General features: G+C 55.1%; 50 protein-coding genes, 5 pseudogenes, 1 riboswitch and 1 other annotated feature (1 of these 57 running past the window's edge). Of the genes and pseudogenes, 3 read left to right on the forward strand and 52 right to left on the reverse strand.

The window, feature by feature from the left end:
• From NM10_RS04685 to smc, 7 genes and pseudogenes are all read right to left on the reverse strand, one after another.
• Window positions 1-896, reverse strand: an 896-nt coding sequence (locus NM10_RS04685) for an efflux RND transporter periplasmic adaptor subunit (RefSeq protein WP_020310451.1), incomplete at its 3' end; no start/stop codon positions are given.
• Window positions 897-898: 2 nt separating this feature from the next.
• Window positions 899-1,489, reverse strand: a complete 591-nt coding sequence (locus NM10_RS04690; protein ID WP_020310452.1) for a TetR/AcrR family transcriptional regulator — start codon at window positions 1,487-1,489, stop codon at window positions 899-901.
• Between the two features lie 121 nt (window positions 1,490-1,610).
• On the reverse strand, window positions 1,611-2,114 hold the full coding sequence (gene thiW, locus NM10_RS04695; RefSeq protein WP_020310453.1) for an energy coupling factor transporter S component ThiW: 504 nt from the start codon (window positions 2,112-2,114) through the stop codon (window positions 1,611-1,613).
• Window positions 2,107-2,919 carry a hydroxyethylthiazole kinase gene (thiM, locus tag NM10_RS04700; RefSeq protein ID WP_020310454.1) on the reverse strand — a complete coding sequence of 271 codons (813 nt, stop codon included), beginning with the start codon at window positions 2,917-2,919 and terminating at the stop codon, window positions 2,107-2,109. Before thiM ends, thiW begins: the two co-directional genes overlap by 8 nt.
• Before the next feature lie 14 nt (window positions 2,920-2,933).
• Window positions 2,934-3,397: pseudogene (locus NM10_RS15135) on the reverse strand (YhcH/YjgK/YiaL family protein).
• A gap of 11 nt (window positions 3,398-3,408) precedes the next feature.
• Window positions 3,409-4,353, reverse strand: coding sequence for a signal recognition particle-docking protein FtsY (gene ftsY, locus NM10_RS04710; protein ID WP_020310457.1), 945 nt, complete (start codon window positions 4,351-4,353; stop codon window positions 3,409-3,411).
• A gap of 2 nt (window positions 4,354-4,355) precedes the next feature.
• Window positions 4,356-7,909: pseudogene (gene smc, locus NM10_RS04715) on the reverse strand (chromosome segregation protein SMC).
• 246 nt (window positions 7,910-8,155) lie between these two features.
• Here smc and NM10_RS04720 point away from each other — a divergent pair.
• A complete protein-coding gene (locus tag NM10_RS04720; protein ID WP_020310458.1) occupies window positions 8,156-9,109 on the forward strand; it encodes a magnesium transporter CorA family protein in 954 nt (317 codons plus the stop codon).
• Here NM10_RS04720 and NM10_RS04725 read toward each other — a convergent pair.
• The 9 genes and pseudogenes from NM10_RS04725 to NM10_RS04765 form a co-directional block, all read right to left on the reverse strand.
• A pseudogene (locus NM10_RS04725) lies at window positions 9,101-9,888 on the reverse strand (ribonuclease HII). The gene NM10_RS04720 and the pseudogene NM10_RS04725 overlap by 9 nt on opposite strands.
• A 2-nt stretch (window positions 9,889-9,890) precedes the next feature.
• Window positions 9,891-10,754 carry a ribosome biogenesis GTPase YlqF gene (gene ylqF, locus NM10_RS04730; protein ID WP_020310459.1) on the reverse strand — a complete coding sequence of 288 codons (864 nt, stop codon included), beginning with the start codon at window positions 10,752-10,754 and terminating at the stop codon, window positions 9,891-9,893.
• Window positions 10,755-10,893: 139 nt separating this feature from the next.
• Window positions 10,894-12,801: a threonine--tRNA ligase gene (gene thrS / locus NM10_RS04735; protein ID WP_020310460.1), complete on the reverse strand. Its 1,908-nt coding sequence runs from the start codon at window positions 12,799-12,801 to the stop codon at window positions 10,894-10,896.
• A 36-nt stretch (window positions 12,802-12,837) separates the two neighbouring features.
• Window positions 12,838-13,052 (reverse strand) — a binding site (T-box leader).
• A gap of 297 nt (window positions 13,053-13,349) precedes the next feature.
• Window positions 13,350-14,366: an electron transfer flavoprotein subunit alpha/FixB family protein gene (locus NM10_RS04740; RefSeq protein WP_020310461.1), complete on the reverse strand. Its 1,017-nt coding sequence runs from the start codon at window positions 14,364-14,366 to the stop codon at window positions 13,350-13,352.
• Between the two features lie 20 nt (window positions 14,367-14,386).
• Complete coding sequence (locus NM10_RS04745) at window positions 14,387-15,199, reverse strand: electron transfer flavoprotein subunit beta/FixA family protein (protein WP_020310462.1); 813 nt, start codon at window positions 15,197-15,199, stop codon at window positions 14,387-14,389.
• Window positions 15,200-15,272: 73 nt separating this feature from the next.
• A pseudogene (locus NM10_RS04750) lies at window positions 15,273-16,423 on the reverse strand (acyl-CoA dehydrogenase).
• Between the two features lie 348 nt (window positions 16,424-16,771).
• Window positions 16,772-17,386 carry an NUDIX hydrolase gene (locus tag NM10_RS04755; RefSeq protein ID WP_020310463.1) on the reverse strand — a complete coding sequence of 205 codons (615 nt, stop codon included), beginning with the start codon at window positions 17,384-17,386 and terminating at the stop codon, window positions 16,772-16,774.
• A 245-nt stretch (window positions 17,387-17,631) separates the two neighbouring features.
• Complete coding sequence (gene leuS, locus NM10_RS04760; RefSeq protein ID WP_020310464.1) at window positions 17,632-20,112, reverse strand: leucine--tRNA ligase; 2,481 nt, start codon at window positions 20,110-20,112, stop codon at window positions 17,632-17,634.
• Window positions 20,113-20,199: 87 nt separating this feature from the next.
• Window positions 20,200-21,954, reverse strand: a complete 1,755-nt coding sequence (locus NM10_RS04765) for a glycosyl hydrolase family 18 protein (protein WP_020310465.1) — start codon at window positions 21,952-21,954, stop codon at window positions 20,200-20,202.
• Window positions 21,955-22,079: 125 nt separating this feature from the next.
• On the opposite strand from NM10_RS04765, the pseudogene lgt reads away from it, so the two are divergent.
• Window positions 22,080-22,867 (forward strand): annotated as a pseudogene (gene lgt / locus NM10_RS04770) (prolipoprotein diacylglyceryl transferase).
• Window positions 22,868-23,147: 280 nt separating this feature from the next.
• Here lgt and sufU read toward each other — a convergent pair.
• From sufU to scfA, 8 genes are all read right to left on the reverse strand, one after another.
• Window positions 23,148-23,585, reverse strand: coding sequence for a Fe-S cluster assembly sulfur transfer protein SufU (gene sufU, locus NM10_RS04775; protein ID WP_020310466.1), 438 nt, complete (start codon window positions 23,583-23,585; stop codon window positions 23,148-23,150).
• Between the two features lie 14 nt (window positions 23,586-23,599).
• Window positions 23,600-24,820 carry an aminotransferase class V-fold PLP-dependent enzyme gene (locus NM10_RS04780; RefSeq protein ID WP_020310467.1) on the reverse strand — a complete coding sequence of 407 codons (1,221 nt, stop codon included), beginning with the start codon at window positions 24,818-24,820 and terminating at the stop codon, window positions 23,600-23,602.
• A complete protein-coding gene (locus NM10_RS04785) occupies window positions 24,783-25,919 on the reverse strand; it encodes a SufB/SufD family protein (protein WP_020310468.1) in 1,137 nt (378 codons plus the stop codon). Before NM10_RS04785 ends, NM10_RS04780 begins: the two co-directional genes overlap by 38 nt.
• A gap of 15 nt (window positions 25,920-25,934) precedes the next feature.
• Window positions 25,935-27,299 (reverse strand): Fe-S cluster assembly protein SufB, encoded by a 1,365-nt coding sequence (gene sufB, locus NM10_RS04790; protein WP_204365344.1) that lies wholly within the window; start codon window positions 27,297-27,299, stop codon window positions 25,935-25,937.
• 131 nt (window positions 27,300-27,430) lie between these two features.
• Window positions 27,431-28,168 (reverse strand): Fe-S cluster assembly ATPase SufC, encoded by a 738-nt coding sequence (gene sufC, locus NM10_RS04795; protein ID WP_020310470.1) that lies wholly within the window; start codon window positions 28,166-28,168, stop codon window positions 27,431-27,433.
• A gap of 165 nt (window positions 28,169-28,333) precedes the next feature.
• A complete protein-coding gene (locus tag NM10_RS04800; RefSeq protein WP_020310471.1) occupies window positions 28,334-28,540 on the reverse strand; it encodes a hypothetical protein in 207 nt (68 codons plus the stop codon).
• Complete coding sequence (scfB, locus tag NM10_RS04805; RefSeq protein WP_020310472.1) at window positions 28,533-29,966, reverse strand: thioether cross-link-forming SCIFF peptide maturase; 1,434 nt, start codon at window positions 29,964-29,966, stop codon at window positions 28,533-28,535. The genes NM10_RS04800 and scfB overlap by 8 nt, the downstream gene beginning before the upstream one ends.
• A gap of 69 nt (window positions 29,967-30,035) precedes the next feature.
• Window positions 30,036-30,176 carry a six-cysteine ranthipeptide SCIFF gene (gene scfA / locus NM10_RS13255; RefSeq protein WP_014017076.1) on the reverse strand — a complete coding sequence of 47 codons (141 nt, stop codon included), beginning with the start codon at window positions 30,174-30,176 and terminating at the stop codon, window positions 30,036-30,038.
• 62 nt (window positions 30,177-30,238) lie between these two features.
• Here scfA and NM10_RS14460 point away from each other — a divergent pair, with 62 nt between their 5' ends.
• A complete protein-coding gene (locus tag NM10_RS14460; RefSeq protein ID WP_239639614.1) occupies window positions 30,239-30,388 on the forward strand; it encodes a hypothetical protein in 150 nt (49 codons plus the stop codon).
• On the opposite strand, the gene NM10_RS04810 is transcribed toward NM10_RS14460, so the two are convergent.
• The 28 genes from NM10_RS04810 to panB all read right to left on the reverse strand — a co-directional run.
• Window positions 30,385-30,642 carry a hypothetical protein gene (locus tag NM10_RS04810; RefSeq protein ID WP_020310473.1) on the reverse strand — a complete coding sequence of 86 codons (258 nt, stop codon included), beginning with the start codon at window positions 30,640-30,642 and terminating at the stop codon, window positions 30,385-30,387. The two genes, NM10_RS14460 and NM10_RS04810, sit on opposite strands and share 4 nt — an antisense overlap.
• Window positions 30,643-30,857: 215 nt before the next feature.
• Window positions 30,858-31,019 (reverse strand): rubredoxin, encoded by a 162-nt coding sequence (locus NM10_RS04815; RefSeq protein ID WP_014017078.1) that lies wholly within the window; start codon window positions 31,017-31,019, stop codon window positions 30,858-30,860.
• A 105-nt stretch (window positions 31,020-31,124) separates the two neighbouring features.
• Window positions 31,125-31,775, reverse strand: a complete 651-nt coding sequence (locus NM10_RS04820; RefSeq protein WP_020310474.1) for an RsiV family protein — start codon at window positions 31,773-31,775, stop codon at window positions 31,125-31,127.
• A 40-nt stretch (window positions 31,776-31,815) separates the two neighbouring features.
• Window positions 31,816-33,642 (reverse strand): excinuclease ABC subunit UvrC, encoded by a 1,827-nt coding sequence (gene uvrC, locus NM10_RS04825; RefSeq protein ID WP_020310475.1) that lies wholly within the window; start codon window positions 33,640-33,642, stop codon window positions 31,816-31,818.
• Window positions 33,643-33,645: 3 nt separating this feature from the next.
• Window positions 33,646-36,501, reverse strand: a complete 2,856-nt coding sequence (gene uvrA / locus NM10_RS04830; protein WP_020310476.1) for an excinuclease ABC subunit UvrA — start codon at window positions 36,499-36,501, stop codon at window positions 33,646-33,648.
• Between the two features lie 117 nt (window positions 36,502-36,618).
• Window positions 36,619-38,736, reverse strand: coding sequence for an excinuclease ABC subunit UvrB (gene uvrB, locus NM10_RS04835; protein WP_239639622.1), 2,118 nt, complete (start codon window positions 38,734-38,736; stop codon window positions 36,619-36,621).
• 11 nt (window positions 38,737-38,747) lie between these two features.
• The gene (locus NM10_RS04840) at window positions 38,748-39,029 is read right to left on the reverse strand and encodes a hypothetical protein (RefSeq protein WP_020310478.1); all 282 of its coding nucleotides are present in this window, start codon (window positions 39,027-39,029) and stop codon (window positions 38,748-38,750) included.
• An 11-nt stretch (window positions 39,030-39,040) separates the two neighbouring features.
• Entirely contained in the window at window positions 39,041-40,042 is a 1,002-nt protein-coding gene (locus NM10_RS04845; RefSeq protein WP_020310479.1) for a nucleoid-associated protein, read from the reverse strand.
• A gap of 16 nt (window positions 40,043-40,058) precedes the next feature.
• Window positions 40,059-41,270, reverse strand: a complete 1,212-nt coding sequence (locus NM10_RS04850) for a metallophosphoesterase (protein WP_239639615.1) — start codon at window positions 41,268-41,270, stop codon at window positions 40,059-40,061.
• A gap of 30 nt (window positions 41,271-41,300) precedes the next feature.
• A complete protein-coding gene (locus tag NM10_RS15140) occupies window positions 41,301-41,798 on the reverse strand; it encodes an NUDIX domain-containing protein (protein WP_335340739.1) in 498 nt (165 codons plus the stop codon).
• Complete coding sequence (locus NM10_RS15145; RefSeq protein WP_335340740.1) at window positions 41,789-42,247, reverse strand: hypothetical protein; 459 nt, start codon at window positions 42,245-42,247, stop codon at window positions 41,789-41,791. The genes NM10_RS15140 and NM10_RS15145 overlap by 10 nt, the downstream gene beginning before the upstream one ends.
• 198 nt (window positions 42,248-42,445) lie before the next feature.
• Window positions 42,446-42,598, reverse strand: a complete 153-nt coding sequence (locus tag NM10_RS14010; protein ID WP_020310481.1) for a hypothetical protein — start codon at window positions 42,596-42,598, stop codon at window positions 42,446-42,448.
• A 128-nt stretch (window positions 42,599-42,726) separates the two neighbouring features.
• On the reverse strand, window positions 42,727-43,578 hold the full coding sequence (nadC, locus tag NM10_RS04860; protein ID WP_020310482.1) for a carboxylating nicotinate-nucleotide diphosphorylase: 852 nt from the start codon (window positions 43,576-43,578) through the stop codon (window positions 42,727-42,729).
• Window positions 43,547-44,890: an L-aspartate oxidase gene (locus NM10_RS04865; protein WP_020310483.1), complete on the reverse strand. Its 1,344-nt coding sequence runs from the start codon at window positions 44,888-44,890 to the stop codon at window positions 43,547-43,549. The genes nadC and NM10_RS04865 overlap by 32 nt, the downstream gene beginning before the upstream one ends.
• 15 nt (window positions 44,891-44,905) lie before the next feature.
• Entirely contained in the window at window positions 44,906-45,811 is a 906-nt protein-coding gene (gene nadA / locus NM10_RS04870; protein WP_020310484.1) for a quinolinate synthase NadA, read from the reverse strand.
• A gap of 310 nt (window positions 45,812-46,121) precedes the next feature.
• Window positions 46,122-46,454 (reverse strand): hypothetical protein, encoded by a 333-nt coding sequence (locus NM10_RS04875; protein WP_020310485.1) that lies wholly within the window; start codon window positions 46,452-46,454, stop codon window positions 46,122-46,124.
• 175 nt (window positions 46,455-46,629) lie between these two features.
• Window positions 46,630-47,883, reverse strand: a complete 1,254-nt coding sequence (locus NM10_RS04880) for an NAD(P)-dependent malic enzyme (protein ID WP_020310486.1) — start codon at window positions 47,881-47,883, stop codon at window positions 46,630-46,632.
• Between the two features lie 26 nt (window positions 47,884-47,909).
• Window positions 47,910-48,431, reverse strand: coding sequence for an aldehyde dehydrogenase family protein (locus NM10_RS14965; RefSeq protein ID WP_020310487.1), 522 nt, complete (start codon window positions 48,429-48,431; stop codon window positions 47,910-47,912).
• Window positions 48,425-49,321 (reverse strand): aldehyde dehydrogenase family protein, encoded by an 897-nt coding sequence (locus tag NM10_RS14970; RefSeq protein WP_020310488.1) that lies wholly within the window; start codon window positions 49,319-49,321, stop codon window positions 48,425-48,427. Before NM10_RS14970 ends, NM10_RS14965 begins: the two co-directional genes overlap by 7 nt.
• A gap of 142 nt (window positions 49,322-49,463) precedes the next feature.
• A complete protein-coding gene (locus tag NM10_RS04890) occupies window positions 49,464-50,786 on the reverse strand; it encodes a branched-chain amino acid transport system II carrier protein (protein ID WP_020310489.1) in 1,323 nt (440 codons plus the stop codon).
• Window positions 50,787-50,882: 96 nt separating this feature from the next.
• Window positions 50,883-50,981: riboswitch (SAM riboswitch) on the reverse strand.
• Between the two features lie 78 nt (window positions 50,982-51,059).
• A complete protein-coding gene (gene nth, locus NM10_RS04895) occupies window positions 51,060-51,692 on the reverse strand; it encodes an endonuclease III (RefSeq protein ID WP_020310490.1) in 633 nt (210 codons plus the stop codon).
• Window position 51,693: 1 nt separating this feature from the next.
• On the reverse strand, window positions 51,694-52,527 hold the full coding sequence (gene larE, locus NM10_RS04900) for an ATP-dependent sacrificial sulfur transferase LarE (protein WP_020310491.1): 834 nt from the start codon (window positions 52,525-52,527) through the stop codon (window positions 51,694-51,696).
• Window positions 52,496-53,335 carry an ADP-ribosylglycohydrolase family protein gene (locus NM10_RS04905; RefSeq protein ID WP_020310492.1) on the reverse strand — a complete coding sequence of 280 codons (840 nt, stop codon included), beginning with the start codon at window positions 53,333-53,335 and terminating at the stop codon, window positions 52,496-52,498. The genes larE and NM10_RS04905 overlap by 32 nt, the downstream gene beginning before the upstream one ends.
• A 12-nt stretch (window positions 53,336-53,347) precedes the next feature.
• Window positions 53,348-54,799, reverse strand: a complete 1,452-nt coding sequence (locus NM10_RS04910) for a nicotinate phosphoribosyltransferase (RefSeq protein ID WP_020310493.1) — start codon at window positions 54,797-54,799, stop codon at window positions 53,348-53,350.
• 280 nt (window positions 54,800-55,079) lie between these two features.
• On the reverse strand, window positions 55,080-55,421 hold the full coding sequence (locus NM10_RS14465) for a transketolase C-terminal domain-containing protein (protein ID WP_239639616.1): 342 nt from the start codon (window positions 55,419-55,421) through the stop codon (window positions 55,080-55,082).
• Entirely contained in the window at window positions 55,403-56,014 is a 612-nt protein-coding gene (locus tag NM10_RS04915) for a transketolase family protein (protein ID WP_239639617.1), read from the reverse strand. The genes NM10_RS14465 and NM10_RS04915 overlap by 19 nt, the downstream gene beginning before the upstream one ends.
• Window positions 56,014-56,835 carry a transketolase gene (locus NM10_RS04920; RefSeq protein WP_020310494.1) on the reverse strand — a complete coding sequence of 274 codons (822 nt, stop codon included), beginning with the start codon at window positions 56,833-56,835 and terminating at the stop codon, window positions 56,014-56,016. The genes NM10_RS04915 and NM10_RS04920 overlap by 1 nt, the downstream gene beginning before the upstream one ends.
• A gap of 386 nt (window positions 56,836-57,221) precedes the next feature.
• A protein-coding gene (gene panB / locus NM10_RS04925) for a 3-methyl-2-oxobutanoate hydroxymethyltransferase (RefSeq protein WP_020310495.1) crosses the window boundary here: on the reverse strand, window positions 57,222-57,671 show its 3' portion. It continues 390 nt past the right edge of the window; the window shows 450 of its 840 coding nt (coding positions 391-840); its start codon lies off the right edge, out of view; its stop codon occupies window positions 57,222-57,224.

Raw genomic sequence — 57,671 nt, forward strand, 5'->3', positions numbered from 1 at the left:
CGGACAGCGCATTGCGTGGATCTGGGTATCRGRACGACGTCGCATAGAGGCTGGATGAGGAGATTATCCGGATTGTCGAAGACGGCCTTGACGATGATCGAGCCAGAGTTGCCATCCATGCCGTGGTTGACCTGGGTGACATGGCCTTCATAAGGATACATGCTGCCGTCGCTCAAGCGGAGCAGGAGATGGTCGCCCCAGCTGCCGGCGTTGTCCGCAGCCTGCTTGGTCATCTGCAGGTATTCGGCTTCACTGATGGAGAATTCGACATAGACCGGATTGGTCGAAGAAATGGTGACCAGTGCCGTCGAACCGGCCGTCGCAAAGGTACCGATAGGTACGTCATCGACGTTCAATTTGCCGCTGAACGGAGCATAGACAATGGTATCGTCGACGTTATCCTGAGCAGCGTCGACCTGGGCTGCATTGGCTTCGACGACAGCCTGCTGCTGCTGCGTAGCCGCTTCCTGGTCGGTGACGGTCTGCTGCGGGATGGCGTCCTGGCTGGCCAGGGTCTGGTAACGGCGCAGGTTCAGCTGCTGATTGGCCAGATTGGCTTCGGACTGGGCCTGGGTAGCCTTGGCCTGGGCCAGGGCGGCGTCATAGGTCCGGCTGTCGAGGCGGAACAACGGCTGCCCTTCCGTGACTTCCTGACCGCCTTGGACGTATTTTTCTACGACACGGCCGGAAATCTTGGGACGGACAGGCACCTTGTCTGTTGCCGTCACGGTACCGCTGTACTCGGCCTTGACCGGCGTGTCCGCGGCGACGACTTTGTACGTGTTGACTGCAACGGGAGCCTTAGTCGCACTTTGGTTGGCCCCACAGCCGGCTAAGAGCGCGGCGATGGTGAGTACGGTAACGCTCATCGTCGCAAGTTTGCGTTTTTGTATCATCTTCACTTTCCTCCTATTTCTTTCGATTCCTGATTTTTAATGCCATAAAGCAAGACGTTGATACAGCGCTTCATATAGTCACTAAAGGTGGAATCGTGTTTGACATCATTAAAATAATCGATAATGTCATCGGCTGCGCTATGCAGGATACGCAAGAACAGGAACTTATCAAAGGGCTTGAATTCTCCTGTCTCCTGAGCTTCATCGAGGAGCCGTTCCAAAAGGAGCCAGTCTTTTTTATAGCGGGACTGCAAGCGTTCACAAGTACCGGGCATCTTTGCCAGGAGATCCGATGTTTTCCGCACGGACAGGACCTGCCAGTTGTCACTGGGCACGTCGAAATAAGCGATGAGCTTGGCTTCGCAAGTCATGGCCGGATCGCTGACGATACGCTGATGATAGGCATAGATCTTATCGGTAAAATCGGCGATGGCCTGTTCGATGATTTCCTGTTTCGACGAAAAATTTTCGTATAAAGTCCGCTTGCTGATGCGCAGATTACGGGCTAAGTCGTCCATGTGGAAATTGGAACCATGGCGGTTGATTTCACGAAGGGCTTCGGCCAGAATCTTGGCGCGGATATTTTCTGTCATGTAAACACGTCCTACTCAAAAAAATACAAGGTGATACTTTTGAAACTCAAACTATAAAACTCAGTACCAATTTATAGTTTAATATACAGCACCTTATAAGTCAATAAACAAGTTGATATTATTATTTTCTCAATTCTTCGGCAAATTTCCGAATCGGCAGGACTTTGTATAAAACAGCACCACAGGCCGCACCAATACAGGTATTGGGCAAAAAGGCAACGATGAAGAACCATAAGGCGACGACTTTGGAATCGAGGACGAAAGCGGCGACAGGATAGGCGATGAGGCCGCCCAGAAGGCCGGTCCCGACGATTTCCCCGATGACGGCACCCCAGATGGAATTTGTTTTTTTATACAAAACGCCGGATAAAGCGGCGCCGATCATGCTGCCGGGATAGGCCAGGACGGTACCGACGCCCATGGCAATGCGGATGGATGAAATGCAGAAAGCACCGGCCGTCGAATAGCGCCAGCCCACGAGGACCGACAAGAGGACATTGATGAGGTGTTGCAGCGGGAAGACCCGGGCACCGCCGAAGGGAAAGGATACGAAAGGCGCCAGGAGGACGCCGATGGCGATGAAAATCGCCGTCACTGTCATTTTCTTGAGTTCAGTATTATTCACGATGTACTACAACCTTTCCATATTTTTGTAAGATAGCATCATTTAATTGATAAAAGGCATCGAAGAGACGGGCGTGAAAGGTCCCCGGCCCATTCTTCCCCTCCCCTGCCAGGGCCAGCTCGCCGCCGATGCCCATGGCCAGGATGCCGCCGGCTGCGGCTGTGAACGGGTCGGCCACGGCGGCAAAGGAGGCGATGAGGGACGTCGTCATGCAGCCCGTACCGGTCACATAGGTCAGCAGGGGACAGCCGTTGCGGATTTCGGCCGTCTGGCAGCCATCGGAAAGGACATCGACGGCGCCGGTGATGGCGACGGTCGTCCCGAGATGGCTGGCCAGGGACGAAGCCAGGGCCGGGTCGGCTGGGCCTAGACGGCTGTCGACGCCGAAATCCTGGCCGCTCTTATGGGCTGCCAGGCAGGTGATTTCCGACGCGTTGCCGCGGATGACGGCCATAGGCAGTTCATCCAGCAGGCGCAGGGCCGCCTGGGTGCGGAAGGTCGTACCGCCGGCGCCGACGGGGTCGAAGACGATGGGCACGCCGTGGGCAGCGGCCGATTTACCGGCTGCCAGCATGGCCTCCAGGGTCCACGCCTGGAGCGTCCCCAGGTTGAGGACCAGGGCCCTGGCGGCAGCCGCCATTTCGGCGACTTCCTCGACGGCATTGGTCATAGTCGGCGACGCGCCGATAGCCAGGGTCGCATTGGCGCAGTCAGTCATGGTGACGAAATTGGTGATATGGTGAATGAGGGGCCGCTGACGGCGCAGTTCCTCAAGGGCCCTGGCGACGGCCGGAATAAGTTCCATCTTCATCCCCCCTTCTAGACGTGGAGCTTGAGGATGGCCTTCTTGATGGCCTTCCCCTGCCCGTCAGGCGCGCAGAGGCAGCGATGGCCGTCAGCCGGCGTGAAAATGGCATACGTTCCCGGCGTCATGGCAATGACCGTATCGTCGGCGACATCGGGATTGTAGAACCAGGCATCGCTGTCGGCCCGGCTGTCATCGACGACAGGGCCGGCCTGGCATAAGGCTGCCAGCCGATGTTCTCTTCGCCTTCGAGGACGTACTGGACGTCGATGTAGTCGCGGTGGGCTTCCATCAGACGCTGGCTGGCCGGCGCCGTTTCCGTGACATCGACATTCATGTAATTGACTGTATCGAAGGTATGGCGTCCGGGATTCAAGTCCGACTTGACCAGGGAAGACAATTTCTCGATCCACGGCCGGATATATTCCGGCAGGAAACGGCTTTCCTTTTCATACTGGGAAATATTACCTACGAACATGGGATTCCCTCCTAATCTTCGTCGCTGGCTTCGCGGGCTGCGACGTTTTTATCGAACAGGGCATCGGCGAACTGGGCGGCATCGAAGGGACGCAGGTCGTCGACGCCTTCGCCGACGCCGACCCAGCGGACAGGGACGCCCAATTCCCGCTTGACCGACAAGATGACGCCACCTTTGGCCGTCCCGTCGAGCTTGGTCAGGACGACGCCCGTCAAGGGGACGACGTCGCCGAAGAGTTTGGCCTGGCTGACGGCATTCTGGCCCGTCGTGGCATCGAGGACGAGGAGCGTTTCCTGCGGAGCTCCTTCGATGTTGCGGCTGGCGACACGGGCCATTTTCCGCAATTCTTCCATGAGGTTGGACTTGGTCTGCAAGCGGCCGGCCGTGTCGACGAGGAGGATATCCATGCCCTTGGCTTTGGCCGACGCCGTGGCATCGAAGACGACGGCGGCTGCATCGGCGCCTTCCTGATGCTTGACGATGGGTACGCCGACGCGGTCCGCCCAGATGGTCAGCTGTTCCGACGCTGCCGCACGGAAGGTATCGCCGGCGGCGAGCATGACCGATTTCCCCTGCTGCTTGTAATACTTGGCCAGTTTGCCGATAGTCGTCGTCTTGCCGACGCCGTTGACGCCGACGATGAAGATGACCCGCGGCCCGTCTGTTTCCGGCAGGGGTTCATCGTTTTCATTGAGCAGGGCGACGATGCATTTTTCCAAATACGGGACGACGTCGTTGCCGTCTTTGATTTCCTTCGATTTGACACCGGTCCGGATCTGGTCCAGGAGGTATTCCGTCGTTTCGACGCCAATATCGCCGGTGAGCATGACCGCTTCCAGGTCATCGTACATGTCGTCGTCGATCTTGGCATAGCCGCGGACGACGGTTTCGATATTCTGGATGAGCGAGTGTTTCGTCTTTTCTAAGCCTTTGCGCAGTTTTGAAAAAAATCCCATAGTTATGTTCCTTCCTTTAACAATTCATCTACTTTGACAGTCAGCAGGCGCGATACGCCTTTTTCTTCCATGGTCACGCCCAACAGGGTATTGGCCGCTTCCATGGTCTTGCGGCGGTGTGTGATGACGATGAACTGCGTCGCACCGCTGTAATTCTTGAGGTATCGGGCCATGCGTTCGACATTGGCTTCGTCCAGGGCGGCGTCGACTTCGTCGACCAGGCAGAACGGTGCCGGATGATAGGCCAGAAAAGCCAGGAGCAGGGCAATGACCGTCAGGGCCCGTTCGCCGCCGGAGAGAAGCGTCAGGGACTGCTGCTTCTTTCCTGGCGGGCGGATATAGATTTCCACACCGGCTTCCAGGATATGTTCCTTGTCGGTCAGGGCCAGGTGGGCCGTACCGCCGCCGAAGAGACGGCTGAAGATATCCTGGAAGTGGACACCGATTTCCTTGAAGGCCTTGGCGAATTGTTCGGCCATGGCCGCGTCGATTTCAGCGACGACAGTCCGCAGTTTTTCCCGCGATTCTTTCAGGTCATCGCACTGGCGGTTGTAGAAGTCCCGCTTTTCCAGAGCCGTCTTGTATTCGTCTTCAGCTGCCGGGTTGATGGTCCCCAGGGCTGTGATCTGCCTTTCAGGGAGGCGACCTTGTCGTGGAGCTCTTTCAGCGAGCCTTCGCGGCGGCGCTCCATGGCTTCCTGGCGGCTCAGGCCCTGCATGGCCAGCCGTTCTTCATGATGGCTGATATCGCTCTTGTATTTTTCCCGCTGGATGTCGGCAGCGTTGCAGCGCTGCTGCCAATCCTGATGGCGCCGGCGCAGGTCGTCGACGACACCATCCAGGTCCTGGCTCTGTTTCAAAGACTCATTGCGGGTCTGATAAAAAGCCTCTTTGGCCTGGTCGCAGCGGACCGTATCGGCTTCTTTCAAGGTAATATTTTTCGACAGTTCTGTCAACAGGCGGGCCGCTTCTTCCTGGCGGCGGCGCAAATCCTGGCGGCGCTGGGCCAGGGCCTGTTCCTGTACCGTCAGTTCCTGCTGCCATTTGTCATGCTGGCGCAGCTGGTCGTCGCCATGGCTGGCCTGTTCTGTCAGTTTGGCTACGGCAATCTGCCTTTCCGTCAAGGTCTGGCGGCACTGGGCGGCTTCGGCCTTGGCAGCATCACAGGCGTCCTGCCATTGCTGGACATCGGCGGCCGGCCCCGTTTCCATATCGGCCAGGGCGGCTTCCTTGGCGACCAGCCGGGCCTGCATGTCGGCCCGTTCCTTTTCCAAGGCTTCGACGCGCTGGTCAAAATCAGCCAGGGCCTGGCGGATATCGGCCAGGCCCTTCTCTTCCTGACCGCCCTGCCAGCGGGCCTGTTCCGCAGCCTGGCTGGCTTTGCGCCAATGGTCTTCGGCCTGGGCCAGTTCCCGGGCAGATTCTTCGGCCTGCCGGCGCAGTTCCCGGCCCTCAGCGGCCAGGGTTTCCAGACGCTGCTGGCCACGGCGGCAGGTCTCCTGCAATTCCTGCAGCAGCGCCCGCCGGCTGATGAGGGAACCTTCCTGATTGCGGGCGCTGCCGCCGGTCAGGGAGCCGCCGGCGTTGAACTGCGTCCCGTCGAGGCAGACGATGCGCAGGCGATGGCCGTATTTCCGGGCCACAGCCGAGCCCGTATCCATGGTATCGGCCAGGAGGGTCCGCCCTAAGAGGGATGAAAAGACCTTCTCATATTTAGCATCATAAGAAATAGCATCGGAGGCGAAGCCGAGCATGCCCGGTTCGCCGGCAGCCTGTTCTTCATCGGCTGTCCGCTGCCGGCTGCGCAGGGTATCCAGGGGCAGGAAGGTCGTCCGGCCGGCTTTTCTGTCTTTTAAATACGAAATAGCCTGTTTGGCCGCCCTTTCGTCTTCGGCGACGACGTAACGGACGGCACCGCCCAGGGCGACGTCGATGGCGACGGCAAAGCGCGATGGGATCTGGCAGAGTTCGCCGACGGCGCCGCACAGCCGGCTGCGCCAGGGCTGGCTGGCTGTCAGGACGACTTTGACCGCCCGTCCCAGGCCTTCATGTTCCTGTTCCATGCTCTGGAGGACGCGCATGCGCTGGGAGGCGGCGTCGACATCGCCGCGCAGGCGGCGGTATTCGTCTTCTCCTTTTTTCAGGCGCTGGCCCTTTTCCTGAGCCGTCTGTCGCAGCGAGGCGGCCTGCTTTTCAAAGGCGGCGGCTTTTTTCTGGCACGCTTCCTGTTGGGCCTGGGCTTCCTCATGGCGGGCTTCTGCCGCTGTCAGGGTCTGCTTCTTGTCTTCCCACTGCTTCAGGGCCTGCTGGCAGGCGGCTTCATTTTCTTCCAGGCGGCGGCGCAGGTCTTCACTGTCCCGGCGCAGCATGAAAGCGTCGCGGCTGCGCTTGGAGTTGGCGTCGACCCGCTCCTGCAGGGCCTTTGCTGCCGCTTCGGCCTTGGCTTCGGCCTGGCCGAACAGGGTCTGAGTCAGGGCTAAAGCCTTCTGAGCCGCAGCCAGTTCAGCTGCTTTCTGGTCCTTCTGGGCCTGCAGGGTTTCTTTTTGTTCCTGCCAGGCTGCCTGGCGCTGCTGCAGCTGAGCGGCGTCGTCAGCGGCCTGGGATTCGTTCTCGGCCAGTTCGGCCTGCCGCTGCCGGCAGGCTTCACGGCGGTGGACGAGGCTGTCCAGCTCGTTGTGGACGGCCATGGCTTCTTCATCGAGGCGGCGCAGTTTTTCGTCGTCTGCCGCCATGACCTCCAACAGGGCCTTGCGTTTTCCCTCGGCCGCTGCCAGTTCCTGGGCGGCCTTTTCTTCTTCTGTCGCCGCCGTCATGCGGCTGTTCTCGGCTTTGGCCAGGAGGCGTTCGCTGTTGCGCAGTTCCTGCAAGGTCACGGTCCCTTCATAGGCCAGGCGCTCGCTGTCGAGGCAGCGGAATTTCTGCAGAGTTTCTGCCTGTTCCTGCAATGGTTCCAGCCGCTCTTCGAGGACGCTCATGAGGTCGCGGATGCGCTCCAGGTTGCGCTCGGTCTCGGCGATCTTGCGCAGGCCGTCGGCCTTGCGGCCTTTGAAGCGGCTGATGCCAGCAACTTCTTCAAAGATGACCCGCCGCTCTTCGGGCTTGCTGTTGAGGATGCGGTCGACGCGGTTCTGGCCGATGACGGCCATAGAGTCCTGGCCGATACCCGTATCGGCGAAGAGGATATGGATATCTTTCAGGCGGCACGGCCGGCGGTTGATATAGTATTCACTGTCGCCGGAGCGGAAGAGGCGCCGCGTGACGACGACTTCCGTGAATTCCGTATCCAAGGCGTGGTCGCTGTTATCGAAGTACAGCGAGACTTCCGCTGCCCCCTGGGGCCGGCGGGTCTGGGTCCCGGCAAAGATGATGTCTTCCGACTTCTGCCCCCGCAGCTGGCGGACATTCTGTTCCCCCATGACCCAGCGGACGGCATCGGAAATATTGCTCTTGCCGCTGCCATTGGGACCGACGATGGCCGTAATGCCCTTGTCGAAGGTCAGGGTCGTCTTATCTGCAAAGGACTTGAATCCCCGCAGTTCCATTTTCAATAATTGCATAGTTTCTACTCTCTCTGTGGACTGCCCGGACGGACACGGTATGGCGCCGCATAGCAGTTCTGCTTATTTACTCGTACAGTTAATGATACCATAATTACCAGCCTGCCGCCACCACGGCGTCGCCAGCCAGGGCTGGGCAAAGTTTGTGTAAAATATCAGGGAAAGCCTTGACAAGTCCTGTCTTAATGGATTATATTAGAATTTAGGTTTGAAGGCCCTCATTCTGCAGAAAGGGAGAGTACCGTAATGATTCAAGTTTATAAGCACAGCAACGGCCATCTGGAAGATAACATTTCCCTGGCATCGGCTGAAAAAGGATCCTGGATCCACGTCGTAAATCCCGATTCCGAAGATTTACAGCTCGTATCCATGGTCACGGAAATCCCCACTGATGTTCTGAAAACCGCCTTGGACACGGAAGAACGTTCCCACGTCGAAATCGAAGATAACTACATCTTTGTCGTCATCAACATCCCGATCATCTTGGAAACGGACAGTTATGACACCTTGCCCCTGGGCATTTTCATTACACCGGACTTCATCATCACCCTCTGTATTCAAGAAACAGAAGTCATGCGCGCCTTTACGGAGAATAAGTATCCTCTGTTCTATACATTCAAGAAGACGCGTTTCTTATTCCAGATCCTGTACCGTTCGGCGACGCTGTTCCTGCGCTACTTGATGCAGATCAACCGCCGGACCGATGACATCGAGGAAATCCTGCGCCATTCCATGCGCAACAAGGAATTCTTCCTGCTCCTGGAATTACAGAAATCCTTGACGTACTTCACGTCGGCCCTGCGCAGCAATGGCATCGTCATGGAACGGCTCATGCGCCTGCGCCGCAATACGTCGCTCCACCACCTCATCAAGATGTATGAAGAAGACGAAGACCTCCTGGAAGATGTCATCATCGAAAACAAGCAGGCTATCGAAATGGTCGAGATGTATTCCAACATCCTCATGAATATGTCCGATACCTTTGCATCCATCATTTCCAACAACCTGAACTTGGTCATGAAATTCCTGGCTTCCATTACAATCATGCTGGCCGTCCCGACGATCATCTTCAGCCTGTGGGGCATCAACGTCCCCGTCCCCTTCCAGGACACGACAGCCGGCTTCTATTACGTCGTAGGCATCGCCATGTTCTGCACCGTCGTCGCCGTCATCATGCTCTGGCGGAAGGATTTATTCTGAAAGGCCCTTCACCATGCTCTTTATCGGTTCAAAAGAGCGGCGGTGAATGGGACAGGGCCCGTATTTTTGCAACGCTTCCATATGCATTTTCGTCAAATATCCCTTGTGCACGGCAAAGCCGTACTGGGGATATTTTTTGTCGTATTCGACCATGAGGCGGTCACGCGTGACTTTGGCGATGATCGAAGCGGCGGCGATGGACGCGCTCAGGCGTCGCCGTGGACCAGGAACTTATGGGGCACGGTCAGTTCCCGAAGAGGCATGGCATCGACCAGGACGGCTTCAGCCGGCACGGCCAGGCCGTTCACGGCGTCATACATGCCCTGCATGGTGGCGTGGTAAATATCGAGTTCGTCGATTTCTTTTTCCGACTTGGCCACACAGGATACGGCAACGGCTTCGGCCATAATTTTATCATAGAGGACGTCCCGCTTGGCCGGCGGGACTTTTTTGCTGTCATTGAGGCCGGGACATTCCCAGTAGGGCGGCAGGATGACGGCGGCTACCATGACCGGACCGGCAGCCGGGCCGCGGCCGGCTTCGTCGATGCCGGCTACGTGGTACAGCCCTTGGTTGTAGTAAGCCGTTTCCTGGGCATACATGTGCAGGACCCGTTCCCGTTCGGCTTCTTCCCGGATTTTCTGGCGCATATAGGCGGCAGCCAGCTTGCGGACCGACACGCGGCAGTCTTCTTTCATGGCTGCCAGGAGGTCCTGGACGTCACCGCCAGCGGCCAGGCGGGCCTTGAGGTCGGCGACGCGGAGTTTCTCGATATCCATGGTCAGTCCTCCCCTTCCCATTCGCCCAGCCGGTCCAGGGAGATGGCGCCGATCTTGCCTTCGCGGAATTCCTTGAGGATGAGCTTGTACGTCTTTTCCAGGTCGACGACGCCGCCGGAAACGATACAGCCCCGCTTGCGGCCGATGGCTTCGATCGTATCCAGCGGCTTGTCACAGAGGGTTTCCAGTTTATAACGGGCCTTCAATTCATCAGGGTACTGGGCCGATAACTGTTCGATGAGCTGCATGATGACCGTTTCCATGTCGAAGACCGTATCGGAAATGGCCCCTGTCGCTGCCAGGCGGTAGGCGCTGACCTGGTTTTCCAGTTTCGGCCACAAGACGCCCGGCGTATCCAGGAGGTCGAGCTGGTCGCCGATGTGGACCCACTGCTTGCCCTTCGTTTCGCCAGGCTTGTCGGCCGTCTTGGCCGCACTGCGGCGGGACAGCTTGTTGATGAGCGTCGATTTGCCGACATTAGGAATGCCCAGGATCATGGTGCGGACGGCGCGGTTCTTGAGGCCCCGGGCCTTCCAGCGGGCCAGCTTCGGCGCTGCCAGGGAGCGGACCAGGGAAATGAGCTGTTTCACCCCTTTGCCGCCTTTGCTGTTCAGGGCCAGGACTTTGCGGCCCTGCTGCTTGTAATAGGCCACCCATTCGTCGAGGACGGCCGGGTCGGCCAGGTCGGCCTTGTTGAGGACGACGACAGACGGCTTGTCGCCGATGAGGGACTTAATCATGGGATTGGTGCTGCTCATAGGGATACGGGCATCGACGAGTTCGATGACGACGTCGATGATCTTGAGATTTTCCTGAATAAGGCGCTTGGCCTTGGCCATGTGGCCGGGATACCAGTTGATTATCATAGTGAATCTCCTTTGGTGATGAGAAAAAAGGGCTTGTCGAACGACGACAAGCCCTTTTTAGTTGTTAGTGGCTAGTTGTTAGTTTTTAGTAGATGGCTTTATTTTAAAACTTCTAACTGCAAACTACAAACTCACGCTATTAGCCTTCTCTTGTTTCGGTGAGTTTCTGGATGTGGGCGACGACTTCGTCGATCGGTTTGGCGCCTAAATCGCCTTTGGAGCGGTCGCGCAGGCCGAGGGCGCCGTTTTCCATTTCTTTATCGCCGACGACAGCCATGTAAGGAACTTTTTCCATCTGAGCCTTGCGGATCTTGTAGCCGATCTTTTCGCTGCTTTCATCGACTTCGACGCGGATGCCCAATTTCTTGAACTTCTTAGCCAGGTCTTTGCAGTAAGCCAGGTGTTTGTCGGAGATGGGCAGGAACTTGATCTGGACCGGAGCCAGCCATACCGGGAAAGCACCGGCATAGTTTTCGGTAATGATGCCCAGGAAACGTTCGATACTGCCGAAGCAGGCACGATGTACCATGACCGGGCGATGTTTCTGGCCATCTTCGCCGATGTAGGTCATGTCGAAGCGTTCCGGCATGAGCATGTCGAGCTGGATAGTACCGCACTGCCAGGTACGGCCGATGGAGTCTTTCAGGTGGAAGTCCAGTTTCGGGCCGTAGAATGCGCCGTCGCCTTCGTTGATGACGTACGGGATGTGGCGTTCTTCGATGACATCATGCAAGGTCTTGGTAGCCAGTTCCCAGATTTCGTCGGAGCCCATGGAGTCTTCCGGACGAGTGGACAATTCGACGTGATATTCCAGGCCGAACTGTTTGTAAGCCTTGTCGAAGAGGTCCATGACGCCGGAGATTTCTTCTTTCATCTGGCTCGGCAGCATGAAGATGTGAGCATCGTCCTGAGTGAAGCAGCGGACGCGGAACAGGCCGTGGAGGGCCCCATGGAGTTCATGGCGATGGACCAGGCCGAGTTCAGCCATGCGCATCGGGAAGTCGCGGTAGCTGTGGACGTTACTCTTATAGACCAGGATGCCGCCCGGGCAGTTCATCGGTTTGATGGCGTAAGGCTGTTCATCGATGGTCGTGAAATACATGTTGTCGCGGTAGTGATCCCAGTGGCCGGACTGTTCCCAGAGGTGACGGTTGAGGATCATCGGGGTCATGATTTCGTCGTAATCGGCTTCATCATGGAGTTCATGCCAGAATTTAAGCAAGTTGTTGCGCAGGATCATTCCCTTGGGATGGAAGAACGGGAAGCCCGGGCCTTCTTCGTGGAAGCTGAACAGGTCGAGCTGTTTGCCCAGTTTACGATGGTCGCGCTTTTCAGCTTCTTCCATCATCTTCAGGTATTCATCGAGTTCCGATTTCTTTTCAAAAGCGGTCCCGTAAATACGCTGGAGCATCTTGTTGTGTTCATCGCCGCGCCAGTAAGCACCGGCAACGGTGCGCAGCCTGAAGGCCTTGACGGCACCGGTCGAAGCGCAGTGCGGGCCGGCACAGAGGTCGACGAAGTCGCCCTGGCGGTAGATGGAGATGACGGCATCTTCCGGAAGGTCTTCGATGAGTTCTACTTTATAATCCTGGCCAGCGTCTTTGAAGAGTTTCAAAGCGTCGGCACGGGACAAGACTTCTTTGGTAATGGGAAGGTTTTCTTTGACGATCTTAGCCATTTCAGCTTCAATGGCAGCAAAGTCTTCCTGTGTGAAACGGTGTTCTGTGTCGAGGTCGTAGTAGAAGCCGTTTTCAATGGACGGGCCAATGGCGAACTTGACGCCCGGGAAGAGGTGCTGGATAGCCTGTGCCATGACATGAGATGCTGTATGGCGGAGCGTATTTTTCCCTTCCTGGTCGGCGAAGGTGAGGAATTCAACGGTCGAGCCGTCGACGATGGTTTCGCGGAGGTCCGTGACTTCACCGTTTACCTTTGCGACTAATACTTTCTTTGCAAGACTGTTGCTGAGCTGTTTGACAGCTTCGGCAAGAGAGATGCCATCGGGAAACTGTTTTTTGCTTCCGTCTTTTAATACTAATTCTGCCATTACAAACATCCTCCTTAATAAAAAAAGCTCTCGTCCTCAAGGGACGAGAGCATAACTCACGTGGTTCCACCCTAGTTCACCGGAAAACCCGATGTACTCAAGCGCGATAACGGGGCGGCCGGGACCCCCTACTTACTTCGGGAATCCTGCTCCAAGGCGGTAACTTGCCAGACTTTATAAAGCACTCTCACCATCGTGCCTCTCTCTGTAATAAAGGAGCTATCAAGTGTTGTCCTTTTCAAAGCATCTTACATATCTCTATGTATGCGTAAATTATACGGCAGGAAATGGGGGTTGTCAAGAGAGAAAAGAGGCTGTCTTAAAGCGACAGCCTCTTTTTGAGTTTGTAGGGGTTGCCCGTGGGCGACCCGCCAAGTATTTGTATGATGTTTCTAGCAACTTGAATAGGAAACCACACATATGCTGAAACGGGTTCGCCACGTGCGAACCCCTACGAACTAGTGGTCAGACACTAACGGCCAGCTGCCAGTAGCAAAAAAGGTCTATCGCATAGCGATAGACCTTTTGATTATGCACGGTTAGATAACTTATGCAATGCCTTTCTGTTTCTTGATAGCTTCCGTGAGGAGCGGGAGAACTTTGAAGACATCGCCTACGATACCATAGTCGCAGACTTTGAAAATCGGAGCATCTTCGTCTTTGTTGATGGCGATGATGCAGTCAGAACCAGTCATGCCTGCCAAGTGCTGGATAGCACCGGAAATAGCGCATGCAATGTAGATCTTCGGACCAACTGTTTTACCAGTCTGGCCAACCTGATGGAGAGCATCGATCCAGCCAGCGTCAACAGCTGCACGGGATGCACCAACAGCGCCGCCGAGGACGTCTGCGCATTCTTTGAGGATACCGGTCTTGAACGGTTCTTCACCGTTCATGCCACGGCCGCCAGCAACGATAACGTCAGCGTCTTCGATTTTAACGCCTTCGCCGCCCAATTTGATGAGTTCGACGAATTTGGTCATGAAGTCAGCATCGGAGAGGTTAGCTTTCTTTTCGATAACTTCGCCAGTTGCAGAAGGATCTGCTTCTGGTTTTTTGAAGACGTGCGGGCGGACAGTACCCATCTGCGGACGGTTGTCCGGGCAGATGATTTCAGCCATGATGTTGCCGCCGAGAGCCGGACGGGTCCATACGATGGTCTTCTTGTCGTCGTCAACGCCGAGCTGTGTGCAGTCAGCGGTGAGGCCAGTCTTCAAGGAGTTAGCGACACGCGGGCCGAGGTCACGGCCGATGTTGGTAGCGCCAACGAGGAATACGTTCGGTTTTTCTTCATGGAAGAAATCGCAAATAACTTTTGCATAAGCCGTCGTATTGTAATGTTCGAGCTGAGGATCATCATATACGAATACCTTATGAGCACCGTGAGCGATGAGTTCCTGAGCCAACGGTTTTACGTCTTTACCAATGAGGATTGCACCGACTTCGTCGCCGATGGTGTCAGCCAAGATGCGAGCCTGGCCCAACAATTCGAAAGATACATCACGTAATTTGCCTTCAAACTGTTCAGCAATTACATAAATGCCTTTATATTCTGCTAAATCCATTTTCACTGTTCCTCCTTAGATTAAATGATTTTCTGGGCAACCAGTTTTTCCATAATCTGGTCGACGATTGCCTGTTCGTTGTCATCTTCAACTTTGAGAACGAGACCACCGGATCTCTGAGGCGGTGTGAAAATCTTGCGGACTTTAGTCGGAGAGCCAGACAAACCGATCTGAGCGTCATCAGCTGCAACAGCAGCAGCGTCCAAATTCGGGATTTCGCGGCGTTTTGCTTTCATGGTGCCACGAATGGTCGGGAAACGCGGTTCGTTCAAGTCTTTAACAGCGGTAATCAATACCGGGAAGTTAGCTTCCGTTACGATGTAGCCTTCTTCGTTTTCCTGCTGAACAGTAACTTTGTTGCCTTCGACTTTGATGTCGCGGGCATACGTAATCTGAGGAATACCGAGTTCGCAAGCGATCTGCGGGCCAACCTGAGCGGTATCGCCGTCGATAGCCTGTTTGCCGCAAAGGATGATATCGAACTGTTCGATACCTTTGTCAGCAGCTATTTTTTTGATAGCCTGTGCCAAAGCATAGCCCGTAGCTAACGTGTCGGAACCACCGAGTTTGCGGTCGGACAGAAGATATGCATCGTCAGCGCCCATTGCGAGGCCTTCACGAAGAACGTCTTTTGCCTGATCAGGACCCATCGAGAGTAACGTAATCTTTACGTCTTTGTCAGCATCTTTCATCTGAAGAGCTGCTTCCAGAGCATTCTGGTCGAAGGGGTTAAAAATGTTAGGAACACCAGCACGAATGACGGTATGTTTTACGGGGTCAATCTTAACTTCTGCTGTGTCCGGAACTTGTTTGACACATACCAATATTTCCATTTACGTTTGCCTCCTAAAATCTTTTTTTATGTAACAGGCTTGGCTGATGCCAAGCCTGCATCATAAACTTCACTTATCTTAACAGAGCACCGCCTGTAACCATGAGCTGAACTTCGTTCGTGCCTTCGTAGATCTGAGTGATCTTAGCATCGCGCATGTGACGAGCAACCGGATATTCTTCGCTGTAGCCATAGCCGCCGAAGATCTGGACTGCTTCTGTCGTTACGCGCATAGCAACATCGGAAGCAACGCGTTTTGCGATAGCAGCATCAACGGTGAAGGGTTTACCTTCCTGTTTCTTGCAAGCAGCTTTGTAAACGAGGTTACGGGCAGCTTCGATCTGCATCTTCATGTCAGCCAGTTTGAAGGAAATGGACTGGAATTTGCAGAGCGGTTTGCCGAACTGTACACGCTGTTTGGAGTATTCAACAGCATCTGCCAGTGCAGCTTCTGCAATGCCGAGAGCCTGAGCAGCAACGCCGATACGGCCGCCGTCCAAAGTCATCATAGCGATCTTGAAGCCTTTGCCTTCTTCGCCGAGCATGTTTTCAGCCGGAACTTTGACGTCCTGGAATACGAGTTCCATGGTCTGCGAAGTATGGATGCCCATCTTGTCTTCTTTCTTACCGAAAGTGAAGCCAGGCATGCCGTCTTCGAGGATGAAGCTGTAATGCCGTGGTTGCCTTTGCTCTTGTCGGTCATAGCGAAGATGATGTAGATATCAGCAGCGCCGCCGTTGGTGATGAAAATCTTGGAGCCGTTCAGCGTGTATGTGCCGTCGTCGTTCTTAACAGCAACAGTCTGCTGGCCGGAAGCATCAGTACCAGCGTTCGGTTCGGTCAAGCCGAAAGCACCGAGTTTAGTACCTTCAACCAAAGGAACGAGGAATTTTTCTTTCTGAGCTTCTGTACCGAACTGCCAAATCGGGTTAGCGCAAAGGGAAACCGTTGCCGACAGGGTGATAGCAACACCAGCGTCGTATTTAGCCAATTCTTCAACAGCGAGGATGTAGCTCAAAACGTCGCCGCCGTCATCGCCGGAACCGCCGTATTTTTCTTCGAAGTAAGCGCCGGTAATACCGAGGCTGAGCAGTTCATCAATAAGGTCTTTGTCATAAATACCTTTGTGGTCGCGTTCCGTAATGGTCGGAGCTAATTTCTTTTCGCCGAAATCATGAGCGAGTTTTAAGAAGTCCTGTTGAATATCTGTTAAGTTAAAATCCATGATGTTTCCACTCTCCTTAGTGTATAGTTAGTTTAGTAAAGCCATAAGATAAAAACCTGAACATCGAGGCGATACATTTCCTTACAGTAAATTCTGTCTGGATATATATTCACACCGTCTCAGTGCTTACAAATGCATTGTACAACTTTTCACATGTTAAATCAATAGCAAAAAGCCTATAAAGCACAATATCACTATTCCATTTTCTCATCCTAAAACTTTAACAAGACTTTTTTGTACTAATGGAGGCAAAAAGATTAAAATCTTCTTGACAGAGTACGCCTTGCTTTTCCGTATACGCTTTTGTACGTATACCTAACTATACTGGTTACAAATATTAAGGAAAGCTTACGGTTGTATTATAGCACGGATACCCCGGAAGTTGTCAAGGATGTGTGCCGTAATTCCCCAGATTTTATAATTTTCATACGTATAAATCTTGACGTTATACGTCCGGCGCTGTTTCCAGCCTGTCTGATGGGAAATATCCAGGCCCTTGGGAAAGCCCGGTGCCGGCCGGGTAGCCAGTTCGACGCGGCCGATTTCCGGTTCATGCTCATCGAACCAGGACAGAGGGACCGTAAAGGTATGGTCCACTTCGCCCCGGTTGAGGACGAAGTCATCTGTATCCATATAGGCGGCAAAGGGCCATACGGTGACGCCTACAGGTGATTCCATGTAGTCCAGGGGGCCCCAGACGTGGATATGGGATGGGTCGACGCCGAGTTCCTCCTTCGTCTCCCGCAGGGCCGCTTCCAGAGCGCTGTCGTCGCCGTCGTCGATGCGGCCGCCGGGGAAGCAGACGTCGCCAGGCTGCCAGCCCAGCTTGCTGCTGCGCACTTCAAACACGGCCTGTTCTTCCCCGTCTTTGTAGATAATCGGCACTAAGACGGCACAAGCCCGCGTATTCATACAGGTGTTCTGGCGGACGATACGGTCCGGCCATGGCTTAAATGCTTTCATACAAGGCTCCTTTCTGAGGAAAAGACTAAGTTCAAAGAAGTACAAAGTAAAAGGGCTTGTCGTACTTCGACAAGCCCTTTTACTGTAGGGGCGCCACGCGGGGCGCCCATATCTGTTAGTTGTCAGTGGCTAGCCATCAGCTTATAGCTAACCCCAACCTCTCCGGCCTTTCAGGCCACCTCCCCTATCAGGGGAGGCAAAACTGCGAACTGCGGCCGGCGGGCTCGTCACGTGCGAGCCTCTACTTATTTTATGACGATGTTGATGATTTTCTTCGGTACGACGATGAATTTGACTACTTTCTTATCGCCGATGAATTCCTGGATGTGCGGTAAAGCCAGGACTTTTTCCTGCAAGGCATCTTTGTCGATGTCGACGGCTACGGTCAGGCGGTCGCGTACTTTGCCGTTGATCTGGACAGGCAGTTCGATTTCATCGACGACGAGAGCCGATTTGTCGACTTCCGGCCAATCCTGGGCATGGACGCTGCCTTCAAAGCCGCATTTCTGCCAGAGTTCTTCCGTAATATGCGGTGTGAAGGGAGCCAGGAGCTTGAGCAGGTTCTTGTTGGCTTCCAGGGCAACGGCCTTGTGGATGGTCTTGTTAGCGCCGACATAGCCATGCATGGCGTTAACATATTCCATGATCGAGCTGACAGCCGTATTGAGGCCGTAGTTGCCGTCTGTGCCGCGGACGTCTTCTGTGACCTTGGCAATGGCTTTGAATTCCTGGAAACGCAGTTCTTTTTCGGCTTCCGTATAGTCCGTCCCTTCAAGGCCGTCTTTGACCAAGTCCTGGAACTGATGGACAATGCGCCATACGCGGTTGAGGAAGCGGTAAGAGCCTTCGACGCCCTGGTCAGACCAGGCCAGGTCGCGTTCGGGCGGAGCCGCGAAGAGGATGAACAGGCGGGCCGTATCGGCGCCGTATTTGGCGATGATTTCTTCCGGCGATACGATGTTGCCCTTGGACTTACTCATCTTGCTGCCGTCGAGGAGGACCATGCCCTGTGTCAGCAGGCGTTCGAAAGGTTCGACATTGTTGACCAGGCCGGCGTCATAGAAGACCTTCATGAAGAAACGGGAATACATGAGGTGCAGGATGGCGTGTTCGATGCCGCCGATATACTGGTCGACGTTCATCCAATGGTTGGCTTTCTTCGGATCCCAGGCTTTTTCATCATTGCGGGCATCGGTATAGCGGAGATAGTACCACGACGAGCAGACGAAGGTATCGATGGTATCCGTTTCACGCGTAGCCGGGCCGCCGCATTTCGGGCACGTGCAGTGGACGAAGTGTTCGCTCGTAGCCAGCGGCGATACGGCGCCAGCCGTGAACTTGACGTCTTCCGGCAGCTTGACCGGCAGCTGGTCTTCCGGTACAAGCTGTTCGCCGCATTTCGGGCAGTAGATGATAGGGATAGGAGCGCCCCAATAGCGCTGACGGGAAATGAGCCAGTCGCGCAGGCGATAGTTGACGCGGCGTTTCCCCAGTCCTTTTTCTTCCATGTAGTCGATGATGGCTTTCATGGCTTTATGCATTTCCATGCCCGTGAAAGGACCGGCATTGACCAGGACGCCGTCCTTGTCTTCATAGGCATGGTCCATTTCTTCCAGCTTCAGTTCGTGGTCTTTCGGCTGCAAAGTGATGATCTTCGGGATGTTGTATTTCGTAGCGAACATCCAGTCACGCTGGTCACCCGTCGGTACGCCCATGACGGCGCCGGTACCATAATCGTAGAGGACGTAGTTGGTGATCCAAATCTGGACGCTCTTGCCCGTCAGCGGATGGACGCAGTCGATGCCGGTATACATGCCGACTTTTTCCGATTCCGTGCTCGTCCGTTCGATATCGCTGGTATTGCGTACTTTTTCGCAGAATGCTTCCAGTTCGGCTTTCTTGGGATTGTTTTCCAAAATCTTGTGGACCAGCGGATGTTCCGGCGGCAGGACGACGAAAGTGACACCGTAAATCGTGTCAGGACGCGTCGTGTAGACGGCGACTTTTTCCTTCAGGCTGGGAATGTCGAAGCTGAATTCCAAGCCTTCGCTGCGGCCGATCCAGTTCTTCTGCATGGTCTTGACGCGTTCCGGCCAGCCCGGCAGGAGTTTCAGATCGTCGAGCAGGCGGTCTGCGTAGTCGGTGATTTTGAAGAACCACTGTTTCAAGTCCTTTTTGACGACCGGTGTGTCGCAGCGCCAGCATTTGCCTTCGATGACCTGTTCGTTGGCCAATACGGTGTTGCATTTTTCGCACCAGTTGACTTTAGCTTCTTTGCGGTAAGCCAGGCCGCGTTTGTAGAGCAGTTCAAAGATCCACTGCGTCCATTTATAGTATTTTTCGTGGCACGTAGCGACTTCGCGGTCCCAGTCATACGACAGGCCCAGGGCTTTCTGCTGGCGTGTCATGTTTTCAATATTGCTGTATGTCCATTCTGCAGGCGGGATATTGTGTTTGATAGCTGCGTTTTCTGCAGGCATACCGAAAGCATCATAGCCCATAGGATGCAAGACGTTATAGCCGCTCATGCGGCGATAACGGGCAATGACGTCACCAATCGTGTAATTGCGGACATGACCCATGTGCAGGTTACCCGACGGATACGGGAACATTTCCAATACGTAGTACGGCGGCTTGCCGTTGTCTTCGGTGCAGCAGTCGCATTTACTTTCTTCCCATACGTGCTGCCATTTCTTTTCTATTTCCTGTGGAATATACTTTTCCAATTGTGAGAGCCTCCTATCCTGCCCCAGTCAAAATACAGACAGACTGTACTACAGCGTCTTGAGTATTATTATAGTGGCAGGGCGTCGTCAAGTCAATTCATGTTTTGCAAAACGCTGCCAAAAATGTGCCGGTTCAAAGCCTTTGCGCCAGAAGGCAGCGCCGCCCAAACCATAGGTCTGGACCAGGCCGGCTTTGGCTTTCAGTGACTTTTCATCTTCAAACCAGATCTTGACGGTCCCCGTCGTCAGCGGCAGTTCCAGATAATAGAGCTGCAGATCATCGTTCCAGACGACATAGTCCTTATAGGCCTTGAGGATGTCTTCGCTGTCGGCCATGGTCAACGTGCGGACGAAGAGCTTGCCCTTGCCGCCGCTCTTGCGCGCCGGAGCCGTGGCTGCAGCTTTGGGTGCCGTCCTGATACGACGCGGCAGGACACGGCGCTTATACGTTTCCCCATCGAGTTCGACAGGCATGATGACCGGCTGTTTGGCCCGACGGACATTTTCCTGTTCCGCCGTTACGACCTGGACCAGCATCGGCCCAGCCGCTTCTTCAGCTGCTTCTTCTCTGGCCTCGCTGTATTTCACGCCCTTTGCCGGCGGTGCGCCGACGACAGCCGGCCAGTCGTGGATGTCTTTCGGCAAATCGCGGCCATCGCTGGATTCATACCACAAGCGCATGTACAACGGCATGCCCAGCAGGACTTTCGACGGCGGTACGAGATCGATCGTATTCTGTACAGCCCGTTCGACCCAGGGATAGGAAGCGACAGGGCCGGCTGTCGTGCTGGCCCGGCCGAACTGGTCATAGGCCATGACCATGAGGTAGTCGAGATGCGGAGCCAGGGCCGCCCGGTCATAGACCAGGGACCAGTTGGGGCTGTCCGAGACGGGCGTGACATCCATGGAAAGCTGGATACCATAGGCATGGCAGGCCTGGGACAGTTTGGCCACAAAAACCGTCAGAGCATCTTTATCGCTGTAATTGACGTTTTCAAAGTCGATGTTATAGCCTTTGAAATCATATAATAAGGCATAGCCGACGAGCTGGCGGACCATCGTGTCCTGGAGACGGCTGTTGCTCAGGACCTGATGGGTCAGTTTGGGGTTGAAATTGTTGTCGATCAAAGGCCACATAACGTATCCCTTGCTGGTATACGTCGAAGCCAGCATATCGAAGTCGGGATTGCGCAGTTCGACGCCGCTTTCCGTCAGGCGGAAAGCACAGGGCGACATGACGGGCTGACGGGTCTGCAAAGACGGCAGGCTGGCGTCTTCCTTCATGACAGGGTCCCAAAAGAGGACGGTCCCCATCTTCCCTTCCTTAGCCGCTGCCGGTACTGCGTCCTGTACCTGGCGGAGTTCCGGTACCGTATGGACGGGCTGGGATGGCGGCAGGAGTTCGTTCTTTTCTGTCGTCCCGTTGCCCAGGACGTAGCTGATGCCCAGGGGACGGCGGACATGGCGGATATTGATGGTCCGGCCGCCGCTGACTGCTCGTCCTGGCAGAGTCAGCTGGACGTTTTCGTTCTGCCAGGCCGTCGAGCCGTTCTGGGCCTTCGGCAGGCGGAACCAGTAGGTCCCCTTGGCGTGGTCGGCTTCACGGATGCCGTATTGTTCCAGCGCCTTGTCAGAGACGAGCCAGCGCCCCTGGTCTTCGACGATTTCCAGGTCTTTGATGGCTTCATCAGGGATAGGATTGGCTACGGTAGATACACTGAAGGCCGGGTCCGACGCCTTGGCGCTGTCCGCAGCCGGCCCATTGGCCCAGGAAACAGCACTCAGGGACAGACAGATCAAGGCGGCCAGACAGGACGTCCGCATAACATGGTTGTATTTCATCGTCATTTGCTCCTCACGGGGATTGGAAAAAAGTCCTCAATCCTGTATAATTCTATGGTAACCGTGAACCTTTTCATGTTCCGTTCACATTGTTTCATTATACCACAACAAAGGGGTGTTTTATATTGCATCAATATCTATTTTTTATCGGTTCCTTCCCGATCCGGGCCTATGGGCTGTTATTCATGCTGGGTATCGTTTCTGCCGGCATTACGGCTTACTATATCATGAAACGCGACGGCCGGGGCTGGCACGTCCACATCTTTGACTTCACCATGTACTGCGGCCTGTCGGGCATCGTCGGCGGCCGTCTATGGGACGTCTTCTTCTTCGACTGGGCCTATTATCACAACCATCTGACGGAAATCCCCTACGTCTGGCAGGGCGGCATGGCTATCCAGGGCGGCCTGCTCTTCGGCGCCGTAGCCGGCATCCTGTACACGAAGTACCATCACATCGACACCTGGGCCTTTGCCGACCTCCTGGCACCGTCCATCATCCTGGGCCAATCCATCGGGCGCATGGCCAACCTCATGAACGGCGACGCCTTCGGCCATCCCACAGGCGGTGACTTCGGCATCGTCTATCCCGACACGACCCTGGCCTATCACACGTATGGCAATCAGCCTTGTGGCCGGCCGAAGTCTGGGAAGGTCAGATCGACGTCCTGGTCTTCGTCGCGCTGCTCCTCTACAGCTGCTTCCCCCACAAGAAGGGCCAGGTATTTTGCCTGTACGTCATGCTCTACGCCGTCGAACGCTTCTTCCTGGAATTCCTCCGTGGCGACTACGTCAACCTGACGCTGGGCCTGAAATCGGCCCAGATGACCAGCATCATCGCCTTCGCCATCGCCCTCATCGCCTTCATCCTCATCCAGTGGAAAGGCAGCGTGGATGAAAAAGTCAGTGGCTAGTGGTTCGTGGCTCGCAGCCTGCAGGCCGCAAGCACCGCATGGGCCGTCCTAAAAGCCTTTCCAGCCCGTCAGGGGCCGACCCACGGAAGGCGCAGGACGGTTGCTGGAACGGACAGCAGAGGCTGGCGGCCCGCCTGAATCTCTGTACACGAAAAAGAGGCTGTTGCATTAAGCAAAAACATGTGCTTAATGCAACAGCCTCTTTTGATTTATGGGATTCCCACAAGCGGGACGCCCTCTGGGCGTCCCCTACGAGCCGCTAGCAGCTAACTGCTAGCGGCTACTTTTCTTCCCGTTCCAGGGCATCTTTCAGGGTATGCCATGCCAGGACGGCGCATTTGACGCGGGCCGGCATGTTGGAGATATTCTTCAGGGCGATGGCGTCTTCCAGTTCTTCCAACTGGTCATCGTCGGTGACTTCCCGTTTGATCATATCCAGGAAGAGGTCGACCAGGCGCAGGGCTTCTTTGACGGTCTTGCCTTTGATGAGGTCGATCATGATGTCCGCTGAAGCCTGGCTGATGGCACAGCCGTGGCCCGTATAGGCAGCGTCTTTGATGACGCCGTCCTGGATGTCGGCCTGGAGGGTGATGTCGTCACCGCAGCTCGGGTTGTGGCCGTGTTCGCTGAGGTTGGCATCTTCCAGGGGATGTTTATTTTCCTGACACTGATTGTGTTCCAAGATGATGTCGGAATACAATTCGTTCATATTTTCCATGACTTTCTATCTCCTTAATCTTTAAAGCCCATCTGTTTGCGGACGAGGGGCAGTTTTTCCAGGAAGTAGTCGACTTCTTCCAGGGTATTGTAGATATAGAAGCTGGCGCGGTTCGAGGCTTCTACGCCCAAGTGAGCGCCTAAAGGCTGTGCGCAGTGGTGGCCCGAACGGATGGCGATGCCGAAGCTGTCCAGAATGGTCGCTGCGTCATGGGGATGGACGCCGTCGATGGTGAAGGTAATGACGCCGGTTTTTTCAGCCGGGTCGGTACTGCCGATGATGTGGATATGAGGGATTTTCTTCATCCCTTCCAGGCAGTGGCGGGTCAGTTCTTCTTCATGGGCTTCGATGTTGTCCATGCCCAGGTCTTGCAAATAGTCGATGGCAGCGTGCAGAGCAACGGCACCTTCGACGTTCTGGGAACCGGCTTCGAATTTGAAGGGCAGTTCGTTAAAGGTCGTCGACTGTTCCTTGACATATTCGATCATGTCGCCGCCGAGGAGGAACGGTTCCATGCCTTCCAGGATGGCTTTCTTGCCGTAAAGGACGCCCGTGCTGGCAGAACCGCACATCTTGTGGCCCGAGAAGGCGAAGAAGTCGCAGTCCATATCCTGGACGTCGGTCTTCATGTGCGGTGTCGACTGAGCACCGTCGACGATGGCGATGGCTCCGACGGAATGGGCTTTGGCGACGATTTCCTTGACCGGGCGCTTCATGCCGAAGACGTTGCTGACAGCGGCAAAGGCGACGATTTTCGTCTTGTCGTCGATTTTAGCCAGGTCTTCTTCTGTGAAGTGGCCTTCTTCGTCGAGGTACATATAATCGAGTACGGCGCCGGTCTTCTGGCAGACGCGCTGCCACGTGACCAGGTCGGAATGGTGTTCCGAAATGGGGATGACGATCTTGTCGCCTTTCTTCAGGCGCGGTTCTGCATAGCTGCGAGCTACGAGGTTCAGCGCTTCCGTCGTATTGCGGACGAAGATGACTTCTTCCGTCGAAGCGGCGTTGATGAATTTGCGGACTGCTTCGCGGGCTTCGTCGTACAATTCACCGGCTTCGATGCTGAGGACGTGGGCACCGCGATGGGGATTGCCGTTGTGGTGTTCCAAGAGGTCTACGATGGCGTGGATGACCTGGTACGGTTTCTGCGTCGTCGCAGCGTTATCAAAGTAAACGATCTGATGTCTATTATGGGCTTTAGTCAAGATGGGGAAATCTTTGCGTACATTTAGCATGGCAATCACCTTTCTTGCGGCAGAACTGCATCTTTTCGCGTACAGCCTGGAGCGCTTTATTTTCTAAATCTTTATCACCCAGGGCGTCGATGACCGGGCGGATATTCGATTCGACGATGATTAGCTGGGCGCCGGTTTCATTAAAGCCGCGGCTCATGAGGTAGAAGAGCTTGTCCTTATCGATCTGGCCGGCACTGGAAGCATGGTTCCCGACGACGTCGTCTTCTTTGCAGAGGAGGAGCGGTACGGAAATGGAATGGACCTTCGGGCTGAGCAGGATGCACGTATCCGATTCGGAACCGACGGCTTTCTTGCCGCCGCGGAGGAAGTCGATAGTACCGCGGAAGAACTTCTTCGACGTATCGAGGAGGGCGCCTGTCGTCAAGATGTCCGTATTGGTCTTGACGCCCTGTGTGGGAACCCAGTAAGAGAAGTCGACGACCTGGTCGTCATGGCCGAGGTACATGGCCTGGCTGTTGAAATTGCTTTCATCGTGCATGAGGTCTGTCTTGTAATAGACGATAGCTGCCTTGCCGCCCAGTTCGGCACTGACGTAGTCGATCGTACTTTCTTTGCCGGCATCGCCGTAGCGGTGTTCGACGTGGCGGACGTTTTCGCCGTTGAGCTGGACCTTGCTGACTTTGACGTGAGCCCCTTCGCCGGTCTTGACGTAAGTGAGGAAGTTGACTGAGCCGTCATCGGCACTGCCGTCAAATTCCAGGTAGACCGTCAAATCGCTGTGGGCAGCGGCTTCGATTTTGAGCTGAGCCGTGAGCTGAGGCATCGCTTCGCTGAGGCTGTATTTCAAATGGACCGACCCTTTCTGGTTTTCGCCGACGCTGACGGCGCAGCCAGAATTGGCCTGGTTCAGTGCTTTTTGGAGTTCTTCCGCATTGGAACCCTGGAAATCGCCGAGGCCCGGCATCTGATTGCCTTCATAGAAGATCACCGCTGCGTCGCCGTCGTGGCGTTCTTCCGGCGTATAAGCCGGAGCAGCCTGGGCTTTCAAGGGGTCCAATTCCAGGTGATTGACCTTCATCCAGCGGAAGGTCGGGCGCGGGAGTTGGTTGTACTGGATTTTTTCTGTCTTTACTGCCATGATGTTCCTCCTCCCCTATTTCAACGAACCTTTGAGTTCGAGATTGATCAGGTTATTCATTTCGACGGCATATTCCAAAGGCAGTGCCTTGGATACCGGTTCGACGAAGCCCCGGACGAGCATAGCCCGCGCTTCATCTTCGCTGAGGCCGCGGCTCATGAGGTAGAAGATAGCTTCGTCGGAAATACGGCCGATAGAAGCTTCGTGGCCGAGGTCGATGTTGTCGTTCTTGACGACGATAGCCGGGATCGTATCGGACTGCGACTGTTCGTCGAGCATGAGCGATTCGCAGCTGACGTTGGCCTTGGCGCCGTCAGCCGGCGGGTTGATGACGACACTGCCGCGATAGATGCAGACGCCGCCGCTCTTGCTGATGGATTTAGAATTGATGTTGCTCGTCGTGTTCGGTGCGTTGTGGACGACTTTCGAACCCGTATCGAGGTACTGGCCCTTGCCGGCAAAGGTGACGCCTGTGAATTCGCAGTGTGCGCCTTCGCCCTGGAGAATACTCATGGGGTAGAGGCACGACGTATGGGAACCGAAGGAGCCCGTGACCCAGTTGATGGTGCCGTTCTTGCCGACGATGGCCCGCTTTGTATTGAGGTTGTACATGTTCTTAGACCAGTTTTCGATGGTCGAATAGGTCAGGGATGCATCGTCGCCGATGAACAATTCGACGCAGCCTGCGTGGAGGTTGGCGATATTGTATTTCGGAGCCGAACAGCCTTCGATGAAGTGGACTTTCGCTCCCTTTTCGACGATGATCATCGTGTGTTCAAACTGGCCTGCGCCCGGCGCATTGAGGCGGAAATAACTCTGCAGCGGGATGGAGACGTCGACACCGGCCGGGACGTAGACGAAGGAGCCACCGGACCAGACAGCACCGTGCAGGGCGGCGAACTTGTGGTCCGTCGGCGGGACGAGCTTCATGAAATGAGCCTTGACGATGTCTTCATATTTTTCCAGGGCCGTATCGAAGTCGGTATAGACGACGCCCTGCTGGACCAGTTCGTCCTGGATGCTGTGGTAGACGACTTCCGAGTCGTACTGGGCACCGACGCCGGCGAGGGACGTCTTTTCGGCTTCCGGGATACCCAGGCGGTCGAAGGTGTCTTTGATGTCATCGGGGACGTCGTTCCAGTCAGCTTTCATCTGAGCGTTCGGGCGGACATAAGTGACGATGTTGTCCATGTCGAGTTCGCTGATGTCCGGGCCCCAGTCGGGATATTCCATGTGGTTGAAGATATCCAGCGATTTGAGGCGGAAATCGAGCATCCACTTCGGTTCGTGTTTCTTTTCCGAAATTTCACGGACGATGTCTTCCGTCAGGCCGGCATCGGTCTTATAGGAATAGGTAAAATCTTTCTTAAAGTTATACATGTTGCCGAAGTCGGCGAAGGTATCGATCTTCTGGCGTTCTTCAGCGATTTTTTCTTCTTTCTGTTCGACCAGTTTTTCTTTTTCCTGATCGACCAGCTTTTCTTTATTATCAGCCATAGCTGTACCTCCTACTATCCTTTGTATGCGTCGTAGCCGTTGGCTTCAATAGCCTGGATGAGCGATGCATCGCCGGTCTTGACGATCTTGCCGTCGATGAGGATGTGGACGAAATCCGGTTTCAAGTGCTGCAAGATTTCACTGTGGTGGGTAATGACCAGGATGGAATTGTTTTCATTGTGGTACTTGGATACCGTGTCCGATACGATGCGGACGGCATCGACGTCGAGGCCCGAGTCGATTTCGTCGAGCATGGTCAGTTTCGGTTCGAGCATGCACATCTGGAGGATTTCCGTCTTTTTCCGTTCGCCGCCGGAGAAGCCGTCATTGACATAGCGTTCAGCATAAGACTTATCCATCTTCAGCTGTTCCATCTGGGCGTGGAGCTTCTTACGGAAAGGCATGATGCGCTGCTGCTGACCCGATACGGTGCTCTTGGCGTTGCGGATGAAGTTTTCAACGGAAATGCCCTGGACGGCGATAGGCTGCTGGAAGGCCATGAAGATACCTGCTTTGGCGCGTTCATTGACGGGAGCTTCCGTAATATCTTTGCCTTCAAAGAAGATCTTGCCGGCTATGACGACGTATTTCGGGTTGCCCATGATGGCATTGAACAGCGTCGATTTGCCGGCGCCGTTGGAACCCATGATGACATGTGTTTCGCCTGTGTTGATCGTCAGGTCGAGGCCTTTGAGGATTTCTTTGCCTTCGACAGCGATGTGCAAGCCTTCTACTCTTAATAATTCACTCATCAGTATCACTCCTACATAAGTTATACGTTTCACCTCTCCCCTGCACAGCAGGACAGAGCGCGAATTTTTGTATTGATAAAGTGTACCATTTAGATACACTTACTGGACTGTTCTTAATGTACTCTATAAACGCCACAAAGTCAACCTATTTAGTAGCGTTTCTGGTTATTTTTTATCAAATTTATTATGCATCCACCGGGCCCGGGCCTTGCTATGCATCCATACCTGCATGACACAGACGGCGACAGCTGCCGCCAGCAGGCCTAGAAGACCTGCCGACGGGCCGTCGACGACGATGGCATAGAGTAAATAGGCATAGACGACGATCCATAAGAAGACCTTGAGCTTCATGAGCTTGGTCAGCTTATTCACAGGCGCCGCATCCTTCACAATTTTCTTCCGGGTCCCCGAAGAGGCGGGCTTTCTGGCCGCGCATAGCCAGGACGGCCTGAATGTACATGGCACATTCGATGCGCTTCTTCTGGATCTTGCAGCTCAGTTCATACGGCGTCTGGATGTTGCCGCCGTACTTGATGTTATTGGCATGGCAGCCGCCGCTGCAGAAGAACTTGGCCCAGCAGTCGCAGCAGATGGGCTTGTTGAGGACGTGCATGTCGCGGAAGAGCGGCGGCAGTTCCGTATTGGTCACGCCGTCATAGACGTTGCCGATGACATAGTCGTCCTGGCCGACGAACTGATGACAGGGATAGATGTCGCCGTTGGGGACGACGCACATGTATTCATGGCCGGCACCACAGCCGCGCAGGCGCTTGGCGATGCAGGGACCGCGATAGAGGTCCATGATGAAGTGGTAATAAATGAAGGGCCGGCCTTCATCCATGCGTTTCAGGTAGAAATCGGCCAGGCGGTCGTATTCTTCATAAATGCGGGGCAAGTCATCATCGGTGATGGCATAGGACAAGTCGTCGCCGACGACGGGTTCCATGGACAGGCCTTCAAAGCCGAGGTCAGCCATGTGTTCTACGTCTTTGGTGAAATCGAGATTGTATTTTGTATACGTCCCGCGGACGTAATATTCTTCACCGTTGCGGTGTTTCGCCGCATAGACCTGATTGTCGGCACAGGTCTTGTACGAGCCGTGACCGCCGGCATCGGGACGCATGCGGTCGTGTACTTCCGGACGACCGTCGAGGCTCAGGATGAGGCTGATGTGATTATCCGTCAAATACTTGACCTTGGCCGGGTCGAGGAGCATGCCGTTCGTCGTCAGGGACAGCTTGAATACTTTATCGTGGATCTTTTCCTGTTCCCGGATGTACTCGATGGTCTGCTTGACGACGCCGAAGTTCATCAGCGGTTCGCCGCCGAAGAAGTCGATTTCGCAGTGCTGGCGTTTGCCTTCGGTGCTCTTGATGAGCAGGTCGACAGCGTGTTTGGCTACGTCGAAGCTCATGAGTTCCCGCTTGTGCGTATCGTAATCGCCCTGGGAGGCAAAGCAGTATTGACAGCGCAGGTTGCAATCGTGGGCAATGTTCAGGCAGAGCGATTTGATGACCGGTTCTTCTTCGGCGACGACCTTGAAGTTTTCCGTCATCGGTGCAAAGAGCATTTCCTTTTCGATGAGCTCATCCAGTTCGCCCAGGGTTTCGTCCAAATCCTTTTTATCATACGTCCCGGCAAAGGCCTGATAGACAGCGTCTTTATTGGTACCGTCATAGACGTCGAGTACATCGTAGGTCATCTTGTCGATGACGTTGATGATGCCGCTGTTGACGTCGAGGAGCATGTACGTCCCGTTCTGACAGTATTTATGAATCATTGGTTTAATTTCAGCCATGAATAATGTTTCCTCCATACAAAAAGAAGGGGGTGCCGCGTGAGCGACGCCCCTTTTCCTTCACGTAACTTATTTTGTGCAGATCTGATTGCCAACAGTGCAAGAAGTTTTGCAAGCGGACTGGCAGGACGTCTGGCATTCGCTGCAGCCAGCGTGCTGTGCCGTCTTCTGGATCGATTCTGTGTTGATTGTAATGATGTGTTTTGCCATGATATTCACCTCGCTATCAATGATTATTCCTTATTTTACCACATTCTCGGTGATTCTACAATATGACAGGATTACAAGAGTTTGAAGCCTTCAAAGAAGAAATTCTTGCCCATGCTGATGACGATGGACCGTTCATCGAATACGTCATTGGTATCGAAGAATACGTCGAAGCCTTTCTTATAAGTAGCATAAATCGAAGTGATGCGACTTAAATAACTGCGGATTTCCTCGCTGTCACTTCCGGTTCGCCGTCAGAGCGCCATTTCTTGTTCTTGAAATTCGCAATCAGCGGCGCATGAGCGATGACACGGGAGCGGTGCGCCAAAACCCAGTTCCAAACTTTTTCACCGTACTGCTGTGCTTCCTCTTCATGACCTTCTTCGAGGCCATCGAGGGTAAACAGGACAGGCCGGCCTTCGTACATGATTTCATCCATGTAACTGCCTTTGACATATTTTAAATTCACAGAAGCACCCCCTGCAAAATCATGTGAAACATGACGAATATTTATGTCTAACAGTAATCATTGTATCGTGCTTCCGGGATATTGTCAATAAAAAGGTCCCGTCGCATAGCGACAGGACCTTTTTGAGTGGTTAGCAGCTAGTGGCTAGTGGTTAGCAGCCGGTTAAAAATTTGAAACCATCTGCTACAAACTACAAACTCTATACTACAAACTAATTAATCCATTTTTACGAAAGCGTCTTTATCAGCGCCGCAGGTCGGACATACCCAATCTGCCGGGAGATCAGCGAATTTCGTGCCTGCTGCTACGCCGTTGTCTGCGTCGCCTTCAGCTTCGTCATAAATATAACCGCAAATGCTGCATTCGTACTTATCCATGTGTTTTTCCTCCTGAATTAACATATTAACGAATAATTCTTACTAATGATTTTGACACGCTTATAATATCATACTGGCCTAAAAAAAGCAAGATTATTTTATGACTTATTTTGCCTGTCTGCCCATATTGATATCGATGATGCCCGACGAATACGGTGCTACCTCATACTGGCCAAAGACGAAGTGGATATTGCGGCTCTTGTCGAGATAGAAATTCTTCGGGTCTTCTGTCAGGCCGTTGAGGTACGTCGACAGGACGTGGCCGCTCAGGGTCAGTTTATTGGTGATTTTCTTGAGGGTGAAATACTTTTCATCGCCCGGTTTAACCAGGTCACGCCAGTTGGTGATGCGCTTGCCCGTCACCATATCGAAGACGACGCCGGTCTTCCAGCTGGTCGGATGGGCAGCCCTGTCGAAATAGAGATAGCCTTCATCGAGGAAGGACAAATATTTGCCGTCGTTCAAGGTGACGGTGTAGGTCTTCTCTTCCGTCAATTTGACGCCTTTATTGCCCTGCTGGTCGAAAAAGGTCTTGGCCTGCTGCTGTTCATCGGCAAAATACTGGGCTATCAGCTGGGCAGCTCCGGCATTTTCCGTCATCGTGATGGACGGGTATTGGATACTGAGGACGCTGCCATCGCTATGGGTATACACGGCTTTGGGCGCATCCTGGATGACGGCCGGCGAAGCGGCCATGGCGGCGGCCCCCATGAGCCAGGCGCCGCATAAAACGGTGAGGACTTTCTTTTTCATCATCATAATCCCTCCTCTTTCATTTCTTTCTATTATATCATATCTATTGGGTCAATTTCCTCTTTTCATCCGTCCCCAGGCGAAAGAAATAATAGACATTTTCCGCAGCCTGGCGGTTCATGCCCGGCACGGCAGCCAGTTCGTCGATGGAAGCGGCCTTCATGTCGGCCAGCGTCTTGAAAGCCGTCCACAAGGCCTTGCGCCGCTTGGCCCCGATGCCTTCGACGTGGTCCAGGATGGATACGAGGCTGCGCTTGCCCCGCAGGTGACGGTGATAGGTAATGGCAAAGCGGTGGGCTTCGTCGCGGATGGCCTGCAGCAGCTGGAGTTCCGGCGTGTGATGGCTGAGGATGATGGAATCGCTGCGGCCTTCGACGAAGACTTCTTCGATGCGCTTGGCCAGACTGATGACCGGCGCTTCGCAGCCAGCCTGGCGGATGACCGGCAGGGCCGCATGGAGCTGGCCTTTGCCGCCGTCGATGATGATCAGGTCCGGCACGGGCCAATCCTTTTCGCCATAGCGCCGTTCCATGATTTCCGCCATGGACTTAAAGTCATCAGGCTTGCCCTGGACGGTCTTCAGTTTGAAGCGGCGATACTCTTTCTTATCCGGCTGACCGTGCTCGAAGACGACCATCGAGGCCACGGTCTCTATCCCCTGGGTATGGGAAATATCGAAGCACTCCATGCGCTCCGGCAGGCAGGGCAGATTGAGGATGCGCGCCAGGCCTTCGACGGCACCGGTCGTCTTGTCTACGTCGTGCTGCCATTGCAGGCGTTTCTGTTCCAACAGGCCGGCTGCATTTTCGGAAGCCATGTCCAGGAGCTGTTTCTTCGGCCCCCGCTGGGGAATGACGACGGTCACTTTCCTGCCCTTCTGCTGGCTCAGGCGGCGTTCGCATCCGTCCAGGTCTTCCAGGGCCGGCACGACGATTTCTGACGGGATGAAGGTCCCGTCGCTATAATACTGGTCGACGACGGCTTCCATCAGAGACGGCACGTCGTCATCGCTGCTGTTGTCCAGGGAAAAGGTCTCCCGTCCCATGAGCTTGCCCATGCGGACCGTATAAATCTGGACGCACGTCTGTCCAGCCTGGCGGGCCAGGCCGATGACGTCCATATCGCCGCCAGCCGTATTGACGATGTTCTGCTGTTCCTGGATGACTGCAATGGCCTTGATCTGGTCGCGGTACATGGCGGCCTTCTCGAATTCCATGGCTTCCGCAGCGTCTTCCATCTTCTGCTGCAGCGACCGGGAAATGCCGCTGTCCCGGCCTTCGAGGATATTCAGGGCCTGTCGGACCCGGGCCCCGTAGTCGGCTTTGGTAATATAGTGGACGCACGGCGCATCACAGTGGTGCAAGTGATATTGCAGGCACGGCCGGTCTGTCGGCATGGTCCGGCACGAGCGGATATGATAGGCCCGCTGCATGAGTTTCAGGACACGGTGGACTGCCGTCGAGTCGGCAAAGGGTCCGAAATAGCGGGCGCCGTCGCGGCTGACGCGGCGGGTCATGAAGATGCGCGGATAATCTTCCTGGACAGTGACCTTGATATAAGGATAGGTCTTGTCGTCGCGGAGCATGATATTGTAATGGGGATGGTATTTCTTGATGAGCGTATTTTCCAGGATGAGGGCTTCCATTTCCGTGGCGACGACGATGGTTTCCAAATCGGCGGCATGACTGACCATGGCCGCTACTTTCGGCGCCCTGTTGGCATCGTGGCGGACGTAACTGGTCACGCGGTTGCGCAGGTTGACGGCTTTGCCGACGTAAATGATCTTGCCCTTTTCATCCTTCCAGAGATAGACGCCGGGCTGGGTCGGCAGGTTGCGGACTTTTTCCCGGACGGCCTCGCTGACGGCCATGGCTTATACCCCCTTCTTGCCGGCCATGAGGGCCTTGGTCCGTTCCAGGACGGGCTTGAGGAACTGACCCGTATAGGATTCCGGTACCTGGCAGATTTCTTCGGGCGTCCCCATGGCGACGACCGTACCGCCGCCGGCACCGCCTTCGGGACCGAGGTCGATGAGGTAGTCTGCCGTCTTGATGACGTCCAGGTTGTGTTCGATGACGACGACCGTATCGCCGCCGTCGACGAGCATCTGCAAGACGTCCATGAGCTTGTGGATATCCGCCGTATGCAGGCCCGTCGTCGGTTCGTCGAGGATATACAGGGTCCGGCCGGTACTGCGCTTGGACAATTCCGTCGCCAGCTTGACCCGCTGGGCTTCGCCGCCGGACAGGGTCGTCGCCGGCTGGCCCAGGCGGATATAGCCCAGGCCGACTTGCTGCAGCGTCTTCAGCTTATTGACGATGCGCGGTATGTTTTCAAAGAACTGGCAGGCGTCGTCGACGGTCATGTTGAGGACGTCGGAAATATTCTTGCCCTTGTATTTGACTTCCAGCGTTTCCCGGTTATAGCGGGCGCCGTGGCAGACTTCACAGGGGACGTAGACGTCCGGCAGGAAGTTCATTTCGATGCGGATGATGCCGTCGCCTTTGCAGGCTTCGCAGCGGCCGCCTTTGATGTTGAAGCTGAAGCGGCCGGCCTTGTAGCCCCGGACCTTGGCTTCTGCCGTCTGGCTGTAGAGCTGGCGGATGGAGTCGAAGACGCCCGTATACGTCGCCGGATTGGACCGCGGCGTCCGGCCGATAGGCGACTGGTCGATGTTGATGATCTTGTCGATGTATTCAACGCCTTTCAGGGCCTTGAACCTGCCCGGCCGGTGCGGCGTGCCGTAGACGGCTTCGGCCATACCCTTGTAGAGGATTTCATTGACCAGCGTCGACTTGCCCGAGCCGGACACGCCGGTGACGACGGTCAGGGTCCCGATGGGGATGGAGACGTTTATATGTTTTAAATTGTGCTCAGCTGCGCCGATGATTTCCAAAAAGGTGCCATTCCCCTGGCGCCGTTCTTGCGGAACGGGGATATACTTGGTCCCCTTCAGATACTGGCCCGTCAAAGACTGAGGGCAGGCCATGATGTCATCGGCCGTGCCTTGGGCGACGATAGTGCCGCCGTGTTCCCCTGCTTCCGGTCCGATATCGACGATATAATCGGCAGCACGCATGGTGTCTTCATCGTGTTCGACGACAATGAGCGTATTGCCCAGGTCGCGCAGGCGCTTGAGGGCTTCCAGGAGCTTGTCGTTGTCCCGCTGGTGCAGGCCGATGGATGGTTCGTCCAGGATATAGAGGACGCCGACCAGGCCCGACCCGATCTGGGTGGCCAGGCGGATACGCTGGGCTTCGCCGCCGGACAGGGTGCCCGCCGTCCGCGACAATGTCAGGTAGTCCAGGCCGACGGTCTGCAAGAAGTTCAGGCGGGCCTTGATTTCCTTGAAGATCTGCTTGCCAATGAGCTGCTGTTTTTCCGTCAATTTCAAGTTATCGAAGAAGGGAATCATGTCGCTGACGGGCAAATCCGTCAATTCGGCGATGTTCAGGCCGCCGATCTTGATGGCCAGCGCTTCGTGGCGCAGGCGTGCACCGTGGCACGTCGAGCAGGGCTTGACAGTCATGAACTGGCCGAACTGGTCGCGCATCATGTCCGACGAGGCTTCGCGGTAGCGGCGGCGGACCATGGGCAGGATGCCTTCAAAGGCCGTGGCGAACTGCTTCACTTCGCCGCGCAGGTTCTCGTATTCAAAGACGCACGTATCGTCTGAGCCGTTCATGAGTTTTTCCTGCAATTCTTCCAGCAAGTCATCGTAGCAGTTATCCAAGGTAAAGCCGTAAGGCCGCAGCAGGCCACCGAGCTGGCGCATGAACCACGAATCGGGGTTGCTGCTGAGGGCCGCTACGGCGCCGTCGGCAAAGGATTTCTTGTGGTCCGGCAGGACCAGATGCGCGTCGACTTCCATGGTGCTGCCAATGCCTGAGCAGGCCGGGCAGGCGCCGAAGGGGCTGTTGAAGGAAAAGAGGTGGGATTCGATTTCCGGCAGGCTGACATGGCAGTCCGGGCAGGCGAAGTGCTGGCTGAAGGTCAGGACCTCTTTCGTCGCCATGCGGAAAATATGGACGATGCCATCGGCCAATTTAGCCGCCGTTTCCAGGGAATCCGTCAGGCGCGTCAAGATACTGTTCTTGATGACCAGGCGGTCGATGATGACGTCGATAGTGTGCTTTTTATTTTTATCCAGGGGGATATCGTCGGACAAGAGATAAACTTCGCCGTCGACGCGGACGCGGACATAGCCGTCTTTGACCAGCCGGGCCAGGAGCTTCTGATGAGTCCCCTTTCGCCCGTCGACGACAGGCGCCATGACCATGACCTTCTCGCCTTCGCCGAGGGCCATGACGGCATCGGCCATCTGCTCGATGGTCTGCTGACGGATGGGCTTGCCGCATTTCGGGCAGTAGGCCTCGCCGACACGGGCGTAGAGCAGACGCAGGTAATCGTAGATTTCCGTGACCGTCCCTACTGTCGACCGGGGATTGCGGCTCGTCGTCTTCTGGTCGATGGAAATGGCCGGCGACAAGCCTTCGATGTAATCGACGTCGGGCTTATCCATCTGGCCCAGGAACTGCCGGGCATAGGCCGACAACGATTCGACATAGCGGCGCTGGCCTTCGGCATAAATCGTATCAAAAGCCAGGGACGACTTGCCCGAGCCGGACAGACCCGTAAAGACGACGAGCTTGTCCCGGGGGATCTTGACGTCGATATTCTTTAAATTGTGCTGACGTGCACCTTTGATGACAATATATTTATCTTGCACTTCGTGCCTCCCGTTATCATAACGTTCATCGTTTGTCGTTCATCGTTCGTCGTGATGGGCTAAAATTTAAAACCTGCTTCGAGGAACGACCCACGAACTACGAACTACGAACTACGTTTACTTCTTCTTCGCATCAGGCCGCTTTATCTTGCGGCGGTAGCGGCGCTTGGGCATGTCTTCGCCCTGCATGTCTTTAGGCAGGGTATCATCGTGGCTCATATCGGCCAGCTGCTGGCGCAATTGGCCCAGGCGGTCGCGCAGTTCGGCGGCTTTTTCAAATTCCAGGTTCTTCGACGCCTCTTTCATCTGCAAAGTCATGGTCTTGATGACTTTGTTCAGGGCCTCGCGGGTCTTCTTGCCGCCTTTCCTTCCCTTCTGGCTGCCATAGGCCGCTTCCGTTTCGGCGACTTTCGTCAGTTCGATGAGGTCGACGACGTCTTTTTTGACCGATTTCGGCGTAATGTGATGTTTTTTATTATATGCATCCTGGATTTCCCGGCGCCGCTGCGTTTCTTCCATAGCCTTGGCCATGGAGTCGGTAATCTTGTCGGCATACATGATGACCTGTCCATGGACGTTTCGCGCCGCCCGGCCCATGGTCTGGATAAGCGACGTTTCTGAACGCAGGAAGCCTTCTTTATCGGCATCGAGAATGGCTACCAGCGAGACTTCCGGCATATCCAGGCCTTCGCGCAGGAGGTTGATGCCGACCAGGACGTCGAAGACGCCGGCCCGCAGGTCGCGGATGATGTCGGCCCGTTCGATGGTGGCGATATCCGAATGGAGATAGCGCACGCGGACGCCCATTTCCTTCAGGTAATCCGTCAGGTCTTCAGCCATCTTCTTGGTCAGCGTCGTCACCAGGACGCGTTCGTCCTTTTCCGTGCGCTTGCGGATTTCACCCAATAGGTCATCCATCTGGCCGGCAATGGGACGGACTTCCACTTTCGGATCCAACAGGCCCGTCGGCCTGATGATCTGCTGGGCCAGATTGGTCTGGACTTCCATTTCATAAGGGCCAGGCGTAGCGCTGACGTAGACAATCTGGTTGATGCGTTCGACGAATTCCTCAAATTTCAACGGCCTGTTATCCAAAGCCGACGGCAGGCGGAAGCCGTATTCGATGAGGTTTTCCTTGCGCGACCGGTCGCCGGCGTACATAGCCCGCAGCTGCGGCAGGGTGACATGCGATTCGTCGACGAGGATGAGGAAGTCATCGGGGAAATAGTCGAGGAGCGTATACGGCGCCTGACCGGGCTTGCGGCCGGCCAGGTGGCGCGAATAATTTTCGATGCCTGAGCAGTAGCCCATTTCTTCCATCATTTCCATGTCATAGCGCGTGCGCTGTTCCAGCCGCTGAGCTTCCAGCAAATGGCCGCCGTCTTTCAGCACTTTCAGCCGTTCGTCCAATTCCTGGCGGATCGTCCCCAGGGCCCGTTCCATCTTGTCCCTGGTCGTGACATAATGGCTGGCCGGATAAATGGCGACGTGCTTGCGCTCGGCAATGACTTCGCCTGTCAGGACGTCGACTTCCGTGAGCCTGTCGATTTCATCGCCGAACATTTCGATGCGGATGATGGAGTTATCGAAGGCCGCCGGAAAGACTTCGATTGTATCGCCGTGGACGCGAAAGGTCCCGCGTTCGAGGTTCATGTCGTTGCGGCTGTACTGGATATCGACGAGCTTGTGCAGTATTTCTTCCTGCGGCTTTTCCTGCCCCAGTCGCAGGGATACGACGAGTTCACTGTAGTCTTCCGGGTCGCCTAAGCCGTAGATACAGGAAACGGAAGCGACGATGATGACATCGTGCCGTTCAAAGAGGCTCATCGTCGCCGAGTGGCGCAATTTATCGATTTCATCGTTGATGGACGCGTCTTTCTCGATGTACGTATCTGTCGAGGCGATATAGGCTTCGGGCTGATAGAAGTCGTAATAACTGACGAAATAACCGACTTCGTTATCGGGAAAGAATGACTTGAATTCACTGCACAGCTGGGCAGCCAGGGTCTTATTGTGGGCAATGACCAGGGTCGGTTTCTGGACGGCTTCGATGAGCTTGGCCATAGTGAAGGTCTTGCCCGTCCCGGTAGCCCCGACGAGGACCTGGGCCCATTGGCCGGAACGGATGCCGTCTGCCAGAGAGGCGATGGCCTCGGGCTGGTCGCCCATAGGTTCATAAGGGGCGACGACGTGGAAAGGGTGGGACGTATCGTAATCTTTATTGTAATGGGACATATCCATAAGCGTTACCTCTTTTTCGGCCCTTTCTTCCAATTCTTATACAAAGACCAGGGCCAGAGAACCGTAACCAGGACGGTGAAGGCAAAGCCTGCGTCCGACCAGTTGCGGGTGAATAAGATAAAATAGGACCAGGCCAGGGCGGAAAAGCCGACGAGGTACAAGACCCAGGTTCTCCGGTCCAGACCGTGAGCGGGTCCTTTCTTCTTTTTCGGCTGTGCCGTTGCGGCTGTCCCTTCCGGAACGGCTGCAGTATTCCTGGCTTTTTTGCGCCGATTCTTGCGTGACATAATAATCCCCCTTATTTATTGACGATTTTCCCGATATTCTTCAATTCAATGGACAAGGTCCCATCGGGGTTGTTGATGAATTGGATGAAGTCGGTATTTTCGATATATTCCGACGGAAAAGTGATCTCGATGCCCGTATCGGTCTTGATTTTATGGCTGCGGCCGGCCTTCTGGGCATATTCCTTTTCGATGGCTACGGCTTCAGGCAGTTTCGCTTCTTTGACTTGTTCTTCAAATTCCCGCTGCAGGACCGGCGAATCGCCGAAGACGTCGCTGCCCAGGTCCTGCGGCGAGAAGGAATCAGCCGTTTCGGCATTTTCCACCAGATAGGTCTTGGCTTTGGATAAGGCTTCGACCGTGCTGGCGCCGTGTTCTTCCGCTACTTTTTCGGCAATCTTGCTGACGACCTTCACGGCTTCCTTGCTGGAAATGACCGACGTGCACTGCAGGAGCTTGTCCGGCAGGAGGTAGACGTCTTCACCGTCCATTTTCCGCTTCTTGTCGACGAAATGGATAGAAAAATCGTTCAGGCGGATGAGGGCATAGGCCTCGGCTTTCTGCGCCGTCCCGGGCAGGATGGCGTAATGTTTGATGAGCTTGTTGTAGACCGTCCCTTCGTCGTCGAGGATCTGATGGGTATAGGCCGTCTTGTTGTCCAGCATGAGGATGCCCAGGTTGCGGACATCGTCGTCATCCTGGAAGTCGATGACCAGGAGGTCTGTCGATTCCGGTTCATCACAATGGGACACGAGCTGGTAGAGCTCGCGGGCGATCTGGGACGCCAAATCGTCGAAAGTCAGGGTCCCGTCGACGAGGGCCTGCAATTTCATCTGAAAGGCGCTGGTCGCATAGAAGACGCCCGTCTTCTGGGCGGCATCGCCGATGATGCGGTTCAGCCGCTTGCTGACGTATTCGTAGACGACATCGCTGCTGAAATCGAGGTCCTTCTGGGATACAATGCAGACGTTGGTATTGAAATCAAAAATATGGAGTACAGCTGTATTGATCATCATAATGGGCATTCATCCTTTACGCTTGTTTTCGTAATTCAAAGACACTGGCCTCGCGGGAACAGAGGACGCGGAAAGGCAGCCAGTGGCCTGTGCCGCGGTTGACATAGCCCCGGCAGTCCCCTTTCTGGAACATGCCGCGGAGGTACTTGAAGCCCAGGGCCGTGACCAAGGGCGCAATGGGCGCGAACTGGGCGCCGTGCGTATGGCCGCACAAAGTCAGGGGGATGTGATGGGCAAAGCCTTCGTCGATAAAGGCCGAATGATGGGCCAGCATGACGACAAAGGCATCTTCCGGAACCTTAGCCAGCGTTTCCCGGACATACTGTTCCCGTTCTTTGGCAAAGGCTTCATCACCCTTGGCAAAGCTGTAATCAGTGGCGGCGATATAAAAAGACCGGCCGTCGCGGCCATTGCAGCCCCTCAGGCCCTGGCCGCAGCCGCGGCTGGCCTGGAAGGTGGAATTGCGCAGTACCCGGACCGGCGTGTCATCGAGCATGGCTGTAATCGCATCGAAACTGCGGTAATACTCATGATTGCCATAGCAGAAGTCGATGCCGTCAGGGAAGCGGCTGGCATTGGCTTTGAGGATGGCCTGGGCCTTGGGCAGCAGGGCCAGTTCATCGATGAGGTCGCCTGTGATTTCCAGGCGGTTCACGCCCTGTGCCGCTACGGCATCGAGGGCTTCCTGCAATCGCCGGGGACTGAAAAAGAGCCCCATGTGCAGGTCAGAGAGCTGGCCGATTTTATAGCCGTCGAGATAATCGGGCAGGTTCTTGTATTTCAAGACATGGTAGGTCGTATCCAAATCGCGTTCGCCCAAGAGATTGCCCGCTCCGCTGGTGGCGAAAGCCGCCACGGGGATCAGCGCCGCCAGGCCTTTGAGGAAAGACCGGCGCGTCACGCCCAACGAGCGCCGTTGACGCCGACGCCCTCTCCGGCGGCGCCGGGGCCGGCAGAAAAAGCGGGCTATGGCGACGACGACCAGGCAGGGAAAGGCCAAGAGACAGGCCAGCAGCCAGATCAGGCCGGCCATGGCCTTGCCGTCATAGAGACCTTCCCAGCCCGACGCGATGAGGCCGGGAAAGAGGTCTTCATAATGGTAGAGACCGGCTGCCGATAAGACGGCCAGCAGCAACGTCCCCAGGAGCAGCAGCCAGCGATGACCCGTGCGGACGACATAATCCCATAACAGCGCCGCGACGACGCAGATACAGGATGTAATGACCATGAAGTTAATAAAGAAAAGACCTTTCATCAATTATACCATGGCAGTGATCTTGCCGTGCGGTCCGGCCCAGGGCAAGGACGCGTAGTCCTTGCAGTCGATCCACTGCCAATCCTCCTCTTCTCCGATTTTCCCCTGGGTGATGCAGCCTTCATAGACCGTCATCTGCCAGGTCTTATGCGAAAAGACGCTCTTCAGGGAGCCTACAGGCTGGTCATCGGCAGCCAGGGTCAGTCCTTTTTGCGCCAAGAGCTGACGGACTGCAGCGATGCCCTCTTTCCCCTTCCCCAGGGCATTGGGAAATTCCCACATCGACGCCAAGAGGCCCTTGGGCGGACGGCGGTGGACGAGCCACTGGTCCCCATGGCGGACGACAACGACGGTAATTTCTTCGACAGGCGATTTCTTCTTGACCAGCCGGATGGGCAGATCACATTCTTTCCCAGCCCGGTGAGCCAGGCAGAGCCCTTGCAAAGGACAGTCCGGACAGCGGGGATGCTTGGGGATACAGACCATGGCCCCTAAGTCCATGAGGCTTCGTTAAAGGTCCCTGGCGCTTCGTCGGGAAGCTCTTCTTCTACGAGAGCCGTGATTTTCTTCTTGACCGGCGTCGACAAGATATTCTCTTCAATATCGTAAAGGCGGGCAAAGATGCGCAGGACGTTGCCGTCGACAGCGGCTTCCTTCTGACCGTAAGCCAGGCTTAAAATGGCGCCGGCTGTGTAATCGCCAACGCCTTTCAGGGACTGTACGTCTTTTTTATTTTCCGGCACATGGCCGCCGTATTTGACCTGTACTTCCTGGACCGCTTCATGGAGGTTGCGGGCCCGCGAGTAATACCCCAAGCCCTGCCACTGCCGCAGGACTTCATCCTGGGAAGCCGCCGCCAGGGCGGGAATGGTCGGGAAATGGTCCATCCAGCTGTCATAATAGGGACGGACGGTTTCGACTTTCGTCTGCTGCAGCATGATTTCCGACACCCAGACCTTATACGGATCCCGCGGCGATTCGTCGCGCCAGGCAGATCCCGGCCATGGGCGGCAAACCAGTCGAGGAGCAGCGGGCTCCAATGTTCTTTCTTTATATCCATATAAATAAGCCTCTTTCTTTCTACACTATCAACTACTAGTATAGAAATCCAGAGGCTTTTTGTCAAACACGCGTTCTCTCAAGTTTCATCACGTTTCCGAATGGACGCCGTCGCGAAGATGCAGGTCCTCTTTCTTAGGCTGCACGGCTTTGCGCCCTTTCTGATACTTTTCATACTGCTGCAGCATTTTCCATTGGCGGAAATTTTCTGCCATGATCTTTTCCATTCGCCATACATACATAAAGAGGCCCCCTCCCAAAATACGATATAATAAAAAGCAAAAAGACAACGACATCATGGACGACATCGTTGTCTTTTCTTTGTCTTCATTATATCGCTGATTTTCCTCTTGTCAAGGACCACGAACCACTATATCCTGTGCAGGTGTTTCAGGGATAAATCCAGGATGGGCGCGGAATGGGTCAGGGCGCCGCTGGAGATGTAATCGACGCCGATATCGGCCAGGGCGGCGATATTTTCTTTGGTTACGTTGCCGGAACATTCCGTTTCAGCCCGGCCGTCGATGAGGGCTACGGCTTCTTTCATCATGTCGTGGCTCATGTTATCCAGCATGATGATGTCCGCACCGGCTTCGACGGCTTCGCGGACCATGTCCAGCGTTTCCGTTTCGACTTCGATCTTGCGGACGAAAGGCGCATAGGCTTTGGCCATGGCAATGGCCTTGGCCACGCCGCCGGCGGCACTGATGTGGTTGTCCTTGAGGAGGACGCCGTCCGATAAGTTGTAGCGATGATTCTTGCCGCCGCCGACGGTGACGGCGTATTTTTCAAAGACCCGCATGTTCGGCGTCGTCTTGCGCGTATCGACGAGGGTCATCCCCGTCCCTTCCAGCAGGGCTGCGACCTGGTGGGTATAGGTCGCAATGCCGCTTATGCGCTGCAAATAGTTCAGGCCTACCCGTTCGGCCGACAAGATGGCCCGCATACTGCCGACGACTTTGGCCAGTTTCTGGCCTTTATGGACTTTATCGCCATCTTTGACGAAGAACTCGAACCAGACCTTGTCGTCCAGCAGAGTAAAGGGCCGGGCAAAGACATCGAGGCCGGCGATGATGCCGTCCTGTTTGCACAGGAGTTCCGCTTCACCCTGGCAGTCTTCCGGCAAAATGGCATTGGTCGTCACGTCTTCACCGGTGATGTCTTCCTGCAGGGCCTGTAAAATCAAAGGATCAGCCTGCAATTTCATGGTTACGCTGTTCATCACATTCACGCTCCCTTTCCATTTCACCTAAGACATGACGGCGGTATTCTTCAGCCAGTGTATCTTCATGACTGCCGATGAAGGCTTCTGACGGCGCACAGGCTTGGGCAAAGTCGGCGGCACTGACTACCTGCTGGGGCTGCTTTTCTGTTTCCACGATGTGCTGGGCTGCGCGCTTGCCGAAGACCAGGCTTTCCAGGAGAGAATTGCTGGCCAGGCGGTTGCGGCCGTGGACGCCGTTGCAGCTCGTTTCGCCGACGGCATAGAGATGGTCCATCGTCGTCTGGCTGTACTTGTCGACGTGGATGCCGCCCATGAAGTAGTGCTGGGCCGGCGTGACCGGGACCCAGTCCTTCGTCGCATCGATGCCGTCTTCCAGGCAGCGTTCATAAATGTGCGGGAAATGATGCTTAATGACGTCTTCGCCGAGGACGGTCATGTCGAGCCAGACGAAGGGGCGGTCGTCCTTCTTCATCTGTTTGCGGATTTCGGCCGTCATCAAATCGCGGGGCAGGACTTCGTTGGCAAAACGCTGACCGTCTTTGCCGCGCAGCTTGGCCCCTTCACCGCGGACTGATTCAGAAATAAGGAAGCTCCGGCCCGGCTTTTTGGAATAGAGCGACGTCGGATGGATCTGGACGTAGTCGATGTGTTCCAGTTCGACGCCATGGCGCATGGCAATGGCCAGGGCATCGCCAGTGAGATGCGGGAAATTCGTCGAATGGTCATACAAGCCGCCGACACCGCCACTGGCCAGAATCGTTTCATCGGCCTGGATAGCTCGGTAACGGCCCTGGCTGTCGCGGGCGATGATGCCCAGGCAGCGGTTCCCATCGGTGACGATGTCGACCATAGTCGTAAAATCGCGGATAGTCACATTGGGCAGCTGGCGGACAGCCGCTAAGAGATGGCTGGTGATTTCCTTGCCCGTAATATCTTCATGGAACAAGATACGCGGCCGCGAGTGGCAGCCTTCCCGCGTATAATCGAGAGAACCGTCGGCTTTGCGGGCAAAATCGACGCCGTAGCCGATGAGTTCATTGATGACCGGCCGCGACGAGCGGATTATGATATCGACGGATTCACGCCGGTTTTCATAGTGGCCGGCTTTGAGTGTATCTTCCATGAAACTGTCGTAATCGTCCTTGTCGTGAAGGACGCAGATGCCCCCTTGGGCTAAAAAAGAATCGCTGTTTTCTACTTCATCTTTGGTAATCATCAGGACTCGTTTATCCCGGGGCAGATGCAGGGCGGCAAAGAGGCCGCTGGCCCCGGTACCGGCGATGACGATATCTGTTTTTTCTGTTTCCATTGCTATTACCTTCTTCTATTTGGCTAATTCCAGCATCCGTTCCAGCGAACGGACAGCTTTTCCGGCGACATCCGGGTCGACGCGGACTTCATTCGTTTCATCGCGCAGGCAGTCGCGGACTTTTTCCAGCGTGACTTTCTTCATGTTGATGCAATACGCATCTTCCATGGCTGGATAAAAGGTCTTGCCAGGATTGCGCGTTTCTAATTCATAAAAGACGCCGCCTTCCGTACCGATGATGAATTCCTTGGCATCGGACTTGCCGGCATAGTCGATGATGCCCGACGTACTGCCGACATAATCGGCCAGGGCCAGGACTTCTTTGCGGCATTCCGGATGGGCCAGGAACAAGGCCTGGGGATGAGCCGCCTGGACCTGTTTCACATAAGCCGGGTCAACCGTATCATGGCGCGGACAGAAGCCGTCGTTGAGGATAAAATGCTTGTCCGGGACCTGCGTCGATACGTAATGGCCCAGATTCCGATCAGGCGTAAAGAAAATATGCTTGTTCGGCAGTTTCCGGACGATCTTGACGGCATTCGACGACGTGACGCAGACATCGGACACAGCCTTGACAGCAGCCGTCGAATTGACATAGCAGACGACGGCCAGATCATCATATTGGGAACGGACTTTTTCAATCGTCTTTACGTCAGCCATATGAGCCATAGGGCAGCTGGCCGTCGCATTGGGCATGAGGACCTTCTTTTCCGGGTTGAGCATCTTGGCACTTTCCCCCATAAAGTCGACACCGGCAAAGACGATGACCTTGGCATCCGTTTCAATCGCCTTCTTGGCCAGGCCAAAAGAATCACCGACAAAATCTGCATATTCCTGAACTTCATCAGGTACATAATAGTGAGCAAGGATAATAGCCTGCTTCTCTTTTTTCAGAGCTGCAATCTCATCTTCGATATACACCAAACTTCATCCTTTCAGGGAAGAGGTTGCCCCATAAAGACACCTTCATGTGACAACCTCTTTTATTTAAAGTACATAACGGCTCATCATCCCTTGCGGGATAGACCGTTTTTTTGTTTACCCTATTATACCGTATCGGTAAAGATTTGACAACACTACTGTCAAGACATTGCAAGATGTGAAAAAGAGGCTGTCGCATTAAGACAGCCTCTTTTTAGTGGTTAGCCGCTAGTGGCTAGGGGTTAGTGGATGGCTTGAAATTTAAAGGTTTGCTCTGAAAACTACAAACTCCGTATTACAAACTATCACCTTATATCAATTTATTTTGCTTGGCAATTTCAGCGACTGCTTCGATAGAAAGTTTCATGTACCGGGCAATTTGCTCAAAGGATAGACCATCTTTAATCATTTCGAGCGCTGCTTCCCGGTCTTTCCGTTCAGAATTTCGTTTTTCTTGCTCAACGCCTTTTTTTATGCCCTTTTTTATGCCTTTTTCTATACCCTTTTCCAAGCCTTTTTCCATGGCTCTTTCATAGAGTCCTTCACCTAAGTTGCACATAGTCGTGACATCCTTCTTCCCTTTAGCCGTCAAATCAATGTCATATTCATCATGTAAGGCTGTCAGTAGATCTTCTGATTTCATCTTTTTGATTTAACCTCATTGTAGCAAATACCCCCACTTTGTATAACACGAATAAGGTGTCGTCTTATGATTTTCCATATACAAAAGGGACCTGCCACGACGGTATGGCAAGTCCCTTCAGGATATCAAGATTTCAGCCACGAACCACTAGCCACTAATTACTAACTGCTAGCCCCTACCCGTGGATCAAGTCGAGCATGGCGTGGAGTTTGTCGATGGTGTCTGCCGCTTCCTGGCGGACTTCTTCCGGGTCGCGGGTGATGCGGGCGACGCCGCTTTCCATGGCAGCTTTGGCGACGGCTGCGGCGACGGCCGGAGCGACGCGTTGGTCGAAGGCGTCGGGGATGACGTGGTCTTCGGCCAGTTCGTCATCGCCGACCAGGGAGGCGATGGCGTAAGACGCAGCCAGTTTCATGTCTTCGTTGATGCTGCGGGCCCGGACGGCCAGGGCGCCGCGGAAGATACCCGGGAAGACCATGACGTTGTTGATCTGATTCGGTGCATCCGACCGGCCAGTGCCGACGACTTTGGCACCGGCCGCTTTGGCAGAGGCGTAGTCCGTTTCCGGGATGGGGTTGGCCATGGCGAAGACGACGGCATCGTCGGCCATGGCCTGGATGATTTCCTTAGTAAAAATATGCGGTGCCGATACGCCTAGGAGGAGGTCGGCCCCTTTGACGGCATCAGCCAGGGTCCCGTGGGCATGGGACGGATTGGTCAGGGATGCCAGTTCCGCCTGGACCGGGTTCAGCCCTTCCATGCCAGCGTAGAGAATCCCCGGACGGTCGACCATGGTGACGTTCCGAGCTCCGGCGCGGACCAGGAGGCGGCCGATGGAAGCGCCGGCAGCCCCTGCCCCATTGATGACGATGCGGGCTGTCTTCAAGTCCTTATGGACATAGCGGAAGGCACCGATGACGCCGGCCAGGGCGGCAATGGCCGTGCCGTGCTGGTCATCATGGAAGACAGGGATGTCCATTTCCCGTTTCAAGGTCTGTTCGATTTCATAGCATTTCGGCGAAGCAATATCTTCCAGGTTGATACCGGCGAAAGACGGCTGCAAACGCTTTACCGTTTCGATGAATTCTTTCGGGTCCTTCGTATCCAGACAGATAGGTACGGCATTGACGCCGCCAAAGACCTTGAAGAGAATGGATTTCCCTTCCATGACCGGCATGGCAGCTTCCGGGCCGATGTCGCCCAGGCCGAGGACGCGGGTCCCGTCCGATACGACGGCGATCATATTGCCACGGCAGGTCAAGTCGAAAGACAAATCCGGGTCCTTAGTGATTTCCCGGCACGGCTGGGCAACGCCAGGCGTATAGAGAATACTCAGGTCGTCGTGGGTCTTGAGGACTTCCCGGGGAATGGTTTCAATAACGCCGTGTTTGCCGCGGCGGATTTTCATGGCTTCTTCATCGAAATTCATGACGCTAAAACTCCTCCTATAACTGTTTATGCATAAAAAATGGCCTGGGGTTCTGTAAATTCCAACATCCCATCTTTGCCGCCTTCACGGCCGATACCACTGTCCTTAAAGCCGCCGAAAGGCGCTGTGACGTCGCGCGGGCTGTCGTTGACGTAGACGTTGCCCGACAAAACGGCTGCTGCCACCTTCGAGGCTTCTTCCTTGTCCGGTCCCCAGACGGCAGCGTTGAGGCCATAAGGCGTATCGTTGGCAATGGCCAGGGCTTCGTCGGCGGTATCATAAGCGATGACGCTGAGGACGGGGCCGAAGATTTCTTCGCGGGCAATGGTCATGTCATTGGTTACGTCCGTAAAGATGACAGGCTTGACATAGTAACCGTGGTCCGGCGCATCCGGACGGCCGCCAGCCAGAAGTGTCGCCCCTTCTTCCAGGCCCTTGGCGATGTAGGCATCGACGGTCTGCCACTGGTCATACGATGCGACAGGACCGATTTTCGTCGTTTCCAGAGCCGGGTCGCCTACGGTATATTCCGGCAGTATCTTCAGCATGAGCTGTTCAATCTGTTCCTTGTCATCCCGCGGATGATCAGGCGCGACAGGGCCGTACAGGTCTGGCCACTGTTGAGGAAAATGGAATTGAAGCACATGCGGATAGCCTTTTCGTAGTCCGCCCCCTTCAAGAGGACGAAAGGCGACTTGCCGCCCAGTTCCATACTGATGCGCTTCATCGAAGCTAAGGCGCGCTGAGATACCTTGATGCCGGCTGCCGTCGACCCCGTAAAGGATACCATGGCGATATTCGGGTCGTCGCAGATGGCATTGCCGACCTGGCTGCCCCGGCCGGCGACGAGATTGAAGACGCCTTTGGGGAAACCGGCCTGGTCAAAGGCTTCGGCCAGGTAGTACGCCGTCACCGGCGTGTGCTGACTCGGCTTGAGGACGACTGTCGCCCCGACGAGCAAGGCCGGTACGACTTTCTGGATAATCTGCCCTAAAGGATAATTCCACGGCGTGATACAGCCGATGACACCCAAAGGCCGGCGGTAGACGACGGATTGGGACAGATGTTCGACCAGTGGCAATTCCGGTGCCAAGTCGATATACGACTGGGTCCGCACGAACTGGTAGCCAATATGGTTGGTCCTGGCAAAGGCTACAGGCGCCCCTAATTCCTTGACGACGGCGTCGACGAACTGCGGTTCCAATCTGATCATCTGGACCAGCAGGTTCTTTATGAAGGTGATGCGGTCTTCCAGCGGCATAGCCGACCAGGCCGGGAAAGCTTTGGCAGCCGCCTGGGCAGCGGCAGCGACATCATCGGCACCAGCCGCGGCGACAGTGGCGAAGATTTCTTTCGTCGCCGGATTTTCTACGTCAATATATTGGCCAGACAAGGGCGCAACCCACTGGCCATCGATATATAGTTTTTTCAAATCCATGAAATTACCCCCTTTTACTCGAGATTATTCTTTAATTATAGAGATAAGTCATTGATTATGCAAGTCGGGGAAAAAAATAGACTGCCTAAAAGGCAGTCTATTTTTAGTGGCGCCCCCTACAGACTCCATACCACAAACTATCTTATTTCGCTTCGGCTTCTACGGGTTCTGAGGCGGATACGAAATGACCGATGATGGAGCCGCCGATGAGGCCGATGATAAAGGGGACGATCCAGCCGAAACCGTATGTGGACAGGGGCGTAGCGGCGACGATGGCTTTAGCAAAGCCCAGGCTGCTCAGACCCGGCAGGGATTCCAAAAGGGCGAAGAGCGTGACCAGGTAGACAGAGCCTTTGTAAGCACCGTTGTTGGGCATGAAGCGGCCGATGATGCCCAGGACCAGGAGGGCCAGGCACGGCGGATAGCAGACGCCGAAAATCCAGCCGATGTAGGTGACGATACCGTCGACGCCGAGGAGGGCCGTCAGGGCCGACAAGATGCAGCAGGCGACGGCGACTTGCTTATAGCTGATGCGGTTGCCCGTAGCCGTGCTGGTGAATTCGGCAACGGCGGCAATCTGACCGATGGCTGTCGTCAGGCAGGCCAGGACGACGGCGATGCCCATGGGAACCATGACCCACGTGCCGACGCGCTGGATGATGGCGACCAGGAGTTCCGCACGGCCGATGTTCTGCGCATAGTCACCGCTGACGCAGGCGCCCATGTAGAGCAGGCTGCCGTAAATGATGAGCAGCAGGACGAAGGAAACGATGCCACAGTAGATGAGCACTTTATTGCGCTGGCCGACGGTCGTATAGCCCTTGCCGTAAATGGAGCTGATGAAGACAGCTGCCATGATGAAGCTGACCAGGACGTCGCCCGTGTTATAGCCGCCGAGGAAGGCATTGACGAAGGGATGGTCCACAGCCGGAGCGACGGGTGTCCCCAGGGGATTGAAGATGCCGACGAAGGCGACGATGACCAGGATCAGGGCCAGGAGCGGCGTCAGGTATTTGCCCATGCGGTCCATGACGTTGTTCTGGTCGGCAACAAAGAAGAAGCTGATGACGAAATAGGCGATGACCAGCGGGATGAACGGTGCTGCCGGCAGGTTGCCCTGGATGCCGAGCTGGATGGCCGTCGCACACGTACGGGGAATGGAAACGAAGGTACAGACCAGCATGAGGGCTGCCAGGAGGACGTTATACGTATTCTTCCCTACCCGTTCAGTAATGGAGTGGACGTCGCCGTTGAGGCCGATGACGATGAGCGTGAAGATAGGAAGAAAAATACCCGAAAAGGTCAGGCCAGCCAGGCCGGACAGGAAATCGCTGCCGCTGTTCAAACCGAGCTGGGGCGGGAAAATCAAATTGCCGGCGCCAAAATAGGTGGCAAAGAAGGCGAATCCCAGGATGAGCACATCCAGCCCCCGGATAGCCTTGCCGCCAGAAGAGTTGTTGTTCATGAAAATACCCCCTAAGAATGATTGAATGATGTGAAAATAAGTACATAATACGCCAAAAGAAAAGAGGCGCTGCCTCCAAGCTGCGCCTCAGTCATAATGATATCTTTCAGGAATAGCCTGTAGGAATTGGCACCTTACCTTAGGCAGGTTGCCGCAGCGTCATCGGGCCCGTCCCTCAGCTGCTCTCGATATAACTTATGAAATTTGTCTGTATTGGTGTTATTTTATAAAATTTTTAACGACTTGTCAATGTATTTATTTTGATTTAACGTTTTACTTCTGACAACTGGGACAAAGGTCAGCCAAAAAGCAGTTGTCGCATAAAGGCTTGCGGGCTTTGCAGACCCGGCGGCCATGCCAGATGAGCCAATGATGGGCCCGGCTCCACCATTCCTTGGGAATGGCCTTCTGCAGGCCCTTTTCGACTTCCAGCGGCGTCGTCCCTTGGGCCAGCTGCAGACGGTTGGACACACGGAAGACGTGGGTATCGACAGCAATGGCCGGCGTATTGAACAAAATACTGACCAGGACATTGGCCGTCTTGCGGCCGACGCCGGGCAGTTTCACCAGCTCATCGAAAGTCTGCGGCACTTGGCCATGATATTTTTCACAAAGGATGGCACAGTTGGCCAGGATATTCTTGGCCTTGCTGCGATAGAGGCCGCAGGTCCGTATCTTTTCTTCCAGTCCCGCTGTCCCCAGGGTCAGCATCTTTTCCGGCGTGTTATATTCCGGGAACATGCCGGCCGTCACGATATTGACCCGTTCATCCGTACATTGGGCCGACAAGATGACGGCAATCATCAATTCAAAAGGAGAATTATAGTGCAGAGCCGGTTTCATGATACCGTACTGGTCCTGGAACCGCTGCAGCATTTCATCTTTTACTTTCTTGGAAATAGCCATATCACTTTACTTCCTCATCAGTATGGATTACGTCGTTCAGGCTGCCCATTTCATAGCCGCCCAAATCGAGGGTGACGTACGTAAAGCCCGTATCCTTGATGGCCCGGACGATTTCCTCCCGATGAGCCAGGACCGACGGGATTTCATCGACGGCGACTTCGATGCGGGCTACATCGCCGTGATAGCGGACGCGCAGGGACCCCTGGACGTAAGGCGCTACGGCGGCTTCGGCCGCATCGATCTGAGCCAGGCGGTGCGGCGTCAGTTCCACGCCATACGGGACGCGGCTGGCCAGGCAGGCAGCGCTCTGCTTATTCCAGGTCTGGAGGCCGAATTCCTTCGACAAAGCCCGGATATCCGCCTTGGCCAGGCCTGCTTCGATCATCGGGCTGCGGACGGCGTCGGATAATTCCTGCAGGGCTTTCATACCCGGCCGGTAATCACCGAGGTCATCGACATTCCCCCCGTCGACGACCCACTGATAGCCTTCGGCCTTGGCCAGGGCCACGAGCGACGTAAAGCGTATTTTCTTGCAGATATAGCAGCGATCTGGCGGATTCTGGACGAAGTCCGGGTCCTCGAATTCCGTCGAATGGGCCAGGCGGTGTTCGACGCCGATAACCTTGGCCATGGCCTTGGCATCAGCCGCTTCACTGCCCGGCAGGGTCGCCGAAACGGCCGTCACGGCCAGGACCCGGTCCCCCAGAGCCTGGTGAGCCGCATAGGTCAGGAAGGTGCTGTCGACGCCGCCGGAAAAGCCGACGACGACACTGCCCATGTCCTTTAAGATCTGCTGGAGTTTTTCATATTTCTTGCTTGTCTCTGTTGAAATCAAAAGAGTTCCCCCTCGAACCAATATAGTTTTCATAGAACTGTCGAATGACACCCTTCATTTCTTCGTCACCGACATATGGCAGGGCCTGCTGCCACAAGGCATCGGGCACGCCATAATAGGCTTCGGCAATGCTGCCGGCAATGGCTGCCTGCGTATCCGTATCGCCGTTGAGCCAAATCGCCTTGCGGATCGTATCTTCATAGTCCGTCCCTTCCAGGAAACATTCGATGGCTTCTGGCACACTATCGTCCGTCGTGCAGGTAAAGCCATAAGACGGCCGTATCTGGGCCAGTGTCCGGGACAGATCATAGAAATGCGACCGCAGATATGCGGCAATCGCCTCTTTCTCCTTCCCCTGCCGGGCCAGGAAGATAGCCGACGCCACGGCAATGGCACCCTTGATGGCTTGGGGATGGTCATGGCTGACGACGGCTGTCAGCTCTGCCAGCGCCTGGGCTTCCTCCAGAGTATCGGCAATCCAGCCAGCCGGGCTGACGCGCATAGCCGCCCCATTGCCATAGCTGCCGTAAGCCGGTGCCTCGTCGGCCAGGAACCAGCGGCGGAACAGGCCGCCAAAACCGGCGTCGGGATATTTCCGGCACCAGTAGCGGAGCTGGCGCCGCAAGGGTTCGATATAGCCGCAGCAGGATGCCTTCCCCTCCATCAGGGCTGCCGCTACGGCTACAGTCGTCACCGTATCATCGGTAAAACGGCTGTTTTTAACGAATAAAGGAAAATCCAGGGATTCCGCGGTTTCATCGAATTCATAGATGGAGCCGGCAATATCGCCGATGATAGCTCCCTTCATGGAATCATCTCCCTAAAAGAAATGAGCCGATTCTTCTTTCAAGACTTTATCGCGCAAAGCCGACAGCTTGCTGCTGCGCTGGACCCACATTTCTTCCGGGTTGACCAGGCGCAGGTATTCGGGCCACAAAGTCTGGACCTGCTGGTCTGCATAGGCCATGATGGTTTTGAGGTCCGGTTTCTGATAGACCAGTTCGCCTTTCTGGAAAATAGGGAAGAGCATCTTCTGGACACGGTAAGTCCCGCCAGGAATCGTCCGCGAGCGCCACGGTGCCTTATCGCTCTGGAGGAGCAGGTCTTTCGATTCGTCAATGCTTTCACCTTCGAGGATGATGATGTCAGCTTTCATTTTCCCCGTATCTTTATCGTAAATGCGCAGGACGTTCTTCAGGCCCGGATTGGAAATCTTTTCGGCATTGTCGCTCATCTTGATCTTCGGCACGAATTTGCCATCGTCATACTGGCCGACGAGTTTGAAGACGCCGCCCAGGGACGGACTGTCCTTGGCCGTAATCAAGTTCGTGCCGACACCCCAGGAGTTGATGGCGCAGCCCTGGGCTTTCAATTCGGAAATGAGGTTTTCATCGAGGTCATTCGAGGCCGCAATGATGGCATCCGGGAAGCCTGCATCGGCAAACATCTTATGGGCTTCTTTCGATAAATAAGCCAGGTCGCCGCTATCCAGGCGGATACCATAAGCCTTGGGCAGGGTGCCGGCAGCCTTCATTTCCTTGAAGATCGTAATGGCATCGGGGACGCCCTGTTTCAGCGTATTATATGTATCGGCCAGGAGGATGAGGTTGTTCGGGTACTGGCGGGCATAGGCGCGGAAAGCTTCCAGTTCCGACGAGAAGCTCATGACCCAGCTGTGAGCCATGGTCCCTAAGACGGGCATGCCGAATTTGGCGCCAGCCAGGACGTTGCTGGTCCCGTTAAAGCCGCCGATCATGGCCGAACGGGCGCCGTAAACACCGGCCGATTTCCCCTGGGCCCGGCGCAGGCCGAATTCCATGAGGTTGTCCTTACCAGCCACCGTCCGGACGCGGCGAGCCTTGGTGGCAATGAGGCTTTCATGGTTCATGATCATGGACATGCACGTTTCTAACAGTAAGGCTTCGTCCTTCTTGGTCTGGACGCGCAGGAGCACTTCCTGAGGAAAGGCGACGGTCCCTTCGGGCATGGCATAGATGTCGCCCGTAAAGCGCAGGTCTTTCAGGTAATCGAGGAATTTGTCCTGGAAAAAACCGGTGCTCTTCAGATAGGCCAGGTCGTCGTCACTGAAATGTATATTGTGTACATAATCGATGAGATGTTCCAGCCCGGCCACGACCGTATAGCCCCCCTGGAAGGGATTGGTCCGGTAATAGCGGTCAAACACGCATTGCTGTTCGTGCTTGCCTTCAAAAAATAAGCCCTGCATCATGGTCAACTGGTACAGGTCGGTCAATAACGCTTTCGTATACAAGATAACTCGCCTCCAAAAAGTAGTTATTCCTATTATACATCAGTTAACGATAAAGGAACAACGAATTACCGATTTTGCATACATCGCAAAATTCTATACGGACTTAGCATGACAAAATAGGCTGTCGCACGTGCGACAGCCTATTTCATCGTAGGGGCCGTCCCAAAGGGCGGCCCTTTCTGGTCCATTGTTAGCGGATGGTATTAAATTTAACCTCTCCGGCCTTTCAGGCCACCTCCCCTCTCAAGGGGAGGCTGCGAGTCACGAACCACGAGCCACTTTACTTCCTCTTCAACACGTTATGGACGGCCTGGATGACGTCGCTGGCCGAGAGATTATAGGCTTTCAGGAGGTCATCCGGTTTCCCCGATTCGCCGAAGCGGTCCTGGATGCCGACGAGTTCTACTGGGACACAGCAGTACTGGGCCAGGGCTTCGCAGATGGCCCCTCCCAGACCGCCCATGATTTGATGTTCTTCACAGACGACGACGGCCCCCGTTTCAGCCGCACAAGTACAGACCGTATCCAGGTCCAGCGGTTTGACCGTGTGGATGTTGACGACGCGGGCCGAAATACCTTCCCGGGCCAGTTCATCCGCCGCCGTCAGGGCTTCATGGACCATGAGCCGTTGGCGAAGAGGGTCACATCACTCCCATCCCGGAAGATGGCCGCCTTATAGAGGTCAAAAGGCGTATCCTTATCGGTGACGACGGGCGCCGGATTGCGGCCAAAGCGGACATATGACGGCCCTTTGATATCATAGACGGCCATCGTCGCCTTATACGTTTCCCACCAGTCACAAGGCGTAATGACCATCATATGGGGAATGACCCGCATGAGGGCGATGTCCTCCAGAGCCTGATGGGTAGCGCCGTCAGGGCCGACGGAAATGCCGGCATGGGCGCCGCCGAGCTTGACGTTGAGATTATTATAACAGACCGTATTGCGTATCTGTCCCCACGCCCGGCCTGTCAAAAAGACGCCGTATGTCGAAATGAAGGGGACGAAGCCCGTCAGCGACAGGCCGGCTGCCGTACCGACCAGGTCTTGTTCCGATATGCCGACATTGATATATTTTTCAGGATATTCCTGGCGGATCCATTCGGTCCGCGTCGATTTGGCGACGTCCGCATCGAGGACGAGGACATCGTCGTGAAGGCGGCACAGTTCCAGCAGGGCCTTCCCATAGCCGTCGCGCATCGGTACTCGTTCCATTACGGCACCTCCGTTGTCAGTTCATCCATGGCCAGGCGGTACTGGGCTTCATCCGGCGCCGCACCGTGCCATTTCGCTTGATTTTCCATATATGATACACCCTTCCCCTTGACCGTATGGGCCAGGATGACCGTCGGCTTGCCGCGATAGGCCTTGGCAGCGCCATAAGCGTCGTACAGGGCATCTGTATCGTGGCCATCCACGCGGAGGACATGCCAGCCGAAACTTTCCCATTTCGCATCCATCGGTTCCATATTCTTGATCGACACCAAGGAATCGACGAGCTGCAGGCCATTGCAATCGACAATCAGACAAACATTGTCCAAATGGTGCTGTGAGGCAAAAGCGGCAGCTTCCCAAATCTGGCCTTCCTGCTGTTCCCCATCGCCGATGAGACAGAAGACTTCCGGTGTTTCATGGCGCAGTTTCAAGGCCAGGGCAATGCCGTTGGCAATGGACAGGCCTTGGCCTAAAGAGCCGACAGCGCAGTCGAGACAGGGCAGTTTTTCCAAATTGGGATGGCCCTGGAGGGCACTGCCAACCGTCCGCAGCGTATCGAGCAAGGCCAGGGGGAAATAGCCCTTATGGGCCAAAATGCTGTAATAAGCCGGGGCCGCATGGCCCTTGGATAAGACAAAACGGTCCCGTTCCGGCGCATGGGGCCGGTCAGGAAAACAGGTAAAGACATCTGTAAAATAAAGTGTGGCCATGATTTCGACAGCCGATAGAGAGCTGCCAGGATGACCGGAACCGGCACGGTAAATGGACCGCACCGTATCCCGCCGTATCTGCATACACACGTCATGTAGATCATGCTTCATGAAGCATAGCCTCCTATGTCAGGTCGTCAAGAAAAAAAACGCCGCATACCCCCGTTTATGTCTGGCGGCGATACGCGTGCGTTCGGACATACGACCTCTTTTGTTCGTTTCTATTTCTTGAGTTTATTGTACAATGATTATATACACAAGTCAAACAGAATATACCATCTGGATATGCTTCATGACTGTATAGCAAGACGTGCTTCCATAATATAAATAAATGGTATAAAAAGGGCTTGTCGCACGACGACAAGCCCTTTTTCTGTAGGGGCGACCACGTGGGGCGCCCGTTCAAGCAAATCCGGTTCATTAGTATCTCACATATACCTGGCGGGCTCGCCACGTGCGAGCCCCTACAACGCTAACTGCTGACGGCTGCCTTTCCCCTATTCTTTCATGGCTTTGACGACTTCCGGGTCTACGGCGAAGCCGTGGGCTTCGTCGGGGAAGCTGCGGTCCTTGACATCGTGGATGTACCGGCCTACGGCATCGACGATGGTCTGATGGAGATCGGCATAGGTCTTGACGAATTTCGGGCGGAAGCCATTGCTCATGCCCAGGAGGTCCGTGCAGACCAGGACCTGGCCATCGGTGCCGTTGCCAGCCCCGATGCCGATGGTAGCCGCCGTATGCAGGGCTTTGGTGATTTCCGTGGCGATATCTGTCGGGACACATTCCAATGTGATGGCGAAGGCGCCGGCTTCTTCCAGCTTCAAGGCGTCGGCAATCAGTTGCTTAGCCGTTTCGCTGTTCTTGCCCTGGACGCGGAAGCCGCCGAGCTGATGGACGGACTGCGGCGTCAGGCCGATGTGGCCGACGACGGGGATACCGGCCGT

It is taken from the genome of Megasphaera sp. NM10, assembly GCF_000417505.1.
Classification (GTDB): domain Bacteria; phylum Bacillota; class Negativicutes; order Veillonellales; family Megasphaeraceae; genus Megasphaera; species Megasphaera intestinihominis.

Coding starts and splice junctions, on each gene's coding strand:
- NM10_RS04690 (WP_020310452.1), bottom strand. CDS start 1,489: ATGACAGAAAATATCCGCGCCAAGATTCTGGCCGAAGCCCTTCGTGAA.
- thiM (WP_020310454.1), bottom strand. CDS start 2,919: ATGGAACTTATTCCGGCCGTCGCCAGGGCCCTTGAGGAACTGCGCCGT.
- ftsY (WP_020310457.1), bottom strand. CDS start 4,353: ATGGGATTTTTTTCAAAACTGCGCAAAGGCTTAGAAAAGACGAAACAC.
- NM10_RS04720 (WP_020310458.1), top strand. CDS start 8,156: ATGATTCAAGTTTATAAGCACAGCAACGGCCATCTGGAAGATAACATT.
- ylqF (WP_020310459.1), bottom strand. CDS start 10,754: ATGATAATCAACTGGTATCCCGGCCACATGGCCAAGGCCAAGCGCCTT.
- thrS (WP_020310460.1), bottom strand. CDS start 12,801: ATGGCAGAATTAGTATTAAAAGACGGAAGCAAAAAACAGTTTCCCGAT.
- NM10_RS04740 (WP_020310461.1), bottom strand. CDS start 14,366: ATGGATTTAGCAGAATATAAAGGCATTTATGTAATTGCTGAACAGTTT.
- NM10_RS04745 (WP_020310462.1), bottom strand. CDS start 15,199: ATGGAAATATTGGTATGTGTCAAACAAGTTCCGGACACAGCAGAAGTT.
- NM10_RS04755 (WP_020310463.1), bottom strand. CDS start 17,386: ATGAAAGCATTTAAGCCATGGCCGGACCGTATCGTCCGCCAGAACACC.
- NM10_RS04765 (WP_020310465.1), bottom strand. CDS start 21,954: ATGAAATACAACCATGTTATGCGGACGTCCTGTCTGGCCGCCTTGATC.
- sufU (WP_020310466.1), bottom strand. CDS start 23,585: ATGGAAAATATGAACGAATTGTATTCCGACATCATCTTGGAACACAAT.
- NM10_RS04780 (WP_020310467.1), bottom strand. CDS start 24,820: ATGCTAAATGTACGCAAAGATTTCCCCATCTTGACTAAAGCCCATAAT.
- NM10_RS04785 (WP_020310468.1), bottom strand. CDS start 25,919: ATGGCAGTAAAGACAGAAAAAATCCAGTACAACCAACTCCCGCGCCCG.
- sufB (WP_204365344.1), bottom strand. CDS start 27,299: ATGTATAACTTTAAGAAAGATTTTACCTATTCCTATAAGACCGATGCC.
- sufC (WP_020310470.1), bottom strand. CDS start 28,168: ATGAGTGAATTATTAAGAGTAGAAGGCTTGCACATCGCTGTCGAAGGC.
- scfB (WP_020310472.1), bottom strand. CDS start 29,966: ATGGCTGAAATTAAACCAATGATTCATAAATACTGTCAGAACGGGACG.
- scfA (WP_014017076.1), bottom strand. CDS start 30,176: ATGGCAAAACACATCATTACAATCAACACAGAATCGATCCAGAAGACG.
- NM10_RS14460 (WP_239639614.1), top strand. CDS start 30,239: ATGACAGGATTACAAGAGTTTGAAGCCTTCAAAGAAGAAATTCTTGCC.
- NM10_RS04815 (WP_014017078.1), bottom strand. CDS start 31,019: ATGGATAAGTACGAATGCAGCATTTGCGGTTATATTTATGACGAAGCT.
- NM10_RS04820 (WP_020310474.1), bottom strand. CDS start 31,775: ATGATGAAAAAGAAAGTCCTCACCGTTTTATGCGGCGCCTGGCTCATG.
- uvrC (WP_020310475.1), bottom strand. CDS start 33,642: ATGGCCGTCAGCGAGGCCGTCCGGGAAAAAGTCCGCAACCTGCCGACC.
- uvrB (WP_239639622.1), bottom strand. CDS start 38,736: ATGTCCCATTACAATAAAGATTACGATACGTCCCACCCTTTCCACGTC.
- NM10_RS04840 (WP_020310478.1), bottom strand. CDS start 39,029: ATGTCACGCAAGAATCGGCGCAAAAAAGCCAGGAATACTGCAGCCGTT.
- NM10_RS04845 (WP_020310479.1), bottom strand. CDS start 40,042: ATGATGATCAATACAGCTGTACTCCATATTTTTGATTTCAATACCAAC.
- NM10_RS04850 (WP_239639615.1), bottom strand. CDS start 41,270: ATGGTCATTACATCCTGTATCTGCGTCGTCGCGGCGCTGTTATGGGAT.
- NM10_RS15140 (WP_335340739.1), bottom strand. CDS start 41,798: ATGGACTTAGGGGCCATGGTCTGTATCCCCAAGCATCCCCGCTGTCCG.
- NM10_RS14010 (WP_020310481.1), bottom strand. CDS start 42,598: ATGTATGTATGGCGAATGGAAAAGATCATGGCAGAAAATTTCCGCCAA.
- nadC (WP_020310482.1), bottom strand. CDS start 43,578: ATGAACAGCGTAACCATGAAATTGCAGGCTGATCCTTTGATTTTACAG.
- NM10_RS04865 (WP_020310483.1), bottom strand. CDS start 44,890: ATGGAAACAGAAAAAACAGATATCGTCATCGCCGGTACCGGGGCCAGC.
- NM10_RS04875 (WP_020310485.1), bottom strand. CDS start 46,454: ATGAAATCAGAAGATCTACTGACAGCCTTACATGATGAATATGACATT.
- NM10_RS04880 (WP_020310486.1), bottom strand. CDS start 47,883: ATGAATTTCGATGAAGAAGCCATGAAAATCCGCCGCGGCAAACACGGC.
- NM10_RS14965 (WP_020310487.1), bottom strand. CDS start 48,431: ATGCTGAAGATACTGCCGGAATATACCGTAGGCGACCCGGCTCTGGAA.
- NM10_RS14970 (WP_020310488.1), bottom strand. CDS start 49,321: ATGGATTTGAAAAAACTATATATCGATGGCCAGTGGGTTGCGCCCTTG.
- NM10_RS04890 (WP_020310489.1), bottom strand. CDS start 50,786: ATGAACAACAACTCTTCTGGCGGCAAGGCTATCCGGGGGCTGGATGTG.
- nth (WP_020310490.1), bottom strand. CDS start 51,692: ATGGCTATTTCCAAGAAAGTAAAAGATGAAATGCTGCAGCGGTTCCAG.
- NM10_RS04905 (WP_020310492.1), bottom strand. CDS start 53,335: ATGAAGGGAGCTATCATCGGCGATATTGCCGGCTCCATCTATGAATTC.
- NM10_RS14465 (WP_239639616.1), bottom strand. CDS start 55,421: ATGGTCCATGAAGCCCTGACGGCGGCGGATGAACTGGCCCGGGAAGGT.
- NM10_RS04915 (WP_239639617.1), bottom strand. CDS start 56,014: ATGGAACGAGTACCGATGCGCGACGGCTATGGGAAGGCCCTGCTGGAA.
- NM10_RS04920 (WP_020310494.1), bottom strand. CDS start 56,835: ATGAAGCATGATCTACATGACGTGTGTATGCAGATACGGCGGGATACG.